At 41.9% G+C, this 48,031-nt stretch carries 48 protein-coding genes (1 of these 48 cut by a window edge); 32 read left to right on the top strand and 16 right to left on the bottom strand.

What is annotated here, in order from left to right; genetic code table 11:
• A partial coding sequence (locus HMPREF2685_RS08150; RefSeq protein WP_148130463.1) for a DUF389 domain-containing protein occupies positions 1–225 on the bottom strand: 225 nt, incomplete at its 3' end.
• 501 nt (positions 226–726) lie between these two features.
• On the opposite strand from HMPREF2685_RS08150, the gene yycF reads away from it, so the two are divergent.
• The 5 genes from yycF to HMPREF2685_RS08125 all read left to right on the top strand — a co-directional run bounded on the left by yycF (position 727) and on the right by HMPREF2685_RS08125 (position 4,704).
• Positions 727–1,428, top strand: coding sequence for a response regulator YycF (yycF, locus tag HMPREF2685_RS08145; protein WP_003008151.1), 702 nt, complete (start codon positions 727–729; stop codon positions 1,426–1,428).
• A complete protein-coding gene (gene vicK / locus HMPREF2685_RS08140; RefSeq protein ID WP_070466331.1) occupies positions 1,421–2,773 on the top strand; it encodes a cell wall metabolism sensor histidine kinase VicK in 1,353 nt (450 codons plus the stop codon). Before yycF ends, vicK begins: the two co-directional genes overlap by 8 nt.
• 7 nt (positions 2,774–2,780) lie before the next feature.
• On the top strand, positions 2,781–3,590 hold the full coding sequence (locus HMPREF2685_RS08135; RefSeq protein ID WP_070466329.1) for an MBL fold metallo-hydrolase: 810 nt from the start codon (positions 2,781–2,783) through the stop codon (positions 3,588–3,590).
• Positions 3,591–3,738: 148 nt separating this feature from the next.
• Positions 3,739–4,284, top strand: a complete 546-nt coding sequence (locus tag HMPREF2685_RS08130) for a putative periplasmic lipoprotein (protein WP_070466327.1) — start codon at positions 3,739–3,741, stop codon at positions 4,282–4,284.
• Positions 4,285–4,317: 33 nt separating this feature from the next.
• Positions 4,318–4,704, top strand: coding sequence for a YbaN family protein (locus tag HMPREF2685_RS08125; RefSeq protein ID WP_070466325.1), 387 nt, complete (start codon positions 4,318–4,320; stop codon positions 4,702–4,704).
• A 280-nt stretch (positions 4,705–4,984) separates the two neighbouring features.
• Here HMPREF2685_RS08125 and HMPREF2685_RS08120 read toward each other — a convergent pair whose 3' ends face one another.
• Both HMPREF2685_RS08120 and HMPREF2685_RS08115 read right to left on the bottom strand, forming a co-directional pair.
• Positions 4,985–5,635, bottom strand: coding sequence for a hypothetical protein (locus tag HMPREF2685_RS08120; protein ID WP_070466323.1), 651 nt, complete (start codon positions 5,633–5,635; stop codon positions 4,985–4,987).
• Between the two features lie 188 nt (positions 5,636–5,823).
• Entirely contained in the window at positions 5,824–6,042 is a 219-nt protein-coding gene (locus HMPREF2685_RS08115; protein ID WP_049497371.1) for a hypothetical protein, read from the bottom strand.
• Positions 6,043–6,200: 158 nt separating this feature from the next.
• Here HMPREF2685_RS08115 and HMPREF2685_RS10260 point away from each other — a divergent pair, with 158 nt between their 5' ends.
• Both HMPREF2685_RS10260 and HMPREF2685_RS10730 read left to right on the top strand, forming a co-directional pair.
• Positions 6,201–6,374 (top strand): helix-turn-helix domain-containing protein, encoded by a 174-nt coding sequence (locus HMPREF2685_RS10260; RefSeq protein ID WP_049497373.1) that lies wholly within the window; start codon positions 6,201–6,203, stop codon positions 6,372–6,374.
• A 14-nt stretch (positions 6,375–6,388) separates the two neighbouring features.
• Positions 6,389–6,532, top strand: coding sequence for a hypothetical protein (locus HMPREF2685_RS10730; protein ID WP_173018772.1), 144 nt, complete (start codon positions 6,389–6,391; stop codon positions 6,530–6,532).
• 31 nt (positions 6,533–6,563) lie between these two features.
• Here HMPREF2685_RS10730 and HMPREF2685_RS08110 read toward each other — a convergent pair whose 3' ends face one another.
• The gene (locus HMPREF2685_RS08110; protein ID WP_070466321.1) at positions 6,564–7,088 is read right to left on the bottom strand and encodes a hypothetical protein; all 525 of its coding nucleotides are present in this window, start codon (positions 7,086–7,088) and stop codon (positions 6,564–6,566) included.
• Between the two features lie 303 nt (positions 7,089–7,391).
• Between HMPREF2685_RS08110 and rnc the strand changes: the two genes are divergently transcribed.
• The 5 genes from rnc to ftsY are packed head-to-tail and all read left to right on the top strand — an operon-like array spanning position 7,392 to position 14,893.
• Positions 7,392–8,093, top strand: coding sequence for a ribonuclease III (rnc, locus tag HMPREF2685_RS08105; RefSeq protein ID WP_049515382.1), 702 nt, complete (start codon positions 7,392–7,394; stop codon positions 8,091–8,093).
• Positions 8,084–11,620 carry a chromosome segregation protein SMC gene (gene smc, locus HMPREF2685_RS08100; RefSeq protein WP_070466318.1) on the top strand — a complete coding sequence of 1,179 codons (3,537 nt, stop codon included), beginning with the start codon at positions 8,084–8,086 and terminating at the stop codon, positions 11,618–11,620. The genes rnc and smc overlap by 10 nt, the downstream gene beginning before the upstream one ends.
• Entirely contained in the window at positions 11,610–12,416 is an 807-nt protein-coding gene (locus HMPREF2685_RS08095) for a Cof-type HAD-IIB family hydrolase (RefSeq protein WP_070466316.1), read from the top strand. The genes smc and HMPREF2685_RS08095 overlap by 11 nt, the downstream gene beginning before the upstream one ends.
• Entirely contained in the window at positions 12,413–13,234 is an 822-nt protein-coding gene (locus HMPREF2685_RS08090; protein ID WP_045759693.1) for a Cof-type HAD-IIB family hydrolase, read from the top strand. Before HMPREF2685_RS08095 ends, HMPREF2685_RS08090 begins: the two co-directional genes overlap by 4 nt.
• Positions 13,235–14,893 (top strand): signal recognition particle-docking protein FtsY, encoded by a 1,659-nt coding sequence (gene ftsY / locus HMPREF2685_RS08085; RefSeq protein ID WP_070466314.1) that lies wholly within the window; start codon positions 13,235–13,237, stop codon positions 14,891–14,893.
• 91 nt (positions 14,894–14,984) lie between these two features.
• On the opposite strand, the gene zwf is transcribed toward ftsY, so the two are convergent.
• The 4 genes from zwf to HMPREF2685_RS10725 all read right to left on the bottom strand — a co-directional run bounded on the left by zwf (position 14,985) and on the right by HMPREF2685_RS10725 (position 18,521).
• Positions 14,985–16,451: a glucose-6-phosphate dehydrogenase gene (gene zwf, locus HMPREF2685_RS08080; protein WP_070466312.1), complete on the bottom strand. Its 1,467-nt coding sequence runs from the start codon at positions 16,449–16,451 to the stop codon at positions 14,985–14,987.
• Between the two features lie 203 nt (positions 16,452–16,654).
• The gene (locus HMPREF2685_RS08075; RefSeq protein WP_070466311.1) at positions 16,655–17,470 is read right to left on the bottom strand and encodes a TIGR03943 family putative permease subunit; all 816 of its coding nucleotides are present in this window, start codon (positions 17,468–17,470) and stop codon (positions 16,655–16,657) included.
• Positions 17,467–18,372: a permease gene (locus HMPREF2685_RS08070; RefSeq protein ID WP_014713646.1), complete on the bottom strand. Its 906-nt coding sequence runs from the start codon at positions 18,370–18,372 to the stop codon at positions 17,467–17,469. Before HMPREF2685_RS08070 ends, HMPREF2685_RS08075 begins: the two co-directional genes overlap by 4 nt.
• Positions 18,372–18,521 (bottom strand): SPJ_0845 family protein, encoded by a 150-nt coding sequence (locus HMPREF2685_RS10725; RefSeq protein ID WP_023918704.1) that lies wholly within the window; start codon positions 18,519–18,521, stop codon positions 18,372–18,374. Before HMPREF2685_RS10725 ends, HMPREF2685_RS08070 begins: the two co-directional genes overlap by 1 nt.
• Before the next feature lie 147 nt (positions 18,522–18,668).
• On the opposite strand from HMPREF2685_RS10725, the gene HMPREF2685_RS08065 reads away from it, so the two are divergent.
• The 7 genes from HMPREF2685_RS08065 to HMPREF2685_RS08030 all read left to right on the top strand — a co-directional run bounded on the left by HMPREF2685_RS08065 (position 18,669) and on the right by HMPREF2685_RS08030 (position 24,754).
• Positions 18,669–20,825, top strand: a complete 2,157-nt coding sequence (locus tag HMPREF2685_RS08065) for a Tex family protein (RefSeq protein ID WP_398578100.1) — start codon at positions 18,669–18,671, stop codon at positions 20,823–20,825.
• A complete protein-coding gene (locus tag HMPREF2685_RS10255; protein WP_070846010.1) occupies positions 20,812–21,267 on the top strand; it encodes a SprT family protein in 456 nt (151 codons plus the stop codon). Before HMPREF2685_RS08065 ends, HMPREF2685_RS10255 begins: the two co-directional genes overlap by 14 nt.
• 74 nt (positions 21,268–21,341) lie before the next feature.
• A complete protein-coding gene (locus HMPREF2685_RS08060; RefSeq protein WP_070466307.1) occupies positions 21,342–21,623 on the top strand; it encodes a PspC domain-containing protein in 282 nt (93 codons plus the stop codon).
• Between the two features lie 559 nt (positions 21,624–22,182).
• Positions 22,183–23,115, top strand: coding sequence for an HPr(Ser) kinase/phosphatase (gene hprK / locus HMPREF2685_RS08045; protein WP_049497393.1), 933 nt, complete (start codon positions 22,183–22,185; stop codon positions 23,113–23,115).
• Positions 23,112–23,894: a prolipoprotein diacylglyceryl transferase gene (gene lgt / locus HMPREF2685_RS08040; protein WP_070466304.1), complete on the top strand. Its 783-nt coding sequence runs from the start codon at positions 23,112–23,114 to the stop codon at positions 23,892–23,894. Before hprK ends, lgt begins: the two co-directional genes overlap by 4 nt.
• 3 nt (positions 23,895–23,897) lie before the next feature.
• Positions 23,898–24,281, top strand: a complete 384-nt coding sequence (locus HMPREF2685_RS08035; RefSeq protein ID WP_013903891.1) for a DUF948 domain-containing protein — start codon at positions 23,898–23,900, stop codon at positions 24,279–24,281.
• A 14-nt stretch (positions 24,282–24,295) separates the two neighbouring features.
• A complete protein-coding gene (locus HMPREF2685_RS08030; protein WP_023918695.1) occupies positions 24,296–24,754 on the top strand; it encodes a YtxH domain-containing protein in 459 nt (152 codons plus the stop codon).
• Between the two features lie 130 nt (positions 24,755–24,884).
• Here the strand turns inward: HMPREF2685_RS08030 and HMPREF2685_RS08025 are convergent, their stop codons facing one another.
• On the bottom strand, positions 24,885–25,178 hold the full coding sequence (locus HMPREF2685_RS08025; protein ID WP_003013511.1) for a DUF3270 family protein: 294 nt from the start codon (positions 25,176–25,178) through the stop codon (positions 24,885–24,887).
• A 129-nt stretch (positions 25,179–25,307) separates the two neighbouring features.
• On the opposite strand from HMPREF2685_RS08025, the gene HMPREF2685_RS08020 reads away from it, so the two are divergent.
• The gene (locus tag HMPREF2685_RS08020) at positions 25,308–26,237 is read left to right on the top strand and encodes a peptidase U32 family protein (RefSeq protein WP_045759685.1); all 930 of its coding nucleotides are present in this window, start codon (positions 25,308–25,310) and stop codon (positions 26,235–26,237) included.
• Positions 26,238–26,332: 95 nt separating this feature from the next.
• Positions 26,333–27,619, top strand: coding sequence for a peptidase U32 family protein (locus tag HMPREF2685_RS08015; protein WP_070466302.1), 1,287 nt, complete (start codon positions 26,333–26,335; stop codon positions 27,617–27,619).
• Positions 27,620–27,634: 15 nt separating this feature from the next.
• Here the strand turns inward: HMPREF2685_RS08015 and HMPREF2685_RS08010 are convergent, their stop codons facing one another.
• Positions 27,635–27,967: a hypothetical protein gene (locus HMPREF2685_RS08010; RefSeq protein WP_003008097.1), complete on the bottom strand. Its 333-nt coding sequence runs from the start codon at positions 27,965–27,967 to the stop codon at positions 27,635–27,637.
• 90 nt (positions 27,968–28,057) lie between these two features.
• On the opposite strand from HMPREF2685_RS08010, the gene HMPREF2685_RS08005 reads away from it, so the two are divergent.
• From HMPREF2685_RS08005 to HMPREF2685_RS07995, 3 genes are all read left to right on the top strand, one after another.
• A complete protein-coding gene (locus tag HMPREF2685_RS08005; RefSeq protein WP_003002541.1) occupies positions 28,058–28,270 on the top strand; it encodes a YdbC family protein in 213 nt (70 codons plus the stop codon).
• Between the two features lie 160 nt (positions 28,271–28,430).
• Positions 28,431–29,510: a 5-methyltetrahydropteroyltriglutamate--homocysteine S-methyltransferase gene (locus HMPREF2685_RS08000; protein WP_070466300.1), complete on the top strand. Its 1,080-nt coding sequence runs from the start codon at positions 28,431–28,433 to the stop codon at positions 29,508–29,510.
• A gap of 75 nt (positions 29,511–29,585) precedes the next feature.
• Positions 29,586–30,317: a cyclase family protein gene (locus tag HMPREF2685_RS07995; RefSeq protein WP_003008090.1), complete on the top strand. Its 732-nt coding sequence runs from the start codon at positions 29,586–29,588 to the stop codon at positions 30,315–30,317.
• Positions 30,318–30,510: 193 nt separating this feature from the next.
• Here the strand turns inward: HMPREF2685_RS07995 and gorA are convergent, their stop codons facing one another.
• A complete protein-coding gene (gene gorA, locus HMPREF2685_RS07990) occupies positions 30,511–31,860 on the bottom strand; it encodes a glutathione-disulfide reductase (RefSeq protein WP_070466298.1) in 1,350 nt (449 codons plus the stop codon).
• A gap of 179 nt (positions 31,861–32,039) precedes the next feature.
• On the opposite strand from gorA, the gene HMPREF2685_RS07985 reads away from it, so the two are divergent.
• From HMPREF2685_RS07985 to lysS, 4 genes are all read left to right on the top strand, one after another.
• A complete protein-coding gene (locus tag HMPREF2685_RS07985; RefSeq protein WP_070466297.1) occupies positions 32,040–33,197 on the top strand; it encodes an efflux RND transporter periplasmic adaptor subunit in 1,158 nt (385 codons plus the stop codon).
• Positions 33,181–33,876 (top strand): ABC transporter ATP-binding protein, encoded by a 696-nt coding sequence (locus HMPREF2685_RS07980; protein ID WP_070466295.1) that lies wholly within the window; start codon positions 33,181–33,183, stop codon positions 33,874–33,876. The genes HMPREF2685_RS07985 and HMPREF2685_RS07980 overlap by 17 nt, the downstream gene beginning before the upstream one ends.
• On the top strand, positions 33,876–35,219 hold the full coding sequence (locus HMPREF2685_RS07975; RefSeq protein WP_070466293.1) for an ABC transporter permease: 1,344 nt from the start codon (positions 33,876–33,878) through the stop codon (positions 35,217–35,219). Before HMPREF2685_RS07980 ends, HMPREF2685_RS07975 begins: the two co-directional genes overlap by 1 nt.
• Positions 35,220–35,477: 258 nt before the next feature.
• Positions 35,478–36,968, top strand: a complete 1,491-nt coding sequence (lysS, locus tag HMPREF2685_RS07970) for a lysine--tRNA ligase (RefSeq protein ID WP_003016025.1) — start codon at positions 35,478–35,480, stop codon at positions 36,966–36,968.
• 36 nt (positions 36,969–37,004) lie between these two features.
• Here the strand turns inward: lysS and HMPREF2685_RS07965 are convergent, their stop codons facing one another.
• The 3 genes from HMPREF2685_RS07965 to HMPREF2685_RS07955 all read right to left on the bottom strand — a co-directional run bounded on the left by HMPREF2685_RS07965 (position 37,005) and on the right by HMPREF2685_RS07955 (position 39,140).
• Entirely contained in the window at positions 37,005–37,628 is a 624-nt protein-coding gene (locus tag HMPREF2685_RS07965; protein ID WP_031574000.1) for a histidine phosphatase family protein, read from the bottom strand.
• A 22-nt stretch (positions 37,629–37,650) separates the two neighbouring features.
• On the bottom strand, positions 37,651–38,124 hold the full coding sequence (locus tag HMPREF2685_RS07960) for an aminoacyl-tRNA deacylase (RefSeq protein ID WP_024055351.1): 474 nt from the start codon (positions 38,122–38,124) through the stop codon (positions 37,651–37,653).
• Positions 38,125–38,264: 140 nt separating this feature from the next.
• Positions 38,265–39,140 (bottom strand): GH25 family lysozyme, encoded by an 876-nt coding sequence (locus HMPREF2685_RS07955; RefSeq protein ID WP_049472442.1) that lies wholly within the window; start codon positions 39,138–39,140, stop codon positions 38,265–38,267.
• 248 nt (positions 39,141–39,388) lie between these two features.
• Here HMPREF2685_RS07955 and ftsW point away from each other — a divergent pair, with 248 nt between their 5' ends.
• The 4 genes from ftsW to tpiA all read left to right on the top strand — a co-directional run bounded on the left by ftsW (position 39,389) and on the right by tpiA (position 45,893).
• Positions 39,389–40,630, top strand: coding sequence for a cell division peptidoglycan polymerase FtsW (gene ftsW, locus HMPREF2685_RS07950; protein ID WP_070466291.1), 1,242 nt, complete (start codon positions 39,389–39,391; stop codon positions 40,628–40,630).
• Positions 40,631–40,668: 38 nt separating this feature from the next.
• Positions 40,669–43,494 carry a phosphoenolpyruvate carboxylase gene (ppc, locus tag HMPREF2685_RS07945; RefSeq protein WP_070466713.1) on the top strand — a complete coding sequence of 942 codons (2,826 nt, stop codon included), beginning with the start codon at positions 40,669–40,671 and terminating at the stop codon, positions 43,492–43,494.
• Positions 43,495–43,773: 279 nt separating this feature from the next.
• Entirely contained in the window at positions 43,774–44,970 is a 1,197-nt protein-coding gene (gene tuf, locus HMPREF2685_RS07940; RefSeq protein ID WP_003008055.1) for an elongation factor Tu, read from the top strand.
• Positions 44,971–45,134: 164 nt separating this feature from the next.
• On the top strand, positions 45,135–45,893 hold the full coding sequence (tpiA, locus tag HMPREF2685_RS07935; protein ID WP_070466289.1) for a triose-phosphate isomerase: 759 nt from the start codon (positions 45,135–45,137) through the stop codon (positions 45,891–45,893).
• Between the two features lie 222 nt (positions 45,894–46,115).
• Here the strand turns inward: tpiA and HMPREF2685_RS07930 are convergent, their stop codons facing one another.
• The gene (locus tag HMPREF2685_RS07930) at positions 46,116–47,351 is read right to left on the bottom strand and encodes an aminoacyltransferase (protein ID WP_070466287.1); all 1,236 of its coding nucleotides are present in this window, start codon (positions 47,349–47,351) and stop codon (positions 46,116–46,118) included.
• Between the two features lie 6 nt (positions 47,352–47,357).
• Positions 47,358–48,031: the 3' portion of an aminoacyltransferase gene (locus HMPREF2685_RS07925; protein ID WP_031574026.1), read on the bottom strand. 538 nt of this gene lie beyond the right edge of the window; only the last 674 of its 1,212 coding nucleotides appear in the window; its start codon lies beyond the right edge, outside the window; its stop codon occupies positions 47,358–47,360.

The raw sequence follows: 48,031 nt of genomic DNA, 5'->3' as shown, positions 1-48,031 counted from the left end.
GATTAAACGCGTATCAAAAATAGCTAAACCAAACCCCAGTCCAATAATCGGTGTCATAAGAGGGGAAATCAGCATGGCTCCAATAATGACAGCTGTTGAATTCATATTTAGACCTATAGAGGCAATAAAAATCGAACACATCAAAATCACTGTATCTCTTAATCGAACATGAAGGTCATCATATAGTTTCTCGCGGAATTCACGTGTTGAATAGTTTCCGGACATTGGTTACTCCTTTTATTTCATATAATCTTGTTTCTGCATGGATGATGGTAGAGAGACTTCTGTCCAAACTGACATGTTTTTAATTCTTACCTGTGATTCTTTTGAACATTATCTTTTAAATATCCATCAGTCCATCCTGCATATTATATAAAAAATTTTACATTCTTTCTCTGAAGAAATCAATTCATTTAAAAGATAGAGAAAGGAAGAAATTTTTGTCTCCTTATCTGAAGAAGAAAAACGATATCTCCTCTGAAAGTAGATACCGTTTTAATGTTTAAACAGTATGAGTTTGTAGCAGCAATCCTAGCAGATATCGCCAACAAATCCCGTGTTTCAAAATAAGACAAAGCAAAAAGATTGAGATGTCATGATCTCAATCTTTTTGCTTTGTCTTATTGGAAAGTCCAGCAATTGAGACTCCACATTTCTTCATAAGTTTGATATAATAAGAAGATAGAGATTGATAAGGAAAAGTAGCATTAGAAACAGGTATGTAAGATGAAAAAAATATTAGTAGTTGATGATGAAAAACCAATTTCAGATATTATCAAATTTAACATGGCAAAAGAAGGCTATGAGGTATTGACAGCCTTTGATGGTCGGGAAGCTTTGGAAGTCTTTGCGGCTGAGAATCCGGATATTATTATTCTAGATTTGATGTTGCCAGAGATTGATGGTCTGGAAGTGGCGCGTACCATTCGCAAGACCAGCAATGTGCCCATCATTGTCCTTTCTGCCAAAGATACAGAATTTGATAAGGTTATCGGACTTGAAATTGGTGCGGATGACTATGTGACCAAACCCTTCTCTAATCGGGAATTGCAAGCGCGTGTGAAGGCCTTGTTGCGTCGTTCGGAGTTTGCGGCTGATCCTCAGCTTGAAAATGAGGCCGATACGGAAATTGTCATTGGTGATCTTCACATTCTTCCAGATGCCTTCTTGGTTCAAAAAGGCAACAAAGAATTGGACTTGACCCATCGTGAGTTTGAATTGCTCTATCACCTTGCGACCCATGTCGGTCAAGTGATGACCCGTGAACACCTTCTTGAGACGGTGTGGGGCTATGATTACTTTGGTGATGTTCGGACAGTGGACGTGACAGTTCGTCGTTTGCGTGAAAAAATCGAGGACACACCGGGACGTCCAGAATATATCTTGACCCGCCGTGGTGTCGGATATTATATGAGAAACAATGATTGATCAACTAAAACAATTTGTAATGTCGTCGAACTTTGTCTTTGTTCTGATTACGGTTGGGTTTATCATTGTGGTTGCCTTGCTTCTCCTAGAAAACCGTAGGGACAATATCAAGCTCCGACAACTAAACGCCAAAATTAAAGATCTGATTGCTGGGGATTACTCCGAAGTGGTCGACATGCAAGGAAGCCCAGAGCTGACCGATATGACCAACAGTATCAATGATCTATCTGAGGTCATTCGTCTGACGCATGAAAACCTAGAGCAGGAAACCAAGCGGCTGACTAGTATTCTAGCCTATATGACAGATGGAGTGCTTGCGACCAACAGACGGGGTCAGATCATCATGGTCAATGAAATGGCAGCCAAGCAATTGAATGTCAATCCGGACGAGGTTCTCAATACCAGTATTCTTGATTTGCTTTCGCTTGGCGACGACTATGATTTGCGAAGCTTGATTACTGAAGTACCAGAGTTAACCATCGATTCCCAGGATGAAAATGGGGAGTACTTAAGCCTTCGTGTGCGCTTTGCCTTGATTCGTCGCGAATCAGGTTTTATCTCTGGTCTGGTAGCTGTCTTGCACGATACGACAGAGCAGGACAAGGAAGAACGGGAACGTCGCCTCTTTGTCTCCAATGTGAGTCATGAACTGCGAACACCTTTGACCAGTGTGAAATCCTATCTGGAAGCCCTAGATGATGGCGCTTTGTCAGAGCCGGTGGCACCAGATTTTGTCAAGGTTTCACTCAATGAAACCAACCGCATGATGCGCATGGTCACAGATCTTTTGAGCTTGTCACGAATCGATAATGAAACCAGTCAGTTGGACATCGAGTTGACCAACTTTACGGCCTTTATTACCTTTATTTTAAACCGGTTTGATAAGATCAAGAGTCAATCGCAAGAAGATACCAAGAAGTATGAACTGATCCGTGAATATCCAATCACCCCGATTTGGGTTGAAATTGATACGGATAAAATGACCCAGGTAATCGACAATATCTTGAACAATGCCATCAAATACTCACCCGATGGTGGGAAAATCAGGGTAGGGATGAAAACAACAGATGCCCAGTTGATTATCTCTATCTCAGATGAGGGCTTGGGAATTCCCAAGAAAGACTTGCCACGCATTTTTGATCGTTTTTACCGAGTGGATAAGGCGCGTAGCCGGGCCCAAGGCGGGACGGGTCTGGGCTTAGCCATTGCTAAGGAAATCATTAAGCAACACAAAGGCTTTATTTGGGCCAAGAGTGAATATGGTAAGGGATCTACCTTTACCATTGTCTTGCCGTACGACAAAGATGCAATTAAAGACGACTGGGATACAGAAGAGGAAGAATAAGGAGTCAATGACAGAAGAGGGATTTAAGTACAGTATTTTAGCTTCAGGTTCTAGTGGAAATTCTTTTTACCTTGAGACACCAAAGAAAAAACTGCTCATTGATGCAGGGCTCTCAGGGAAAAAGATTATGGGACTATTGGCTGAAATTGATCGCAAACCAGAAGATTTAGATGCCATTCTGATTACGCACGAACACTCAGACCATATCCATGGTGTGGGTGTTTTAGCGCGGAAATATGGGATGGATCTATATGCTAATGAAGCCACTTGGAAGGCTATGGAAGGGACCAAGTATCTAGGAAAGGTCGATGATGCTCAAAAGCATATCTTTGAAATGGGCAAAACCAAGACTTTCGGAGATATTGATATTGAGAGCTTTGGCGTCAGTCACGATGCTGCAGCCCCTCAATTTTATCGCTTGATGAAGGATGGGAAGAGCTTTGTCATGCTGACGGATACGGGCTATGTGAGTGATCGCCTAGCAGGAATCGTCGCGGATGCGGATGCCTATCTAATTGAGTCCAACCATGATGTAGAAATTCTTCGAGCAGGTTCGTATGCTTGGCGCTTGAAGCAACGGATCTTGTCTGACCTGGGCCACCTTTCTAATGAAGATGGGGCAGATGCCATGATCCGGACCTTGGGAAATCGCACCAAGAAGATTTATCTGGGGCATTTGTCAAAAGAGAACAATATCAAAGAATTGGCCCATATGACGATGGAGAATCAACTGGCTCGAGCAGATCTAGCTGTTGGCCATGATTTTGAGGTGCTAGATACCTCGCCAGATACCGCGACCCCTTTGACGAAGATATAAGGTAGAGAACCACCCGTGGGTGGTTTTTTATATGCCTATTTGAGGAAATCTATACCTAGTAATGAATTTGCTCTTTACCCAAAATTCGTGTATGATAGGAAAGAATGAATTCTGAGTGAGAGTCACGAGAGTAGAGGAGAAATAATAAATGAAAAAAATGATGTTATTACTGGCTAGTTTGGTTGCTTTAACAGCTTGTAGTCAGTCTAAGCAAGATACGAAAGAGTCGACTTCCAATCAAACGACGAAGGAAACAAAAGTATCAGAGTCTTCTAAAGAAGAAAAAGGTTTGAAATTTGTAGTAGCACCTCAGTATGAAGGTAAAACATCTGAGCTAATTGAGTTAGGAAAAAAATTGGTCAAGGAACATCCTGAACTCGGAAGTGAAGGTAATATGGCGCTCTACTTCACGGGAGCTATTTCTGAAGGAAGAGCAGCGCTCATGTTGGTCAATAAGACAGATGTGGATATCAAGAAAGATTTGAATTTTTCAATTACGTGGTCTTATGATAGCAAGACTATTTTTGAGAATCAAAAGGTTAGCTATTTCATCAAAGATAGTGGTGAATTACCCTCTCATACAGCAACTATGATATTATTACCATTGAACGAGGAGCAAATGAAGATTGTCGATGGAATGTCAGACCCTTCTAAGATGATACTTCGAATGTCAGATGTGAATGCTGTAGAGTGATTACGAAAAAAGAAACATACAAAGGAGAAGTAAATGCGCCTTGTTTATCTTACGATTGGTTTTGTGTCTTTGGGATTAGGAATTATTGGGATTCCTTTGCCGATTTTACCGACGACTCCCTTTTTACTGCTATCGATGGCCTGCTTTGCTAAAAGTTCCAAACGCTTTGAAACTTGGCTCTACCAAACCAAGCTTTATCAAACCTATGTAGCGGATTACCGAGAGACCAAATCGATTGCCAAAGAACGGAAGAAATGGATCCTTCTTCAGATCTACATTCTGATGGGCATTTCCATCTATCTGGCCCCGATTATTTGGGTGAAGCTCGCTTTAGGAACTTTGACGATTTTTATCACCTTTTATCTCTTAAAAGTGATCCCCAATAAGCCTGAAAAACCAACAGAAGAACATCCTGAGTAAAAATAGAGAATTCAGGACCTAGAACTAGGAAAAGAAGTGCGTTCGTGCTTCTTTTTTGGTATCTGAAACTTACAGTGAAGGAAAAAGCCAAATGCATGAAATTAATGGCCAACGTTGCTCACGAAATTGAACTGCGAGAGCTTGAATCAAAAATTGAAAAAGAGGTGTAGAAAAAATGGCAAATGAAGTAGAAAAAACAGCCATCAATGAAGTGTTGAGGACTGTTACACTAATTAATAAAAGGTTTGAAGAAATCATTGAATTACAACGTCAACAAGATCTAGCTATTTTTATCTTCGTGGTGTTCTTGATGCAAAAGATCAAGACCCTTAATGCTCGATAAAATAAGACCATTTTCTTTATAATCAGAATCTCGAAAACGTAAAGTATTAGATGTGATCAGATTGTAATCTGAACGTTCTAGCAATGATAAAATTTTATCTAACTTTTGATTTAACTTTTTATCAATAGATTCGAGAGTTGTAGCTTTGTCAAGACGGCTAATAGGCATTTTAAAGTTTTCAAAACTTTGCATTTTAGATTTGAGGTCAACTTTTGATTCTTCGATTCTTGACACATCTGTATCATAAAAAGTAGTACGGGTCGTGATGACATCAAAAGGAAGTTTTCCACCAGATTCTATGATCGGTACAAGCGGAAGCTCTAGCGCTTGTCTAAAACCTAGTTCGTAAAATGCATTTGGATTGTGTTCTGTCATATCCGCAACAACCATATGAGCAGTTTTTAGGTAGTTTATAATCGTTTCATTGATATTGTCTACTGCATTGACATGGTCAACGCGAATCGGTTTATAACCTAAATCTTCGCAAACTGGAGCAATAAGGTATTTATATACTTTGTCAGCCCGTTCTCTTGTGGGAGTACCAGATTCCCCAATTGCGCTTATAATGAAACAAACTTTATCAGACATAAATACTAACCCCAATCGTTTTTAGTTTATTATACCAAATAACGATAGGGAATTAAATAATAAGAAGGTGAAAGAATGAAACCTAAACGATATCCGTATAGCGGAAAAAGAAAAAAGCCTATCGAGGTGTCGATAGACTTACTAACAAGAATTAGCGCTCTTGAAGTAAAAGCAGCCAATTTGGCAAGTCACGAAATATTCAGAATTCCATCTTCACATTCTTCAACTGTATAACCTGCACTTATGCACTCGGAAATAATTTCATCTTTAGGAATTGCATAAAGCGATGGATCTATGTGACAAACCTTATATAATGGATCGCTTAGAATTGTTTGAATGGTGCGATCTAAATCATCCCAGTTATAGTTAGGATAATTCTTTTGAGGTCTAGGTCGTAATTTTGACATAGTGTTTCTCCTTTCCATTGAAATCTTGACTAAAACTGTGAGAGGCCTTAGCCAAGATACATTATAATGTAAAAGCTTTTGTTTTTCAATATATAGTGATAAAAAGGATTAAATATGTTGCGCATACACAACATATAGTGTTTAAAATGTAGGAAAAGATTGAACAACAATTAAAATCAAGGGGCTGGTCGGTGTATCGACTAGCTAAAAAGTCAGGTATTTCTCAATCGAATTTTTCTAACTTAAAGGCTGGAAAATTGAAAGAGATGTCTTGGACGAATATGTGCAAATTAGCTGATGCACTAGAGGTCAGCTTGGACGAATTTAGATAGGAGGTGAAAATTACATGGCTAATGCAAATGTTGATATTGTATATGAAATTTATGCAAATAATATTAATGATGCTATCGACGCAAAAAATAAAATCATCGCCAACACGCTTGACGATGAAAAAGTACATATCAATATTAAAACAAGTGGAGATGTTTGAACTGTAGTTCATTATGACAATGGAACTAAAATTAGCGAAACGCACGTAACAGCGCCATTGTAGATTGTCTTATAGTACTTGGAATCTCATCTGTTTTGTTAGATTCATTTAAAGTGTATGACATAGTCAAACCTATATTTGTATCCAGTGTAAAAGTATCTTGGTATACTTTCCTATTGTTATCTCTGTATGAAATCGTGATTTTCGATGATCCTTTAAAATCATCTTCAATATTAGAAGTGAATTTTTGACCAGGAGCAATCATGTTTCCAATAAGAGATTTAAAATTATGCTGATTATAGATACCTAGATCTCCATTGACGGTTATGTCGGTAATATAGGCAGGCGTCTTACCAAAATTTTTAATAACATAAACTCTTTGTCGGTCCTTTATTTCAAATAAATCGACAAAGACATTTACATATGGCCTAGCCATATCTTCCTCGGCTCGCTTTGTACGATGAAGGGATACAATGTTAAAAAAGAACCCTACTAGAGCAATAACTACAGTTGTATACAATGTCCAAGTTTGGACTTCAAGTTCAGTAAAAGGCATATAAAGCCCTCCTTTCTGTGACTATTATATCAGAAAGGGGTAAAAAAATAAGGAGGTGAAGAAATAAAGCCTACCATAAGAAAAGTGCGTTAAGTTGGTAAGATATAGAAATGCGAAAGTTGAAGAAACTTAAAATTCATGAAGCAAACTTACAAAACGTGATATTCAACTTATTGGATCGATATTTAAATACACCTAAAATATAGCAAAAGCAATCAACTGTATCTAATGGATATCTAATGGTAATCGTATTAAAATTTTGGTATACTTAAAGGTATGAATTTATTAGAAAGTAGGCTTCCTATGGAGAAATTACAAGCCCTGTTATCGGAACGGTTTCAGATCGTTTTTTCAGATAGCAGTTTATTAGATACAGCTTTTACACACACGTCTTATGCCAATGAGCACCGCCTCTTAAAAATTTCACATAACGAACGTTTGGAATTTTTAGGAGACGCTGTTCTTCAATTAGTTATTTCCGAATATTTGTATAAGGAACACCCAAACAGACCTGAGGGAGATTTGTCTAAATTCCGTTCCATGATTGTCCGTGAAGAAAGTTTGGCTGGTTTTTCTCGGGATTGCCAGTTTGACCGTTATATCAAACTAGGCAAAGGCGAAGAAAAATCAGGCGGTCGGGACCGCGATACGATTCTTGGCGATTTGTTTGAAGCCTTTTTAGGTGCTTTGTTGCTGGATCAAGGAGTGGAAGCGGTCAAGCGCTTTGTCTATCAGGTCATGATTCCTAAGGTTGAAACGGGTCAATTTTCCCAAGTTATTGACTACAAGACCCGTTTGCAAGAACTGTTGCAGGTTCACGGGGATGTGGAAATTCAGTACCAAGTGGTAAATGAGTCTGGTCCCGCTCATGCAAAGGAGTTTGAAGTGGAAGTGTTCGTGAACGGCAAAACCCTAGGACACGGTCATGGTCGCTCCAAGAAATTAGCGGAACAGGAAGCAGCCCGCAATGCAGTTGAAACGAGGAATGATGGCTCATGTATCTAAAAGAGATTGAAATCCAAGGCTTCAAATCCTTTGCGGATAAGACCAAGGTCGTATTTGACAAAGGAGTCACTGCTGTTGTAGGGCCAAATGGATCTGGAAAATCAAATATCACGGAGAGCTTGCGCTGGGCCTTAGGGGAATCCAGTGTCAAGAGTCTACGTGGGGGAAAGATGCCCGATGTCATTTTTGCAGGGACAGAATCGCGTAAACCGCTGAATTATGCTTGTGTCACGGTTGTCTTAGATAACCAGGATGGTTTTATCCAACAAGCGGGGAAAGAAATTCGGGTCGAACGCCATATTTATCGCTCGGGAGACAGCGAGTACAAGATCGATGGTAAGAAAGTACGTCTCAGAGATGTGCATGATTTGTTCATGGATACGGGATTGGGACGTGATTCTTTCTCTATTATCTCCCAAGGACGGGTAGAGGAGATCTTTAACTCCAAACCGGAAGAACGCCGGGCAATCTTTGAAGAAGCTGCTGGTGTCTTGAAATTTAAGACGCGGCGTAAGGAAACCGAGACCAAACTCAACCAAACCCAGGAGAATTTGGACCGTCTGGAGGACATCCTCTATGAATTAGAAGGACAGATCCAACCTCTTGAAAAGCAAGCGACTGTCGCTCGCCGTTTCTTGGAATTAGACCAAGAACGGCAGATTCTCTTGCTGGATGTTTTAGTTGCTCAAGTCGATTTGACAAAAGAGCTTTACGAAAAGGCTGATCAAGAAGAAAAGGCCATTCAAGAACAGTTGGCTTCTTATTACCAACGTCGTCAGGTCTTAGAAGAAGAGAATGTACGCATCAAGAAAGCCCGCCATCAGTTGGATGAGAGCTTAGCTGAGGACCAGGCCAGCTTGCTTGAGGTCACTCGTTTGATCAGTGATTTAGAAAAGCAAATCGAAGTAGCTAAGTTGCAATCGAGTCAAGCAGCCCATAGTCGCAGGGAAAATCTTGAGCGGCTGGATGCTGTTTTGGCCCGTCTGGAAGAAGCGAAACAAGAGCTGGCTCAAAAACAAGAGACGTTAGCTGTGCTTCAACAAAGGCTGACAGAGAACCGTCAGCAACAAGAAGAGTTGGAAAAAGAATTAGCCAACTACGAAGAAGATCCGGAACAAGTCATTGAGCATCTACGCGAGCAGTATGTCGCACTCTTGCAGACGGAGGCTGAAAAATCGAATGAGCGGACAGCGATTGAGAGCCGGATCCAAGCACTCCTGCAAGAATCTAGCCATCGTCAAGAGGATTTGGCCAAGGCACAAACAAACTTTGAAACTGCCAAGGAAAAAGAAGTCCGACAATTGGAAGAGTTGGATCAGGCACAAGCGACGGTCAAAGGTTTACTAGCAGAATACCAAGAGCAATTGGTAAAAGTGGAGCAGGCCAAAGCTGCCTACCAAGAGGCTCAAGCTGCCATGTTTGACTTGATGGATGAGAGCAAGAATAAGCGGGCGCGGATCAATAGCTTGGAAGCCATTCAGAAGAACCATAGTAACTTCTATGCTGGCGTCAAGAGCGTTTTGCAAGAAGCAGAACGGTTAGGAGGCATCTGTGGGGCTGTTAGTGAGAATTTGAGCTTCTCAAAAGACTACCAGACGGCGCTTGAAATTGCTCTGGGAGCAAGCAGCCAACAGATCATTGTCGAGGATGAAAAGGCTGCAACGCGAGCGATCGATTTCTTGAAACGCAATCGCTTGGGACGAGCAACTTTCCTTCCGCTAACGACGATCAAAGCCCGTCAACTATCTCCTCGGAATTTGGAATTGATTCAAGCTAGTGCAGGATTTCTAGGAATCGCGAGTGACTTAGTGACCTATGAGCATCGTTTTGAACAGATTTTCCAAAACCTGCTTGGCGTAACGGCCATCTTTGATACGACGGAGCATGCGCGTGAGGCGGCCCGTAAAGTCAACTATCAAGTTCGGATGGTGACCTTGGATGGGACTGAATTGCGGACCGGAGGATCATATGCCGGTGGTGCCAATCGTTCCCAAAATACGGTCTTTGTCAAACCAGAATTGGATAGTTTGAAGCAGGAAATGCAAGCTCTGGATGCTCGTTTGAGAGAAGCAGAGCAGGAGGTCGAGACCAAGGACAATCTGCTCAAGCAGGCGCAAGAATACCTGGCCTCTATTCAAAGCCAAGGTGAGCAAGCGCGTCTAGAGCAACAGCGGGCCCAATTGGCCTACCAACAAAGCCAAGAGCAACTGAAAGAAATTCAGGAACTCTTAGAAGCTTTGAAGTCAGAATTGGCAACAGATGCGACCCAGTCTCTCCAAGAAGAGCTGGAATCCCTTACTGAGCAATTAGCAAAAATTGAGCTTCAAAAAGAAAATCTGAATCGCGACATTGAAACCATGAAGTCGGACAAAGATGTCCTGCAACAAAAAGTACAAAACTTGCAAGAGCAATTGGCAGAATTGCGACTTCAACAGACGGAATGGTTGAGCCAACAAAGCTATGAGCAAACAGATGCTCGTCGCTTGGAAGAAACGATCTCCCAGTTGGAAGTAGAAGAGCATCAGTTGCAATTGCTGATTGAACAAGGCGATGCCCAAGTTCAAACAGTAGATGTGGAGCAGCTAGCCAATCAATTGGCACAGGCCCAAGCCAAGAAAACGGACTTGGAACAAGGGGTCATTCGGAAACGCTTTGAGCTAGATGATTTGGAAGGCCAGGCCGAAGATGTGGCAGAACAGATGGAACAAGCTCGCAAGAAAAACGAAGAGTGGATTCGTCAACAAGCCAAGGCTGAAGCGACACGTGAAAAGCATGCGGATCGTTTGAACAAGCTCTTAACGCAAATTACCGATGAATTCATGCAAAGCTTTGACCAAGCCAAAGAACAGGCCAAACCTGTTGAAAATCTTGTAGCAGCTGAAAACCAGCTCAAGAGCATCGAAAAAGATATTAAGGCACTTGGTCCAGTCAATGTGGATGCGATCGAGCAGTACGATGAGGTGAAGGGGCGCTTTGATTTCCTTTCCAGCCAGCGTGAGGATGTCTTGGCTGCGAAAAACATGCTTCTGTCCACCATCAACGACATGAATGACGAAGTTAAGGAACGCTTTAAATCAACTTTTGAAGCCATTCGTGAATCCTTTAAAGTCACTTTCCGTCAAATGTTTGGTGGGGGTTCTGCTGATTTGATTCTGACAGAGCCGGATCTTCTGACAGCTGGTGTTGAAATTTCTGTGCAGCCACCTGGTAAAAAGATCCAATCCTTAAACCTCATGAGTGGTGGAGAAAAGGCCTTGTCTGCCTTAGCTCTCCTGTTCTCGATTATTCGTGTCAAGACTATTCCATTTGTCATTCTGGATGAGGTAGAGGCTGCCCTAGATGAGGCCAATGTCAAGCGCTTTGGGGATTATTTGAACCGCTTTGATAAGGAAAGCCAATTTATTGTCGTGACGCACCGGAAGGGAACCATGTCGGCAGCTGATTCTATCTATGGGGTGACCATGCAAGAATCTGGGGTTTCTAAAATCGTCTCAGTAAAATTGAAAGACTTAGAAAATGAAGAATAATGATATTAAATTGATCGCTACGGATATGGATGGAACCTTTCTAAATGACCAACATCAGTACGATCAAGACCTTTTACGCAAGGTATTAGCAAGCTGCAAAGAAAAAGGCATCTATTTTGCTGCTGCAAGTGGCCGTGCCCTCCTTTCTCTCAAATCTCTCTTTAAAGGATTTGAGGACCAGATGATTTTCATTGCTGAAAATGGTAGTGTGGTAGAATTTCATGGAGACGATCTCTACGAAGCGACCATGTCCAAAGACTTTTATTTGGGTGTTTTTGAGGCTTTGAAATCCTCACCTTATGCAGACCCGAATAAGCTTCTTTTGACTGGGAAAAAAGGGAGCTATGTCATAGAAACAGTAGATCCCGACTATCTGGCCTTGAGTCAGCACTACAATGAAAACATTCAAAAAGTGAAAAGCCTAGCAGATATTCAGGATGAAATTTTCAAATTGACCACCAACTTTGATGCAGCTCTTGTACTTGAAGGTGAACAATGGGTCACTGAGAATATCCCAGGTGTCAAAGCGATGACGACAGGTTTTGAATCGATTGATATTGTACTCGATTATGTCGATAAGGGAGTGGCCATTACCGCCTTAGCGGATAAACTAGGGATCTCGATGGATCAGGTGATGGCTTTCGGGGATAACTTAAATGACCTCCATATGATGCAAGTCGTGGGCCATCCTGTAGCGCCAGAAAATGCACGTCCTGAAATCTTAGCGATTGCTGAAACAGTCATCGGTCACCATGTAACTGGTTCTGTCCTACGCTACATGGAGGAAATTGTATGAGTCAGATTTCCTTGATTGCGCTGGATTTAGATGGGACCCTTCTCAATTCAGAAAAAAAGATCTCCCCTCGCAATAGAGCAGCCCTCGCTGCTGTACAGGCCCAAGGTGTCAAGGTGGTTCTAACCACTGGTCGTCCCTTGAAAGCCATGGATTTTCTTTTGGAAGAATTGGGAACAGCAGGCCTCAAAGAAGAGTATACGATTACCTTCAACGGTGGTCTAGTGCAGCGAAATAATGGAGAAATCCTCTCAAAAGTTGTCTTGGCACCAGAAGATGTCGCAACCATTCATGATGAAACAGCCCGTCTAGGCCTTCCGCTGGATGCTATCAGTGAGGGAACGGTTTATGAGATTCATGCAGATCGAAAGTCTCTCTATTCCCTTTACAATCCCTACCTGAACTTTATTGAGACAGATTTTAAAGACCTGCCATCCACGATTTCCTACAACAAGTGTGTGACAGCAGTCGATCAAGACTTTTTAGATGCAGCGATCAAGCAGATCAAGCCGGATTTATTTCAAGACTATGAAATTTTTAAATCTCGGGAAATGTTGCTGGAATGGTGCCCTAAAAATGTTCACAAGGCAACGGGCTTAGTAGCTCTAGCTTCTATTTTGGGTCTTGAGGCAGATCAAGTCATGGCCTGTGGAGATGAAGCCAATGACCTGTCTATGATCCAATGGGCTGGACTGGGGGTTGCCATGGGCAATGCGATTCCAGCAGTGAAGGAAGTTGCAGCGCTTGTGGCCCCTGTTACCAATGACCAAGATGCTGTCGCATGGGCGATTGAAAATTATGTGCTAAAGGAGAGTGAATAAATGGGATTATTTGATCGTTTATTTGGAAAAAAAGAAGAAACTGAAAAAGTGCTTCCGTCTTCGGAAGAAGTGACGGAAAGTACTGAGGTTGAAGAAACTGTCAAAGAGGAGCCTACGGCTACCCAAAATGACAAGGAAGAGCAAAAAATCGCTGATATGGAGGCTTACTACCAAGAGCTCAAAGCGCGAATTGCAGCCACTCATCAACCTGTTTCAACCGTTGCTCAAGAAGAGCCGGCAGAGGAACCTCTTGTTGAAGAAATAGGAACTTCAGAGACTCCTGAAGTTCAAGAACCGGTAGAGGAGTCTCCAGTTGCCTTTGAACCTGCTCAAACAGAAGCAATTCCTCAAGAAGTTTCACCACTAGCTGATGACACGGAGACTGAGCCTCTTGAAGAAGTGAAAATTGAAGCGGAAGTTACTGAAGATGGTGAGGAAGCAGATGGGGCTAACGGTTCAGAAATGGAAGAAGAGTCACCAATTGCCTCTCCATCATCTGACGCTGAGCTAGTGGAAGGGAGCACGACAGAAGAGGAGTCTCCAGAACTAGTAGAAGCTCAGGATGAGGTTTCAGAACCTGAAGTATCAGAAGCGATTGCTCAAGTGAAGGAAACTTCAGAAGTGGCAGAAGCCGAGTCCAGACTTCCTCAAGGAGAAGCTGCTTCAGCCGTTGAGGAAAGAACTGTTGAAGAGGCAGAGGAGCCAATTCCAGAAGAGGTTGAGCCAGAGCAAGAAACCATTCAGGAAAAATACGATCGTAGCTTGAAAAAGACGCGGACTGGATTTGGAGCGCGCCTCAATGCCTTCTTTGCCAATTTCCGTTCAGTTGATGAAGAATTCTTTGAAGAATTGGAAGAACTCTTGATCATGAGTGACGTTGGGGTTCAAGTGGCCTCTAATTTAACCGAAGAGTTGCGCTATGAAGCCCGTTTGGAAAATGCCAAAAAACCAGATGCTCTCAAGCGCGTGATCATCGAAAAATTAGTGGACTTGTATGAAAAGGATGGCCAATTTAATGAAGCCATTCGTTTTCAAGATGGTCTTACGGTCATGCTCTTTGTTGGGGTCAATGGAGTTGGTAAAACCACATCTATTGGGAAATTAGCCCACCGCTACAAACAAGAAGGCAAGAAAGTCATGCTGGTTGCAGCAGATACTTTCCGTGCAGGAGCAGTAGCTCAACTGGCAGAATGGGGACGCCGCGTAGATGTTCCAGTTGTGACAGGTCCTGAAAAATCAGATCCTGCTAGCGTCGTCTTTGATGGAATGGAACGCGCGATCGCTGAAAACATCGATGTTCTGATGATTGATACAGCTGGTCGTCTGCAAAACAAGGACAACCTCATGGCCGAGCTGGAAAAAATCGGTCGCATTATCAAGCGTGTGGTACCTGATGCTCCGCATGAAACCTTGCTGGCCCTCGATGCATCAACCGGTCAAAATGCCTTGGTGCAAGCCAAAGAGTTTTCAAAAATTACGCCTGTAACAGGAATTGTATTGACCAAGATCGATGGAACGGCTCGAGGTGGGGGCGTCCTTGCGATCCGTGAAGAGTTGGACATTCCAGTGAAGTTGATTGGTTTCGGAGAAAAGATTGATGACATCGGACCATTCCACTCAGAAAACTTCATGAGAGGCCTCTTGGAAGGCTTGATTTAAGAGTCGAATAGAAAAAGACAAATTGTTGGAAGAACAATTTGTCTTTTTGTTTCCTTGCGCTATCAAAAAAACCACCCGAAGGTGGCTTTCCTTAATTCTTAGGTTCAGGTTTCCAAACCCATTCTGCTCCGTATTCTGCAAGGAGATCATCGGATGCAGTTGGTCCCATGGATCCAGACTTGTATTCATAGAGCGGTGCACCATTTTCGGCCCATAGTTTTTCAATCCGGTCAATCAATTGCCATGAAGCACGAACTTCGTGCCAGTGGCTGTAATTGGTTGAGTCATTGTTCAAAACGTCAAAAATTAATTTTTCATAAGGCTCTGGGGAAGCTCCAGTTGCAGTCGCATCTGTTTCGTAATCAAAGGAAATCGGTGCGATGCTGAATGTTTCTCCGACCTCTTTCCCGTTGATGCTCAATGAGAAACCTTCATTTGGTTGGATATAAATGGTCAAGACATTTGGTTGCAAACTATGTCCAAAGATGGAGTCGGTTTGCTTGAAGACCACATTGACCATGGTTCCTTTTTGAGTCAAGCGTTTTCCAGTACGGAAGAAGAAAGGAACTCCACGGAAGCGATCGCTATCAACAAAGAATGCACCAGAAGCATAGGTCTCTGTAGTAGACTCAGGGTCGACATTGGGCTCGCTGCGATAAGAGATATCTTTTTTCCCTTCGATCGTACCTGAATGGTATTGACCACGGATAAAGAATTTCTTTAACTCATCATCTGTTGGATTGTGCAATTGCTCAAAAACTTTAACTTTTTCTGCCCGAATCGCATCCTTAGTAAAGGTAGCTGGTTTATCCATGGCAAGCAATGACAAAAGCTGAAGGGTATGGTTTTGCACCATGTCCCGAAGGGCCCCAGAGTGATCATAGTAGCCACCGCGTTCTTCAACACCCAAGCGTTCAGCAAAAGTAATTTGGATATTGTCAATAAAATCTCGGTTCCAAAGATTATCAAAAATAAGATTTCCAAAACGAATGGCAAAGATATTTTGGATCATTTCTTTTCCAAGGTAATGGTCGATCCGGAAGATTTGTTCCTCATCAAAGGTTTCTTCCAATTCCTTGTTGAGCTGACTAGCCGTTTCTAGGTCTGTACCAAAAGGTTTTTCAACGATCAGGCGCTCAAAACCTTGTCCATCTACAATCCCTTCTGATTTTAGGTGTTTAGCAATGGTTCCAAAAAATTGAGGAGCCATAGACAAGAAGAAGACCTTGTTGTGTTCCGTTTGGTATTTTTCATCCAAGCTGTTTTGTAATTCGCGCAGGGCGATGTAATGTTCGGTATCATTGACATCGTGGCTTTGGTAGTAGAAATGACTAGCGAATTCTTGAGCTTGTTGAGGGCTATCGGCCAGATCTGTAATGGATTCTACCACGACTGATTCAAAGTATTCCTTGCTCCATGGTCTGCGGGCTGTTCCGATAACCGCAAAGTTTTCAGATAGATTTCCTGATTTATAGAGTCTAAAAAGGGATGGGTAGAGTTTGCGCTTGGCTAAATCTCCACTGGCCCCGAAAATGGTTACAATAACTTTTGAAGACATTTAAGTACCTATTTCCTATTTTATTAACCATATTTTACCATAAAATCTACAAGATTTCTTTGATGGAATCGTTGTTCCGAATATTTTCCGCTGGATGAGAGGATTTGAGAGGAAAGCATAGAAAAAGCTAGAATCAATGTAGATTCTAACTTCAATTGCTATAAGCTGTTTGGATCGACCACCGAAGAAACTTGGTAACTCCATCAGAATACGCGGTAGACATATGGATTGGCCGGTTTCGTAATGGTCTGGCAATCGCTAATGTGGAGGACAGGCAAGCTTTGCTTGAGTTGCTTGTGGTATTCAATGGACAAGGTTCCTTTCGCATGGATCCAGGTATTGTTTTCGAAATGCTGGGGAGCACCGGTTGTTAAGAGACCGTAGACGCCGGAATCTGCGATACAGTGAATGATCCCAAAGCGAAAGATAAATTGGCTGTCCTTGTTATTGGGATCATTGTAAACAAAGCCGGTCAGCTCGATCGTCTTTCCTGCAAATTGGTCAGGATAATCATAAAGTACTTCCATGACTTCCATGTAATTCTCAGTGGTCACCTGGATCACTTTTTTATCAACATATTTCTTTGCCGCCTGCTTCATTTCTGACTCATAGGCTGACTTGGTAAAATAGCTACTAGTATCTGGTTTGAGATACTGGGTTGTTGTCCCTTCGTCCTGCTGGATTTCCTTGGAAGATCCAGCCGCAACCGGGAAGTGGTAGCCTTTGGCAGAAACTGTTTGGGAATCCAGTGTCACTGTAGGGAAAAATAGCCCGACAAACAAAGGAATACAGAGCAAGAAAATACTCGCCACTTTTGCCCAGAAGCCAGAAAGATGACTGTGGATCTTCATCTGCTTGACCCAGATGATCAGCTGCACAAGAGCTAAAACAAAGGACAAGAACATGGAAATATAAGCCAAGTAAGAATAGTGTAAGTTGATGTATTGATTGAGCTTACCAGATAATTGCAGGTACATGGTGAGCTCAAAATAGCCAGCTAATATCAAGAAACGGATCATAGCACTACCCCCACAAACCAAGCATAAAGGAGCACAACTCCACTCACAATTCCGATAAATTGCCAGATAAAACGGGTCTTGAGATAATTTTTCATCATGAGGAGATTTTTAACATCAAGCATAGGCCCAATCACCAGAAAGGCAAGAACCGGCGCTACTCCAAAACTCGTCAGAAGAGAGGATCCAACAAAGGCGTCCGCCTCGCTACAAAGTGAGAGGAGGAAGGACAAGACCATGAGAAGGAGAATAGCAATAACCGGTGTTGCACTGATCGAGGTGAGGATCCGTGTTGGGACATAGACTTGGACGAGGCTGGCAAAGAGGCAACCAAATACCAGGTAGCGTCCCGTATCAAAGAATTCATCAATCGCTTGCACCAAGACTTGGAAGAGCTTTTGGCCTTTGCTCAAGTCCCTAAAATCATGTTCATGTACAGCCTTACGATGTTCTTTTTGGATCGAATCTGTCTGAATAAAACCAAGAAAGATCCCTAGCACCGTTGCGACCAAAAGGGAACCAAGGGCGCGGTAGAGGGCCATCTTGACAGAATTCCCAAAAGCTGAGTAGGTCGCAAAGAGAACGATGGGATTGATGACCGGTGCTGTCACCAAAAAGGGAACAGCAGTATAACTTGGGACTTTCTTTTCTAGAAAGCGATTGATAATGGGAACAATCCCACATTCACAGGAAGGAAAGATAAAGCCGATAAAGGTCCCAAAGAAGATCCGCCCAAATTTATTCTTGGGAAGAAAGCGGTAGACCCTCTCGGGGGTGATATAGACCTCAATAATCCCTGAAATGATACTTCCGATTAGGACAAACGGTAGGGCTTCGATAATAATCGAGAGAAAAATAGCCCCAGCCTGCAAGACGCTAGAGGGAAGGTGTTGAAAGAATGTCATTACTTAACCTTCTTTGCTTCTTTAGTTGTAGCAGTTTCTGCCTTCTTTTTTTCTTCAGGAAATTCTACTTTCTTTTCTACATCCGGAAAACTCGCAAAATTTTCAAACATTTTATCAAGATCATCTGTTTTTGAGAATTTAATAGCCATTGTTGGGCCTCCTTTTTATTTTCTTTCATTATAACAAAAAGGAAAGAGCAAGGGGGAAATGGAGCATAAAAGGAAAGAACCATAGGGTCAAAATTATTCTCTGAAAAATCCCTGAAACAGAGACCAGAACAGGCGCTCTCACCCTTGATGGCAGCAAAATATGCTATAATAGAAGCTATGGATAAATATGAAAAAATAGCCCAAGAATTGGGTGTTAGCTTAAAACAAATCGATACCGTATTGAGTCTGACCGCAGAAGGCTCAACTATTCCTTTCATTGCCCGCTATCGAAAAGATATGACGGGAAATTTAGATGAAGTAGCGATCAAGGCCATTATTGACCGGGACAAATCCTTAACGACTCTAGCCGAACGAAAGGAAACTGTCCTTGCTAAGATTGAGGAACAGGGCAAATTGACAGAGGCGCTCAAGCGGGCTATTGAGGCTGCTGAAAAATTAGCGGATGTCGAAGAGCTTTATCTCCCATATAAGGAAAAACGGCGGACCAAGGCGACGATTGCCCGAGAAGCAGGACTTTTTCCTTTGGCACGTCTCATTTTGCAAAATAGTCCAGACTTGGAAGCAGAGGCTCAGAAATTTACCTGTGAGGTCTTCCCAACTGAAACCGCAGCTTTAGCTGGTGCAGTGGATATTTTGGTAGAAGCTATTTCAGAGGATGCCCAATTACGGGCCCTCACCTATCAAGAAATTCATGGGCATTCCCTCATGACGTCAACCTTGAAGGATGAAAGCTTAGATCCTAAGAGAACATTTGAAATCTACTATGATTTTTCTGAGAAGATCAAGAATATGCAAGGCTACCGGACTCTAGCTCTCAATCGTGGGGAAAAATTGGGCGTTCTCAAAGTCGGATTCGAGCACCATTTGGATCGGATCATTCGTATTTTTGAGGCTCGTTTTAAAACCAAAAATGCCTATGTGGATGAGGTTATTCAACAAGCGGTTAAGAAAAAAATCGTACCTGCGATTGAACGTCGGATTCGGACAGAGTTGACGGAGGTGGCAGAAGACGGGGCCATTCAATTGTTCTCTGAAAATCTACGGAATCTATTGCTCATTCCTCCATTAAAAGGGCGCGTGGTCCTTGGATTTGACCCAGCCTTTCGGACCGGTGCTAAACTAGCTGTTGTCGATGAGACAGGAAAGATGCTCGCTACCCAGGTCATCTATCCAGTTGCTCCTGCAAAACCAGCTCAGATCGAGCAGGCTAAAAAGGATCTATCCTCCTTGATCAAGGAGTTTGGCGTAGAGATTATTGCAATTGGAAATGGAACAGCTAGCCGTGAAAGTGAGGCCTTTGTCGCAGAGGTGCTTCATGACCATCCAGGAGTTCGCTATGTTATTGTCAATGAAAGCGGAGCCTCTGTCTATTCAGCTAGTGAGTTGGCCCGTCATGAGTTCCCAGAGCTAACCGTTGAAAAACGCTCGGCCATCTCCATTGCCCGTCGCTTGCAAGATCCGCTAGCAGAATTGGTGAAAATCGATGCCAAATCCATCGGTGTCGGTCAATACCAACACGATGTCAATCAGAAAAAACTGACAGAAAGCTTGGATTTCGTGGTAGATACTGTCGTCAACCAAGTTGGGGTCAATATCAATACGGCTAGTCCCTCTCTCTTAGCCCATGTAGCAGGACTCAATAAAACCATCTCTGAAAATATTGTGAAATACCGGGAAGAAGAAGGAATGATTCTTTCACGAGCACAGATTAAAAAAGTCCCTCGTCTCGGCGCCAAGGCTTTCGAGCAAGCGGCTGGATTCTTACGCATTCCTGAAAGTAAAAATATCTTGGATAATACCGGCGTTCACCCTGAAAGTTACAAGGAAGTTGAAAAACTTTTTCAACTTCTTGAAATTACCGACCTCGATGCATCAGCTAAGGAAAAATTAAAAGCTGTGAACATAAAGGAGATGTCTACTCAGCTGGATCTGGGACCAGAAACCCTGAAAGATATCATTGCGGATCTTCTAAAACCAGGTCGCGATTTGCGGGATTCCTTTGATGCACCCGTGCTCCGTCAGGATGTCTTGGATATTAAAGACCTGCATATTGGCCAAAAATTAGAAGGGGTTGTGCGCAATGTGGTTGACTTTGGAGCCTTTGTCGATATTGGCATTCACGAAGATGGCTTGATTCATATCTCCCATATGAGTAAGCAGTTTATTAAGCATCCAAGCCAGGTCGTCTCAGTAGGTGATTTGGTAACCGTTTGGGTGAAGAAGATTGATGTGGAACGCGAAAAAGTCAATCTCAGTTTGGTAGCTCCGAATGAATCTGACTGAGTATGTACGCCAAGTATCCCTAGAAGATTTTGGGAGAGAATTCCGTCATCGAGCAGAGTGGAATTCACGTCTTCAAACCACTGGAGGTCGTTTCTTTCCCAAGGATCGACACCTTGATTTCAATCCGAAAATATACCAAGTTTTCGGGGTAGAGGTCTTTCGCAAAATCGTACGCCACGAGCTCTGCCATTACCATCTTTACGATCAAGGTAAAGGCTATCGCCACAAAGATCTAGACTTTAAACAACTCCTCCAGCAAGTGGACGGTCTTCGTTTCACACCTCCTCTACCAGATAGAACTGGGCGAGTCAAGCGGATCTATCTCTATCAATGTCCCCATTGTGGCCAAGAGTATAGACGAAAGCGAAAAATCGATCTGAAGAAATATGCCTGCGGTCGCTGTCGCAGTCGCCTGCAATTTCTTGAAATGAGACAAGTGTAAGAATCAGTCTTTAGGCGGATCTCTTTCCAGTTCGACTCTGCTAAAATAGGTCTAACTAGAAAGAGGAAAATCAAATGACATCATCATTTTACAAATTAAAACGACATCGCCTGGTTTCAGGTGTGCTAGCTGGCTTAGCTGATAAATTTGGTCTGAGTGTAACTCTCCTACGCTTCTTGTTTATTCTTTTTACGGTTTCTCATGCCTTTATCGGTGTGATTATCTATTTACTGTTAGATACGACCTTGCCTTATAAGGACGAGGAGGAGCAGAAAATGTTTGACTATGGCCCTCGACCTCGTCGAAGAAAAGAGGCCGAACCCATCCATGATCAGAATGATAGTCCATTTTTCTAAAAGGAGATTTGAGTGAAGCAGAAGTTCTATTCCCTTGCTTTTATTCTATATCTCTTCTTCAGTTTTATAGGACAGTTTTTCATTTTAAATCGTTTTTTTGGTGAAGGAGTTGGAACAGTTTTGATCGGAATGCTCCTTTTTCCACTGGGCATTTGGAATAGTCTCTTCTACCTCTTGTTTCTGCCAACAGAAATGGCTAGAAAGCCACAAATTTATCGGTTTTCGATTTTATTTCTGCCGGTTTTGTATCTGGTTTTCTCCTTGTTGGGGGGAGGACCTGCCGTCTTTATGCTCGGATTGATCGCATTCCCTTCAAATGCGGTGGTCTATGCGGTCTCTACCGGAATCAAATCCATGATTACAGATTACTTGCATGGTGAAGGCTAGATCATTCTTCATATGTTCCCATCATTTCCTAGAGGTTGGAGACCTTTGTCTTCGCCTCTTTTTGCTTGCCTTAAAAAGGAGTTGAAAATGGATCTTTCAAATGACACTTCAGGCTCTCGTCTGAAGAGAAAATCTGCTATAATAGAGAGAGAATTTGAAAAGGGAGAATGATATGGCAGTTACTGTTCGCGATATACAGGAAAAGCTTCGTCTATCGGTTGTTTATGGGGATGATAAACTCCTAAGCAAGGAAATTACGACTGCGGACATTTCACGTCCAGGTCTTGAAATGACGGGCTATTTCGACTATTACACACCTGAGCGGATTCAGCTTGTAGGAATGAAAGAATGGTCCTACTTGGTGAAGATGAGCTCTCACAACCGTCATCAGGTCCTGCGCAAGATGTTCCAGCCAGAGACACCTGTCATCATTGTTGCGCGGAATTTAGAAATTCCAGAAGAAATGTTGCGAGCTGCTGAAGAGAAGCAACTAGCCATTTTGAAGAGCAATGTTGCAACCAGTCGTTTATCTGGAGAGCTTTCTAGCTATTTGGATAGTCGGCTAGCAGAACGTACGAGTGTACACGGTGTTCTGATGGATATTTATGGGATGGGTGTCTTGATCCAAGGAGATAGCGGAATCGGAAAAAGCGAGACAGGTCTGGAACTTGTCAAGCGGGGTCACCGCCTCGTAGCAGATGACCGAGTCGATATCTATGCGAGAGACGAGATGACCCTTTGGGGAGAGCCAGCTGAAATCCTACGCCACTTACTAGAGATCCGTGGTGTCGGGATTATCGATGTCATGAGTCTCTACGGTGCCAGTGCTGTGAAGGATTCTTCACAAGTCCAAATCGCCGTTTACTTGGAAAATTATGCTAAGGATCAGGTTTATGATCGTCTTGGTAATAATGCAGAAGAGTTGGAAATCGGTGGCGTGACCATTCCTCGTATACGCATCCCTGTGAAGACTGGTCGGAACATTTCGGTCGTGATCGAAGCCGCAGCGATGAATGTTCGTGCCAAAGAAATGGGCTATGATGCCACTAAAACCTTTGAAGAACGTTTGTCCCAGTTGATTAGTCAAAATGAGGTGAAGGAATGAATCCAGTAGCCCTTCAATTAGGTCCGATCAGTATTCGTTGGTATGCAATTTGTATTGTCTCTGGCTTGATACTAGCCGTTTATCTTTCCATGAAAGAAGCGCCCCGTAAAAAAATTGATCCAGATGATATCATTGATTTCATTTTGATTGCCTTTCCGCTTGCGATTGTGGGTGCCAGACTCTATTACGTTATTTTCGAATGGGGTTACTATAGCCAGCACCTGGGTGAGATTTTTGCGATCTGGAACGGAGGAATCGCGATTTATGGTGGCCTCTTGACAGGTGCCCTTGTCCTCTATCTATTCTCTCGTAGACGCTTGATTGAGCCAATTGATTTCTTAGATATTGCAGCCCCAAGCGTTATGATTGCACAGAGTATTGGTCGCTGGGGAAACTTCTTTAACCAGGAAGCTTATGGAGCTGCTGTTAAAAGTCTCAACTACCTGCCCTCTTTTATTCGAGATCAAATGTATATAGATGGTAGTTACCGTCAGCCAACCTTCTTATATGAATCCAGTTGGAATCTGTTAGGTTTTCTCTTGATCTTGATTCTTCGTAGGAAGCCACAATTTTTGCGACAAGGTGAGATCACAGCCTTTTACCTTATCTGGTATGGTTTTGGTCGGATGATCATCGAAGGAATGCGGACAGATAGCCTGATGTTTGCGGGCTTACGTGTTTCCCAGTGGTTGTCGATGATCCTGATTCTAGTTGGACTCGCCATCATCATCTACCAACGTCGCAAAAAAGCCCCTTATTATGTAGAAACAAAGGAGTAACATATGTTTATTGAAATTGCATACGGCCTCTTAGGCCTTGCCTTAGTAGCGCTTGTCATTTATATGATTTTTTTCCTCTCAAAGATTGGAAAAGTTGTAGATGAGACGCAAAAAACCATCCAAGTTTTGACATCAGATGTCAATGTCACCTTGCATCAGACCAATGATCTATTGGCAAAAGTCAATGTTTTAACGGATGATTTGAATCAAAAAGTTGCAACGATTGACCCACTCTTTACAGCCGTGGCGGATCTTTCAGAGTCTGTTTCAGATTTGAATGATCAAGCCCGTCAATTGAGTGTCAAAGCTGTATCAGCTGGTGGAAAAACAGTGAAAGCCTCTATCGGATTAAAAGCGATTAAGATGGCTTCAAAATTATTTAAATAGAATCGAGGAAGAATATGGGACGTTTATCTAGTTTATTAATTGGTGTGATTTCAGGTGCTTCAGCAGCCTACTATTTATCAACTGAGCAAGGAAAGAAAGTCACTAAAAAAGTGGTGCGCTTCGTAAAAGATTATCAAGAAGATCCTCAAGAAGTACATGAATCGGTGAAACAAACTGCTAAGGATGTTTCAAAACAAGCAGCAGAAGTGATCCAACAAACCAAAGAAAAAGTTGGTTCTGGAGAAATTACGACAGGAACTGTTTTGGAATCTGTCAAAGAAAAAACGCAAGATGTGGTTGAAAAATCTCAAGAAGTCTATCACTCATTTAAGGATAAACTTCAAAAAGAAAATCTAAGTGGCAATGACTTGGTTCAATCCATTCGCAAACAAACAGAATCAGAAGACATCGTTTTAGAGTTGGATGAAAAAGATTCTGAAGAAGCAGCTGAAGAAGAAACAAAAGAAGTATAAAAAATGAGGCTCAGTGAGCCTCATTTTTTTATGGAAGGTAAGACAGTAATTGGTAGCTAAGTTTTGTCATCCAATTGTTATTCCAATTAAAAAAATTCGAGTAAATAAAAAAATCAGGCGAACCTGATTTTTATTTTTTTCGTTTATTGTAGTAAATTCGGAACCCTTGAATACTAGCAAAACTAGAACCAATCGCTAAAGCAAACGCAAAGAAGGTATTCATTTTTGTTGCTAAAAAGATAAAACTAAATACAACCGTCAACACACAGAAAATAGCGATATTTAAAAAATATAGCAATTCACTTAATTGAGGTGCGGGTTCAACTTCAGGAGCATAGTCCTGAATAGGGGTTTCTTGGGTTTGTTTGGTTAATTCGATATAATCGAATTCTTCTTCATAGTGTCTTAAATTTCTTACGGGCATTTTCTCTCTCCTAACAGTACTCTATTATTCTATCATGAATTCAGGAATATAAATGTTACAAAAATGTTACAAATTTTACAAAATGAATAAATTTTTCTAGAATATCGGAATTTTTGTTATAATGGTTCTATGAAAAATATTATTATTACAGCAACAGCAGAGAGTGTTGAGCAAGCGCAAGCCCTGATTGATGCAGGGGTTGACCGAATCTATGTCGGTGAAAAAGATTACGGATTACGATTGCCTCAAACTTTAAGCTATGACGAAATAAATCGAATTGCCCAACTAGTCCATGCTGCTGGCAAAGAATTGACAGTAGCTGTAAATGCACTCATGCACCAATCGATGATGGATTCAATCAAGCCTTTCCTAGATTTTCTAAAGGAAATTCAGGCTGATTATATTACTGTCGGAGATGCGGGCGTTTTTTATGTCTTGAAACGAGATGGCTATCCATTCAAAACGATTTACGATGCTTCTACCATGGTCACTTCTAGCCGCCAGATCAATTTCTGGGGAAAACAAGCCGGTGCTTCTGAGGCTGTTTTGGCTCGTGAGATTCCATCTGCCGAATTATTCGTAATGGCTGAGAATCTTCAGATTCCAGCAGAAGTCTTGGTCTATGGTGCAAGCATTATCCACCATTCGAAACGACCGCTTCTTCAGAATTATTACAACTTCATCAAGACAGAAGAATCTGTGACCAAAGATCGCGATCTGTTCTTGGCCGAGCCAGGAGATCCCAATTCTCATTATTCGGTCTACGAAGACAAACATGGAACCCATATCTTCTCAAATAATGACTTGAATATGATGACCAAATTGTCTGAGTTGGTAGAACATGGCTTTGATCATTGGAAACTTGATGGTGTCTACTGTCCGGGTGAAAACTTTGTCAAGATTACAGAGTACTTTGTCAAGGCGCGTGATTTGATTCAAAAAGGAACATTTACACAGGATCAAGCCTATCTGTTTGATGAAGAAATCCGCAAATTGCATCCAGCTAATCGTGGTTTGGATACTGGTTTCTATGATTATGAACCAGATCGTGTAAAATAATAAAAAAACTAGGGCTTCTTCGTTTGTGAGTTTTCCTTTTTCAGGGAACGAAGAGGCTATTCATCATATCGACAATCTTGTAAATTGGAGAAAACATGACAAATACAAAAAAACGTCCAGAGGTTTTGGTACCTGCTGGAACATTAGAAAAATTAAAAGTTGCCGTTAATTATGGGGCAGATGCAGTGTTCGTTGGTGGACAAGCCTATGGTTTGCGTAGCCGTGCCGGAAACTTCACCATGGATGAGCTTCGTGAAGGTATTGAGTATGCTCATGCCCGTGGAGTGGATGTGCACGTTGCTTCAAACATGGTAACCCATGAGGGAAATGAACAAGGGGCTGGCGAGTGGTTCCGTGAATTACGAGATATGGGACTTGACGCCGTGATCGTCTCAGACCCAGCCTTGATTGAAATCTGTGCAACCTATGCACCTGGCCTCAATATTCACTTGTCTACGCAAGCTTCTGCAACCAATGTGGAGACTTTCCATTTTTGGAAAGAATATGGCTTGACCCGTGTCGTCTTGGCCCGCGAGGTATCCATGGAAGAGTTGGCAGAGATTCGTAAGCGTACCGATCTTGAGATCGAAGCCTTCGTTCATGGAGCCATGTGTATTTCTTATTCCGGACGTTGTACCCTTTCTAACCACATGTCTGACCGAGATGCCAACCGTGGTGGTTGTTCTCAATCTTGTCGTTGGAAATATGACCTCTACGACATGCCATTTGGCCAAGAACGCAAGAGTATCAAAGGACAAGTCCCAGAAGAATACTCTATGTCAGCCGTGGACATGTGTATGATCGAAAATATTCCAGATATGATTGATAATGGGGTTGATAGTTTGAAGATTGAAGGCCGGATGAAATCTGTCCATTACGTATCAACTGTTGCCAACTGTTACAAGGCAGCTTGTGATGCCTATATGGAAAGTCCAGAAGCCTTTTATGCTATCAAGGATGATTTGATCAATGAATTGTGGAAGGTTGCTCAACGTGAATTAGCAACTGGATTCTACTACCAAACACCGACTGAAAATGAACAATTGTTTGGGGCACGTCGTAAGATTCCTCAATACAAATTTGTAGGAGAAGTAGTGGACTTTGATCCATCTACCATGACCGCGACGATTCGCCAACGGAATGTCATCAATGAAGGCGACCAAGTGGAATTCTACGGACCAGGCTTCCGTCATTTTGAATGCCAGATCCAAGACTTGAATGATAAGGATGGAGTGAAGATTGATCGCGCGCCAAATCCGATGGAACTTCTCACGATCACCGTCCCACAAGAAGTCAAGCCAGGAGATATGATTCGTTCTTGCCAGGAAGGCTTAATCAATCTCTACTCAAAAGATGGGGCAAGTAAAACTGTTCGAGTATAACAAAAAAAGAGAGGGTTAAACCTCTCCTTTTTGTTGGGCGATGCGAATATTATTGGGGACCAAACTAATTTTCTGGATCTCAGAAATCCGAATAATCGTGGACATACTCTTCTTGAAATTTTTCACGATCAGTTGTCGGCGTTCTTGGTCATACTTGACAATATCGCCTGTAAAACTCTTATTTGAAAAAATAACATGTACCCCTTGTTTTTTTCGCAATGCTTGTTGAATGATGTCAATAATTCTCTCATCTTCTAATGGGGCAGGGGTACTGACTTTTCCATTGAAAAATTCATTTGCTCGGTCTTTAACGATCTCGAGAAATTTTTTCATAGCTAAATTCTCCATAACTTGATACAATATATTATAGATAATTTCAACGATTTTGTAAATGATTTACGAATATTAGAGATGAGAAGGCAAGAAAGGAGTCGTGAAATGGCAGAATTTTCATTCCAAATTGAAGAACATTTACTGGTCTTGTCAGAAAATGACAAGGGTTGGACCAAAGAATTGAACCGTGTGAGTTTTAATGGTGCTCCTGCTAAGTATGATATCCGGACCTGGAGTCCCGACCATACAAAAATGGGGAAAGGCATTACACTCACAAACGAAGAGTTCCAAGTCATGCTCGATGCATTTAAAAATTAAGAAAAGGGGTCCTTCAAGGACTTCTTTTTTGTTATAGCCTAAGGCTATATAGATGTCAAAGATATTAGATTATCCCAAACCCTTGTTTGTCAGGTGTTGGACTGCTATAATGGTTGCATTGATGAATTAATGTAAAACTTATAGGAAAGAGGGAATCATATTGACACATACACATGCACCTTATCGCGTAGACCATGTTGGTTCATTTCTTCGTCCAGCTAATTTGGTTCAGGCTCGTGAAGATTTCGTAGCTGGAAAAATCAGTCAGGCTGACTTAACAAAAGTAGAGGATCAGGCGATTCGTGACCTCGTTGAAAAAGAAATTGCCGCTGGTCTGAAGTCAGTAACTGATGGAGAATTCCGCCGAGCTTATTGGCATTTGGATTTCTTCTGGGGCTTTGGGGGCATTGATCATGTCCAAGCTGCTCAAGGTTATCAATTCCATGATGAAACAACCAAGGCGGACTCAGCACTTGTCGTTGGAAAAATCACAGGAGCCAATCATCCATTTGTAGAGCATTACAAGTTCTTGCGGGATCTTGTGGCAGATGTAGATGGTGTAGAGGCTAAATATACCATTCCAGCACCTGCGCAATTCTATTTTGAATTGATCCGTGATGCAGAACATGTAGAACAATTGAATACCATCTATCCTGATTTTGCGGCTGTTCGTGAAGACATCAAGCAAGCCTATCTTCAAGTGATTCAAGATTTGTATGATGCAGGTCTTCGGACTCTTCAAGTAGATGACTGTACGTGGGGTGTCTTGGTAGATGATAATTTCTTGACGGCTTGGGGATCAGCTCAAGGCAAGTCAAAAGATGAGGTTCGCCGAGAACTCGCTGATCTCTTCTTGACCTTTAACAACGATGTCTACCAACATGTTCCAGCTGGTTTAACCGTCAATACGCACGTTTGTCGTGGGAACTTCCATTCCACTTGGGCTTCATCAGGTGGTTATGCTCCGATTGCTAAAGAACTCCTCGGAGAAGAAGCCGTCAATGCTTACTTCCTAGAGTTTGATACTGATCGGGCTGGTGGTTTTGAACCACTTGCAGAAGTAACCCCTGGTAAAGGAGTGGTGTTAGGCCTCTTGACATCTAAGAGTGGTCAATTGGAGAACAAGGACGAAGTGATTGCTCGTATTAAAGAAGCGAGTCAGTATGTACCGTTGGAAAATCTTTACCTGTCGACTCAGTGTGGCTTTGCTTCGACAGAAGAAGGAAACATTTTGACATAAGAAGACCAATGGAAAAAAATCGGTTTGATTAAGGAAATTGTCGCTGAAGTTTGGGGCGAATAAGGAGGAAGAAACATGTCAGATTTACTAAGTATTTATAAAGAATTGCAAGCTAAAAAATGGGTGGACTTGAGTCACCAAATCAATGCGGAAAGTCCACACTTCCCAGCCCTTCCTGCTTTGCAACAAGAAGACCTTTTCACATTAAAAGATGGTTTCCATGTTCAAAAATTTACAGTGGTTGGTCAATACGGAACGCATATTGATGCACCGATTCACTTTGTAGAAGGTGGTCGTTGGTTGGATGAGATTGACCTCAAAGATCTCCTCTTGCCACTTTATGTTATCGACAAGTCTAAAGAAGTTGCTGCCAATCCAAACTTTATCTTGAGTAAACAAGATATCTTAGACTTTGAGGCAGAGCATGGACAAATTGCTGAGGGTGCTTTTGTTGCCTTCCGTAGTGATTGGTCAAAACGTTGGCCAGATCAAGATGCTATGCGCAATCTTGATGAAAATGGTGTTCAACAAAGTCCAGGATGGAGCCGTGAAGCCTTGGAATTCTTGATTCATGAACGCCATGTTAAGGCTGTGGGTCATGAAACCTTTGATACCGATGCAGGTATTCCAGCAGCAGAGCATGGCTTGGTCAATGAATACTACCTCTTGGAACAAAATATCTACCAAGTTGAAGTCTTGAACCAATTGGACCAAGTTCCAGCTGTAGGTTCTTTGATTTCGATTGCTTTCCCTCACTGGGACAAGGCAACTGGTTCACCTGTCCGTGCCATTGCCATCTTACCATAAACAAAGAAAAAGAGGCTGGGACAAAAGTCCTAGCCTCTCAATTATTTTTGGATTGTCGAGCAAGACGCAGTGGTTGAGTGGGCTCTACTACGCTGATTTCATCAGCTTTTACAGCCCTACTCAACTGTGCGGAGGTGGGACGACGAAATCGAATTCTAACGAATTACCGATTTCTGTCCCACTCTCTTATTTTTTATCTCATTGTCACAAATTCTTCGGATCCGGTTGGGTGAATGGCGACAGTTGCATCGAAATCGGCTTTTGTCGCTCCCATCTTGATAGCAACTGCAAATCCTTGGATCATTTCATCGACTCCGTAGCCAAGACCATGAAGGCCAACGACCTTTTCTTCGGGACCGGCAGTGATGAGTTTAAATTTTGCTTGCTGGCGGTGTTGGGTTACAGCAGTGTACATGGAAGCAAATTGAGAAGTATAGACTTTGATATTCTCTTTACCATAAGTTTGCTGGGCTTCTTCCTCCGTTAGGCCAACGGTTCCGATAGCCGGGTGAGAAAAGACAACAGTCGGGATGTTTGTATAATCTATTTTGGCATTGACTTTTCCATTGAATAGTCGTTCAGAAAGAGTGCGTCCAGCTTTTATAGCGACAGGAGTTAATTCTTTTTCTCCTGTGACATCCCCAAGAGCATAGATTCCTGGAATAACTGTATTCTGGTATTCATCCACTGCAATGAATCCTTTTTCATTTAAGGTGACGCCTGCAGCTTCTAGATTGAGATCCTGGACATTTGGTTTTCGTCCTGTTGCCCAGATAACATGATCTGCCACGTGGCTGGTCATATCTTCAAAATAAATCTTCACACGACCATCTTCTAATTTTTCAAGCTTCATGGGAACCTTGTGTTTGTGAAGCGGAAGGTTTTGTTTTTCCATTTCTTCCATTAAGCCATCGACAATGTAGGAATCAAACTTTCTTAATGGACGATCACCGCGAACGAAGAGATCGGTTTGAACACCAAGGGCATGGAGCACACCGGCTAGTTCCACTGCGATGTAGCCAGCTCCAATAATGGCAACAGATGTAGGAAGTTCTTCCCAAGCAAAGACATCATCAGAAGTTTCGCCAAATTCAGCTCCAGGAACAGAAGGAATAAAGGGATGGGCACCGGTCGCAATTACGATATGCTTGGCCTTAATGGTTTCTCCATTTACCTCAACCGTATGAGCATCCACAAAACGGGCACGTCCTTCAATTCGTTCAACCCCATTGCGTTTGAAACTGCCATCATAGGAATTACGGGAACGGTCAATATAGGCTTCACGATTTTTTCTTAAGGTTGCAAAATCAAATTTTGTCTGTTCAGAAGTAAATCCATAGTCTGGTCCATAATCGCGAATTGCTTCTGCAATTTGTGCACCATACCACATAATCTTTTTAGGCACACATCCTCTGTTGACACAGGTGCCACCCAATTGTTTTTCTTCAATGACAGCAGCGCGCGCTCCGTACTCTCCAGCCCGGTTCATCGTAGCGATTCCTCCACTACCTCCACCGATTGAAATAATATCAAATTCTTTCATGTTTTCCTCCTAAATGGGACTTCAGTTTGATTGTAATATTAACTGTTACAAAAGTCAAGGGTTTAGCATGTTACCAAGCATTTAAATTTCATGTTGCCGTGTCAATTTTAGATAGAAAAGTAAGGAAATATGGTATACTATGGTATAGAATAAAACGCTTTCTTTGATGGAGAAAAACGATGAAGAAATTGAAAAAATGGCAACTATTTGCAGCTGCAGGTGCAGCTATTGCGGTGATTGGAACAGGAAGTGTGATGGTGTTTTCGCACCCAAGTACTCCTGATCAAGCAATCACGAAAGAAACTCCAATGGTGCAAACGGTCAAGGATGGATCGATCGCTTCTTCGGTCTTGTTAACTGGGAAAGTCACTGCCAACCAGGAACAGTATGTCTATTTTGATGGAACCAAAGGGGATTTGCAGTCGATTTTGGTCAATGTAGGAGATCAAGTAACAGCCGGTCAGCCGATTGTTCAGTATAGCAGTACAGAGGCCCAAACCGCTTATGATGCAGCCGTTCGTGCTGTCAATAAGGCAGATCGTCAGTTAAATGATTTACTGACAAATGGTGTGACCATTGATACGACAGGAGATGAAGAAGCAGATGCCAAATCAGCTTCGCAGACCCAACGAACAGTCGATTCTCAAGCTAGCGATTTACGAGATGCTAAGTCAGATGCGGTCGATAATATGAACAAGGCTAAGGCTCTTCTGGATGCGACAACAGTTAGGAGTAATACAGATGGTACCGTGGTCGAAGTCAATAAAGATGTTTCAAAATCGACTACAGGGACCAACCAAACTTTGGTTCACATTGTGAGCAACGGAAATTTACAAGTCAAAGGGGAATTGTCTGAATACAATTTGGCCAATATCTCTGAAGGTCAGGAAGTGGTCCTCACTTCCAAGGTATATCCGGATAAAACCTGGACAGGAAAGATTTCTTATGTAGCCAACTATCCGACCGACGCGGGTCAAACAGGTGCCAATGCAGCAGGTGGAACACAAGGAAGCGGTGGAGCCAAGTACCCATTTACAGTGGATATTACCAGTGAGATTGGAGAACTCAAACAAGGCTTTTCTGTCAATATTGAAGTCAAAAGTTCTACTCAACATCCCCTTGTTCCCGTGACAAGTGTCATGGCTGATGGGGATACGAGTTATGTATGGACGGTCGAAAATGGCAAGGCTAAGAAAGTAAAAGTGACGCTTGGTAACGCCGATGCTGAAAACCAGGAAATCTTGTCAGGCTTGAAGAAAGATGCTCAAGTTATTGTGAATCCTAATGAGAAACTGGAAGATGGAAAAGAGATCGGAAAATATGACAAAATTGATTGAACTAAAAGGAATCAATAAAACCTATAAAAATGGGGATCAGGAACTTCGTGTCTTAAAAGACATCGATTTAGAAGTCGAAGAGGGAGAATTTGTGGCCATTATGGGTCCATCTGGCTCAGGAAAATCGACCTTGATGAACGTCATTGGCTTGTTGGATCGCCCGACCAGTGGAGAGTATTTTCTAGAAGGTCAGGAGGTTGGAAATCTCAGTGAGAAAAAATTAGCACGTGTTCGTAATGAACAGATCGGTTTTGTCTTTCAACAATTCTTTCTTCTCTCTAAACTCAATGCCTTTCAAAATGTAGAACTGCCTCTCATTTATGCGGGGGTTCATCCTGCTAAACGGAAGGAATTAGCTGAGCAGTACCTTGAAAAGGTAGAGCTCCATTCTCGCATGCACCATTTGCCTTCAGAGCTCTCAGGGGGTCAAAAACAGCGGGTTGCGATTGCTCGAGCCCTTGTCAATCAGCCAGCTATCGTCTTAGCAGATGAGCCGACTGGAGCCCTAGATACCAAGACGGGGGAGCAAATAATGGACTTGTTAACCAAGCTAAACCAAGAAGGAAAAACCATTATCATGGTTACGCACGAGCCAGAAATTGCAGCCTTTGCGCATCGTCGCATTGTCATTCGTGATGGAGTGATCTCCTCAGATAGCAGGCTGGAAAGGGGGACCTAATGCAAAATTGGAAATTTGCAATCAGCTCGATTATGAGCCATAAATTACGGTCTTTCTTGACCATGGTGGGGATCATTATAGGAGTTGCCTCTGTTGTTGTCATCATGGCACTGGGAGATGGTATGAAGGCTGGTGTCACCAAGACCTTCACCAAAGACCAAGAGTATGTACAAATCTCTTATTCTCCGAACAAGAGTGGCTATGTGACAGGAATCAATATTGGCCCTTCTGATGATACTGGAGAAGGAGAAGGCGGAGGCGAAAGTGGCCCTGCAGCTGAAGACCGAGGGATGGCTGCTCCATCGGATATCGATGGGGAAAACGCTGAAGATGTTGATGGTCAAGTCCAAGAAGCACCACCAGTTGTGCAAGAATCTTGGGTTAAGGAATTAACCAAGATTCAAGGCATCGATGGTTACTATGTTAGCAATACCTCCAATGCAACCATTGCTTTTCAAAAGAAAAAAGCAGACGGTGTGAACATCCAAGGGGTAAATGAAACCTATTTTTCTGTCAAAAAGGTTGAGCTCTTATCTGGGCGAAAATTAACTCCTTCAGACTATAGTAATTTCTCCCGGGTGGTGCTCCTTGATGAAGGATTGGCTCAACAATTATTTGGAACGGAGAATCCACTGAATCAGGTGGTCTCTGTTGGAGACAACAATTATCGCGTCGTTGGTATTTTCAAGGATCCAAATGCAGGGACTGCCCTCTATGGAGCTTCTTCAGGTGGGAGTGCCTTGATGGCCAATACCCAGCTGGCTTCTGAATTCGGAACGGATGAAATTCAAAATATTGTCGTCCATGTACCGGATGTGAAACAGATCAAAACCGTTGGGATTGAGGCTGCTCAAAAGTTAACAGAACTTTCAGGTGTTCGCCAAGGAGAATTTCAAATCTTTAATTTGGATAGCATCCTAGAGGAAACCAATAAAGTAGTAGGAATTATGACGTCAGTCATCGGAGCGATTGCAGGAATCTCCCTTCTCGTTGGTGGGATTGGAGTCATGAATATCATGTTGGTTTCTGTCACAGAGCGGACGAGAGAAATTGGTCTTCGCAAAGCATTGGGAGCAACCCGAGGTAAGATTCTGGTTCAATTTTTGATTGAGTCGATGGTCTTGACCATCATTGGTGGGCTGATTGGACTTGGCCTTGCTTATGGTGTAAATAGCTTGATTACTACACTCGCAGCAGCCTCCCTAGAAGGACCACCGATTATTTCCTTAAATGTCGCTATCGGCAGTATTATTTTCTCTGCTTTTGTAGGCATCATCTTTGGAATTTTACCAGCGAATAAGGCTTCTAAGTTAAATCCGATCGAAGCACTGCGTTATGAATAAAAAATAGGAGCGGGTCAGGATGAATGGTTCAGGATTCACCACGCTCCTTTTTTGTACTTTTGTCGAACCCTTTTCAATCATATTGTCTTATACAGGTCAAGCTATTTAGGTAGTCAACGACGGTCTTCAGATGTTTTAGAGTATTCATTCAAGAAGCTGCATTTTTTCTTCCTTCTTATTTTTGTTTAATTGGTAAATATTAGTGAATTTCTGACCTAAATATGATAGAATAGGAGAGAATAACTTAGGAGGTTCCAAATGACTACTGAACATATGGAAGAATTAAATGACCAGCAGATTGTCCGTCGTGAGAAAATGGCGGCCCTTCGTGAACAAGGAATCGATCCATTTGGGAAGCGATTCGAACGCACTGCAAATTCAGGTCAATTAAAAGAAAAATATTCAGAATTAGATAAAGAACAACTCCACGACTTGAACGAAACAGCTATTATTGCCGGTCGTCTTGTAACAAAACGTGGAAAAGGAAAGGTTGGCTTTGCCCATCTTCAAGACCGTGAAGGTCAAATTCAGATCTACGTTCGTAAGGATGCAGTTGGAGAAGAAAACTACGAGATCTTCAAAAAAGCAGACCTTGGTGATTTCCTTGGTGTTGAAGGGGAAATCATGCGCACAGATATGGGTGAACTTTCGATTAAAGCAACTCATATCACTCACTTGTCAAAAGCCCTTCGTCCTTTGCCTGAAAAATTCCACGGACTTTCAGATGTTGAAACCATCTATCGCAAACGTTATTTGGATTTGATTTCAAACCGTGAAAGCTTCGAACGCTTTGTAACCCGTTCAAAAATCATCTCTGAAATCCGTCGTTATTTAGATGGTCAAGGATTCCTTGAAGTGGAAACACCAGTGCTTCACAATGAAGCTGGTGGTGCGGCTGCCAAACCATTTATCACTCACCACAATGCACAAAACATTGATATGGTGCTTCGTATCGCGACTGAGCTCCACTTGAAACGTTTGATTGTTGGTGGGATGGAACGCGTTTATGAAATCGGACGGATCTTCCGTAACGAAGGAATGGATGCTACTCACAACCCTGAATTCACTTCTATCGAAGTCTACCAAGCTTACGCTGACTTCCACGATATCATGGACTTAACAGAAGGCATTATCCAACATGCTGCGAAAGCGGTCCATGGTGATGGTCCAATTGACTACCAAGGAACAGAAATCAAAATCAACGAACCATTCAAACGGGTTCACATGGTTGATGCGATCAAAGAAATCACAGGTGTTGACTTCTGGCAAGACATGACCTTTGAAGAAGCTGTAGCACTTGCAAACGAAAAACATGTACCAGTTGAAAAACACTACACAGAAGTGGGACAAATTATCAATGCCTTCTTCGAAGAATTCGTTGAAGAAACCTTGACACAACCAACTTTTGTTTACGGTCACCCAGTAGCAGTGTCACCTTTGGCTAAGAAAAATCCAGAAGATCCACGCTTCACTGACCGTTTCGAACTCTTCATCATGACCAAAGAGTATGCGAATGCCTTCACCGAATTGAATGATCCGATCGATCAATTGCAACGTTTTGAAGCACAAGCGCGTGCCAAAGAATTGGGAGATGACGAAGCTACAGGCATTGACTATGACTATGTTGAAGCCCTTGAATATGGTATGCCACCAACAGGTGGACTTGGAATTGGTATTGACCGTCTCGTTATGTTGTTGACAAATGTAACAACAATTCGTGACGTCCTTCTCTTCCCAACTATGAAATAAGCTAAAAGAAAACACTGATCGCAAGATCAGTGTTTTTTAGTCTTCCATATAAGAGGTGTCGTTCCAAGTGTCTAAGTGATAGTGCTCAAAATCATCTGTTGTCAGAATCGTCACGCTGGCATTATCTAGTCCGCCATTTTTGCGAAGTTCTCCTGTGTCATAACCAAGCAAGGTTCGAATAGAAGCTGTCAAATTAGCCCCATGTCCAACGATGAGAACGGTATCGAGCTCTTTTCCTTTCAGGCTTTTTACAAAATCACAGGTACGTTTGGTCGTTTCATAGACAGATTCTGCATCAAAGATTTCATTTTGAAAGCGGGCTAGGTTATGGCGAAAGGCATCCATTTGTTGGGGATAGATAGCTGAAATAGTAGAAATTTTAGCTCCTTCCAATTTTCCCAAATTCCATTCACGAAGAGCAGGCGTTGCTTGCAATTCTAGAGGTGTTTCCAATTGATCGAGGAGGATCTGTGCGGTATGGACTGTTCGTGGTAGATCACTTGCAAAGGCTGCATCAAAAGGAACAGTAGCCAGGTGCTTTCCTAATTTTTCAAGCTGATGAATAGAGGCTGGTAACAGCGGAGAATCGCCATTTGATCCCTGAAAACGTCCTTCTTCATTCCATTCTGTCCGTCCGTGTCGAATAAAATATAGTTTCACAATCTTGTCTCCTTCTCTGTCATTATTCTAAAATATCTGCAAAAGTCGCTTGTACGAAGTCTGCTAGAAGTTGTGGTTTGATTTGAATACTATGGCCGATTTCCCCAGCAGATACGATCATGGTTTCTAACTGAAGGGCTGATTCATCGATAAAGATTGGGAAAGAATGCTTTTGACGAATGCCCACCGGATTATTGGCCCCATGAATATAACCAGTTGTTTTTTCGAGATCCTTTTGAGGAATCATAGCCACTTTCTTATTGCCCGATAATTTGGCCAATTTTTTCTCTGAAAGATGCTCCGTGATAGGAATGATCCCAATCACAGGCCCTGTTTTATCTCCTTTGAGAGCTAGGGTTTTGAAAATAGTAGAGCGATCAATCCCTTCTGGTAAGATCCCTTCTAAAGCGTTGATTTGTAAGCCTACGTGCTCAATTTTTGCTTTAGTCAAGATCTGCTCGACTAAGGTTTTTTTCACTTTATTTTTTTTTGCCATGGCTTTCTCCTTTTCTCTTTTTCTCTACAAAATCAGATTTCATTAGACCATTATAACATATAATAGCGACGATATTGTCTTCTCCTTAAAAATAGAAAACAGCAGAAAAAGTGAAAACCACTTGATCTGCTGTTTTAAGGCTATGAGGAAGAGCCATCTTTTTGTACCTTGAAAAGTTTCCGATAAATCGCTTCTTGGTCTTGCGTCGGAGCAATTTGGTTGAGATCCAAGTAGTGTGAGAATCCATTTAATTGCCCTTGAGAGGTATATTGATGCAAGTCGTATTCCGTGTTGGTATCTGGCGCGGCATTATAGTAGCCATCATCAAATCCATAAGTAGGAATCCAAAGAGCCGTAAATTTATCAGTGGAGATACTATGTTCTTCCATGAAGTAGGTTCCGATATAGAGTCCAATATTTTTTGCACCCAAAGCTTGTAGTTTTGCTCGGAAAGCTTCAACGCCTGCATTCATATCCTTCATGGTTTTTTCCTCAACGTCTAACCAATAGTAGGTCGGTTTGTAAGGAGAAGCAGCCTTGTAAAATTCCTCTGCTTCTTTTTCCATTTCTTTTTTATCCTTAGCAGCGACATAAGCATAGACTGCGACAGGGATATTTCGTTTTTGGAATTCTTGGATATGGGTTTTAAAAGATTTATCCAGACCATTTAAGTAGGTTGCTGCATTTTCCTTTTTAGCTTGAGCCCCACTATGGACACGAACGATCACACCTCCCACATTTTGGGAGAGGACATCGTAATCAATTTCACTAGGCAATTGCCAGCCTGAGATATCAATGATCGGGCGGCCAACCAGTTCTGGATTGATGTCTTCTTCTTTTTTAGAAGAAGAGCTTGCAGTAGTTGTTTTTCGAGGTGTATTGGAGTTCGGAATGGTTTTAGTTGTTTCTTGTCGCTCTCTGGCTTGAAGATCGGCAATCGTTCGTGAAAGAACGAGAAAAGAAATGATACCGATAAAAAAGACTAAGAGAACAACGGGTTTTATCCTTTTTCTCATACAGAAACATTTTACCGTAAAAAAAACGAAAAGGCAAAACTTAATGCTTAAAAGATGCTGATTTCAGCTATTATTTTCAAAAAAAAGGAATCTTTTCATCGAAAAAGGATAAAAATATATGAAAATAAGAAGAATGATCAGAATATTTCTTGAAAATAGGGAAGAAGCCGAATCTTTTCTGGCCTTTCCTTGGTTTTGCTTCTTAAAAATGATATAATGAAGGTTGAACATTAGGAATATGGTGAATTATGAAAATTGAAAAAAGACATCTTTTAAATTATTCCATCCTCATTCCCTATTTGATTTTATCCATCATTGGCTTGATTGTTGTCTATTCGACAACAAGTGCCTTGGCAATTCAAAGTGGAGTGAGTTCGATTCGGATGGTCCGGACACAGGGGCTCTTTTTTATCCTAAGTCTCCTAACCATCGCCTTGATTTATAAATTTAGCTTAAAGTTTCTTCGAAATAAAAAAGTGCTGGCTTTTGTCATTTTTATTGAAGTGATTTTGTTGATTCTGTCTAGGTTTATCACAGATACCGTCAATGGAGCTCACGGTTGGTTGACGATTCCTGGAGGCTTTAGTATCCAGCCGGCAGAATACCTCAAGGTGATCTTAGTCTGGTATCTAGCCTTGATCTTTTCTAAACGACAAGACGAGATACGCGATTATGATTATCAAGCCTTGACCCATAATGAATGGATTCCAAGGAATTTAAACGATTGGCGTTGGCTGACCTTGATTCTGATTGGAATCGTTGTGATTATGCCGGACTTGGGAAATGCGACGATCTTGGCCTTAACGGTCTTGATCATGATTACGGCTAGTGGAGTGGGCTACCGTTGGTTTACCTCTTTACTTGGTTTAGTTGTTGGAGTATCGTCCATTGTCCTTGGTTCAATATGGATCATCGGTGTGGACCGTGTCGCTAAAATTCCAGTCTTTGGTTATGTAGCCAAACGTTTTAGTGCCTTCTTTAATCCCTTCAATGACTTGTCTGGCGCAGGTCACCAATTAGCTAATTCCTACTATGCCATGAGCAACGGTGGTTGGTTTGGCTTGGGACTTGGAAATTCCATTGAAAAACAAGGTTACTTACCAGAAGCGCACACAGATTTTGTGTTTGCGATTGTGATTGAAGAATTAGGTTTTGTTGGAGCTAGCTTGATCCTTGCTCTCCTATTCTTCTTAATCCTTCGGATCATTTTAGTCGGTATTCGAGCAAAGAATCCTTTTAATTCAATGATGGCCATTGGGATCGGTGGGATGATCTTAGTGCAAACCTTCATTAACATCGGAGGAATTTCTGGTTTGATTCCGTCTACAGGAGTGACCTTCCCCTTCTTATCCCAAGGGGGAAATAGTTTATGGGTCTTATCCGTAGCGATTGCTTTCGTTTTGAATATCGACGCTAGTGAAAAACGGGCCAAGATGGAACAAGAAGGCATGGTTTTTGAAGAAAAAGGTAAAATCAAACCTTATTATTAAAAGGGAATTGTTGAATGGCTATTCAAAAAGGAGAAAAAATGGTCTTACAAAAATTAGAGAACTTCACAAATAAAGATATTATCAAAGAAGAAGCCGAAATCTTAACCAATTTATTAGATGATATTACGAAAAATTTGGTTCGTCCGGAAACCTTTGATAAAATTAGGCAGTTGAAGGATCTATCAAAAACACAGAACTATCGTGAGTTAAATCAAATAGTGGAACAATTGACAAATGAAGAAATGACAGTGATTTCACGTTATTTTGCCATTTTACCACTCTTGATTAACATCTCAGAAGATGTCGATTTGGCCTATGAAATCAATCATTTGAATAACGTGGATGGTGATTACCTCGGAAAACTTTCTTCAACCATTAAAGAAGTTGCGAAGAATGAAGATGCCCAAGAAATTCTTGAAAATCTCAACATTGTACCGGTTTTAACAGCCCATCCAACTCAAGTGCAAAGAAAGACTATGCTGGATCTGACCAATCATATCCATGCTCTTCTTCGTCAACACCGGGATGTTAAAGCGGGATTGATTAATGAAAACAAGTGGTATAATAACCTTCGTTGTAATATTGAAATCATGATGCAAACGGATATGATTCGTGACAAAAAATTGAAGGTGACAAATGAGATCACCAATGTCATGGAATATTACAATAGCTCCTTTTTACAAGCTGTTCCAAACCTTATGCTGGAATACAAACGCTTGGCAAAAGAGCATGGATTAGAACTCGAACAACCACGTCCGATTACAATGGGAATGTGGATTGGGGGAGACCGGGACGGAAATCCTTTTGTAACTGCTGAGACCTTGAAACGTTCAGCAACCATTCAAAGTGAAGTCATTTTGAACTATTACATCGAAAAGATCTCTAAATTATACCGTCATTTCTCACTTTCAACGAGTCTTTCTAAAACAAGTGAAGCAGTAGCTGAAATGGCAGCCCTATCAAGTGATACATCTGTCTTTCGTGAAAAAGAACCATACCGTCGTGCTTTCCACTATATCCAGTCAAAATTGATCCAAACCTTGGTCAACTTAAAAGAATGGACGATGGTTGGGGAAACTAGAGAAGATCGTTATGCTGTCGAGAGGTTATTAGGAGCAAACGCTCATCAACAAGGGCCAGTTTCTGATTATATCGGCAATCGTATCTCTGGAGCTTTAAAGAAAATTTCTGAGAAAGATGCTCCAGCTTATGCCTCTGCTCAAGAATTCAAAGAAGACCTTGAAAAGATCAAAGATTCCTTGTTAGAAAACAAATCAGAGTATTTAATTTCTGGTGAGTTAGCAGAACTTCTAGAAGCCATCGATGTTTTCGGATTCTATCTGGCCTCTATTGATATGCGCCAGGATTCTAGTGTGCATGAAGCCTGTGTAGCAGAATTATTGAAATCAGCAGGGATTAATGACCATTATTCTGATTTATCAGAGGATGAAAAGTGTCAGGTTCTCTTGAAAGAACTCTTAGAAGACCCACGGATTTTATCAGCCACCCATGCTGAAAAATCTGAACTGCTTGAAAAAGAATTGGCAATTTTCCAAACGGCCCGTGAATTGAAGGATCGTTTAGGAGAAGAAGTCATTCGTCAAAACATCATTTCTCATGCAACAAGTGTGTCAGATATGTTGGAATTGGCTGTGATGTTGAAAGAAGTGGGCTTAGTTGATACTGAAAAAGCTCGCGTGCAAATCGTACCTTTGTTTGAAACAATCGAAGATTTGGATCATTCAGAAGAAACTATGAGAAGCTACTTGTCTCTTCCAATTGCCAAACGTTGGATTGCTTCTAAGAACAACTATCAAGAAATTATGTTAGGTTACTCGGATTCTAACAAGGATGGTGGCTACTTGTCTTCTTGTTGGACCCTCTTTAAAGCCCAACAACAATTGACCGCTATCGGAGATGAGTTTGGAGTGAAGATTACCTTCTTCCATGGACGTGGTGGTACCGTTGGACGTGGTGGAGGTCCAACCTATGAAGCCATCACGTCTCAACCGTTGAAATCTATTAATGACCGTATCCGCTTAACGGAGCAAGGGGAAGTGATCGGCAATAAATACGGGAACAAAGATGCCGCCTACTACAACCTTGAGATGCTTGTTTCTGCAACTATTAACCGCATGATTTCAGAACAAAAGAGTCCATTTTCTATGTTTGATCGTTTCGGGGAAGTCATGGATAAAGTCGTGAATCGCAGTTACGATATCTATCGTGATTTGGTCTTTGGAAATGAGCACTTCTATGATTACTTCTTTGAATCAAGTCCGATCAAAGCTATTTCTAGCTTTAATATTGGTTCACGTCCTGCTGCTCGTAAGACCATTACAGAAATCGGTGGTTTGCGTGCTATCCCATGGGTCTTCTCATGGTCACAAAGTCGGGTGATGTTCCCTGGTTGGTACGGAGTAGGTTCTAGCTTTAAGGAATTTATCGATGAGGATCCTGAGAATATCGAAACCCTTCGATACATGTATAAAAACTGGCCTTTCTTCCAATCTCTCTTGTCAAATGTGGACATGGTCTTATCCAAAGCCAACATGGATATTGCCTTTGAGTACGCTCAATTGTGTGAAGAAGAAGAAGTTCGCAATATCTATCAGATTATCTTACATGAATGGCAATTGACCAAGGACATCATCTTGATGATTGAGGAACAAGACGAGTTGCTCGCGGAGAACCCTTATCTGAAAGAAAGTTTGGACTATCGGATGCCGTACTTTAACGTCTTGAACTATATTCAGTTAGAACTGATTCGACGTCAACGGACCGGCCAATTACCAGCCGATCAAGACAAGCTAATCCATATTACGATCAATGGAGTGGCTACAGGATTACGTAATTCAGGTTAAAAAAATCGGAACGACTGTTCCGATTTTTTTATTCCCTGAACCCAAAGGAGCAAAAGGTACAGAAAGGCTTAAATAGCAGATTTTAAATGAGAATTTTCAAAGCTAGATCAGGATCTTTCAGCAAGCTGATAAAATAAAAGAAAAGAAGAGGAATAATTAAGAAAATATAGGTAAAAGGCTTGCAATTTTATCTAAAATTCGATAGAATAGTAAGGAAAGTTAGACTGTATTGCCTACTGTCTATCTATAAAATATATTTTATTGGAGGCTTTTACTCAAATGGCAAAAGAAAAATACGATCGTAGTAAACCGCACGTTAACATCGGTACAATCGGACACGTTGACCACGGTAAAACTACCCTAACTGCAGCAATCACAACTGTTTTGGCACGTCGCTTGCCTTCATCAGTTAACCAACCTAAAGACTATGCGTCTATCGATGCTGCTCCAGAAGAACGCGAACGCGGTATCACCATCAACACTGCACACGTTGAGTACGAAACTGCTAAACGTCACTACGCTCACATCGACGCTCCAGGACACGCGGACTACGTTAAAAACATGATCACTGGTGCCGCTCAAATGGACGGAGCTATCCTTGTAGTAGCTTCAACTGACGGGCCAATGCCACAAACACGTGAACACATCCTTCTTTCACGTCAGGTTGGTGTTAAACACTTGATCGTCTTCATGAACAAAGTTGACTTGGTTGACGATGAAGAATTGCTTGAATTGGTTGAAATGGAAATCCGTGACCTTCTTTCAGAATACGATTTCCCAGGTGATGACCTTCCAGTTATCCAAGGTTCAGCTCTTAAAGCTCTTGAAGGTGACTCTAAATATGAAGACATCATCATGGAATTGATGGATACTGTTGATGAGTACATCCCAGAACCAGAACGCGATACTGACAAACCATTGCTTCTTCCAGTCGAAGACGTATTCTCAATCACTGGACGTGGTACAGTTGCTTCAGGACGTATCGACCGTGGTGTTGTTCGTGTCAACGACGAAATCGAAATCGTTGGTATCAAAGACGAAATCCAAAAAGCAGTTGTTACTGGTGTTGAAATGTTCCGTAAACAACTTGACGAAGGTCTTGCAGGGGATAACGTTGGTGTGCTTCTTCGTGGTATCCAACGTGATGAAATCGAACGTGGACAAGTTATCGCTAAACCAGGTTCAATCAACCCACACACTAAATTCAAAGGTGAAGTTTACATCCTTACTAAAGAAGAAGGTGGACGTCATACTCCATTCTTCAACAACTACCGTCCACAGTTCTACTTCCGTACAACTGACGTAACTGGATCTATCGAACTTCCAGCTGGAACTGAAATGGTAATGCCTGGTGATAACGTGACTATCGACGTTGAGTTGATCCACCCAATCGCCGTTGAACAAGGTACTACATTCTCAATCCGTGAAGGTGGACGTACTGTTGGTTCAGGTATGGTTACTGAAATCGAAGCTTAATTCGATCTAGTTCCCAGATTAACAATTATATAGACAGACAGAAAACCCCGTGAAGACGGGGTTTTTATTTTGGTAAAAAGTAAAATGAGCTTGTGCAACCTTTCATTATGACGAAAATTATGGTAAAATAGATAGTATAAAATTAGAAAAAAGAGGTATGTGAAATGTCACGTAAACCATTTATCGCTGGTAACTGGAAAATGAACAAAAATCCAGAAGAAGCAAAAGCATTCGTTGAAGCTGTAGCATCAAAACTTCCTTCAGCTGACCTTGTTGAAGCTGGTATTGCAGCTCCTGCAGTTGACTTGACAACTGTTCTTGCTGCTGCTAAAGGTTCAAACCTTAAAGTTGCTGCCCAAAACACTTACTTTGAAAATGCTGGTGCCTTCACTGGTGAAACTAGCCCACAAGTTTTGAAAGAAATCGGTACTGACTACGTTGTTATCGGTCACTCAGAACGTCGTGACTACTTCCATGAAACTGATGAAGATATCAACAAAAAAGCAAAAGCAATCTTTGCGAACGGTATGCTTCCAATCATCTGTTGTGGTGAAAGCCTTGAAACTTACGAAGCTGGTAAAGCAGCAGAATTCGTAGGAGCTCAAGTTTCAGCTGCTCTTGCAGGATTGAATGCAGAACAAGTCGCTTCAACAGTTATCGCATACGAACCAATCTGGGCGATCGGTACTGGTAAATCAGCTTCACAAGACGACGCACAAAAAATGTGTAAAGTTGTTCGTGACGTTGTAGCTGCTGACTTTGGTCAAGAAGTGGCTGACAAAGTACGTGTTCAATACGGTGGTTCAGTGAAACCTGAAAACGTTGCTGAATACATGGCTTGTCCAGACGTTGACGGAGCTCTTGTGGGTGGTGCATCACTTGATCCAGAAAGCTTCTTGGCATTGCTTGACTTCGTTAAATAATGACATCTAAAAGGCGAGAGGTTTCTCGCCTTTTTTATAGTAGAAAAAGGCTGGGCAAAAACTGTCCAGCCTTTGATGTTTGATAGGAATAAGTGCAAGACGCAGTGGTTGATTGGCATCTTTGTTCGCCTTTTAAGCTCCAAAGATGACCTAATCAACTGTGCGGGGGTGGGAAGACGAACTCTTTTTAACTTGTCGGAGTTCTTTCCCACTCCCTTTGAGTTAGGAACGTCCTAATAGTTTCTTAATGAGAGAAATCAGTTTGTATTTCAGAGGACTTGGGTAATAACGGAAGGTCCCCATCTTACGGACGATGTAACCATTGAAGTTTTGTTTGAAACGAAGAACACCGTCTGACCCGTCAAAGATTCCTTGAATACCTAGGAAGTTATATCTTGGGATGCCACGTTTGATGGTTTCAAGCATCATATATTCCTGGAGAACAGCAGGAGCATAGAACTTATTAAATTCTGTATAAGAGCCACTGAATAAATAGGTGGATTCTTGTGGCATATAGACGAAGAGGCTACCTGCAAGAATGACGTCTTGATCTCCATATTTTTCAATATATTCTTTTGCTTCCTGTTTTCTCACCTCAAAGGTATCAAACTGGCTAGAGAATTCACGAAGTTGATTTTGTTTTTTCTCTGAATTGGGGTTGACTTCAAGATCCTTCTGTAATTTCTCAATCTTCTGTGCTAGTTTTCCTTGGTCTTTTTCAAGATTCGTGTAGTAATGGTGGAAGTTCAGTGTTGCGATCATGAAATCTGCATTGTCGCCAAAACTGTCATAGAAAGTTTGGTAATAATCCAAGGTCTTATCCTGATAGTCGCGACGGTCACTGGTAGAGGAAGTAATATCCTTAAAGAGTTGCAGTTCATCTCGGTTTAATCGTTTCAGTTCAATACCGAAAGATTTGGCTTTCTTGACAAGTGGCTTTCCTTTTTTACTGAAGCTCTTGAGAAGATTTTTTTCGGTGATACCCTCCATATCTTTCACATAATGCCAATCACCTTCTCCACCTGGATAACCTGTTGTTAAACCATCATGCTGATAGCCCAATTTTTTTAGGGTATCCATAAAATGGGTTTGCTCTTCACTGGTTGGATTGCCGTCACTGTCAAAGGTTTGATAGGTATCATAGGGCTTGATAACGAGTTCAATAGCCCCATTTTCTTTCGCATAGTCTTTTAAGGCTGCATAGAAGGGTTCTAGCATAGATTCCTCTTGGTAAAGGGGGCCAGAATTGATTTCCATATGGAGACCACCTGTCATAGGAAGACTGTACAAGATTGCTGCCACTTGGACTTGATCTTCTTGCTTCCAAGCGATAAATTGGACGGTATTTCCTCGCTTTTTAAGCAGATCTGCCATTTCAGCAGACTGGATAAAAGAGCGATGGGAGACAGTATTTGCAAATGAGGTAAATTCTTCTTTTGAAATTGTCGTAAGAGTCATGTAACTTTATTTACTCCTTAATTTTTTCCGGATCTTGTAGACTTTGTTTACAAGTGGATAGAGTGGACTGGTTGGGAGGTTGAATTCCCCAACAAATTCTTCAATGACAGGATTAAATTTAGATTTAAAATGATAGAGACCACCATCGAGTGAATTTTCAATGCCCCCCATATTTTGCCAAGAAGCACCACGGTCGAAAGCGTGTTGGGCAGTTTCATACCAGGTGAGGATAGCAGGTTGGTAACGGCGGAATTCTTCATCCATCCCTGCATAAACATTTTCAGACGTCCCACCGAATTCAAGGGTTAAGGTCCCAGATAAAGGAACGATCTGTCTACCTGCTTGGAGATGCTGTTCAAGAAATTGCAGTTCTTCCTCTATCCGCTCTTTTTCTTTTTGGTTATTCTCAACCTTGCCAGGCTTTGTTTTTTCTGTGAATTTTTCAGCCTCTGCCTTGTTTTTTTCAAGATCTTTTGTAAGGGAGGTTTTCCGTTTCTCGAGATCTAGCGTAGACAAGGTAATGTAGGATTGTCCTTGGTAGGTTGTGAGCAGTTTTTCGTAGTAGTCTTTTCCACGTAAATGAATGCTTTTACGAGCCTCAGTCTTTTTCATGAGAGAAGCAAAGTCCTCTAACAATTCGGTTCCGCCAAATTGGACTTGGATTCCTTTGTTTCGAGCAG

The organism is Streptococcus sp. HMSC074F05 (genome assembly GCF_001808725.1).
Taxonomy (GTDB): domain Bacteria; phylum Bacillota; class Bacilli; order Lactobacillales; family Streptococcaceae; genus Streptococcus; species Streptococcus parasanguinis_I.
The sequence above is the reverse complement of the archived record's forward strand: the minus strand, read 5'-3'. Positions and strand labels throughout refer to the sequence as shown.

Excerpts from the sequence above, each read along its gene's own strand:
- HMPREF2685_RS07995 (WP_003008090.1), top strand. The coding sequence starts at position 29,586 with ATGTCAGATTTACTAAGTATTTATAAAGAATTGCAAGCTAAAAAATGG.
- HMPREF2685_RS08090 (WP_045759693.1), top strand. The coding sequence starts at position 12,413 with ATGAGTCAGATTTCCTTGATTGCGCTGGATTTAGATGGGACCCTTCTC.
- tpiA (WP_070466289.1), top strand. The coding sequence starts at position 45,135 with ATGTCACGTAAACCATTTATCGCTGGTAACTGGAAAATGAACAAAAAT.
- HMPREF2685_RS10725 (WP_023918704.1), bottom strand. The coding sequence starts at position 18,521 with ATGGCTATTAAATTCTCAAAAACAGATGATCTTGATAAAATGTTTGAA.
- HMPREF2685_RS08035 (WP_013903891.1), top strand. The coding sequence starts at position 23,898 with ATGTTTATTGAAATTGCATACGGCCTCTTAGGCCTTGCCTTAGTAGCG.
- ftsW (WP_070466291.1), top strand. The coding sequence starts at position 39,389 with ATGAAAATTGAAAAAAGACATCTTTTAAATTATTCCATCCTCATTCCC.
- HMPREF2685_RS08060 (WP_070466307.1), top strand. The coding sequence starts at position 21,342 with ATGACATCATCATTTTACAAATTAAAACGACATCGCCTGGTTTCAGGT.
- ftsY (WP_070466314.1), top strand. The coding sequence starts at position 13,235 with ATGGGATTATTTGATCGTTTATTTGGAAAAAAAGAAGAAACTGAAAAA.
- HMPREF2685_RS08120 (WP_070466323.1), bottom strand. The coding sequence starts at position 5,635 with ATGTCTGATAAAGTTTGTTTCATTATAAGCGCAATTGGGGAATCTGGT.
- ppc (WP_070466713.1), top strand. The coding sequence starts at position 40,669 with ATGGTCTTACAAAAATTAGAGAACTTCACAAATAAAGATATTATCAAA.
- HMPREF2685_RS08095 (WP_070466316.1), top strand. The coding sequence starts at position 11,610 with ATGAAGAATAATGATATTAAATTGATCGCTACGGATATGGATGGAACC.
- HMPREF2685_RS10730 (WP_173018772.1), top strand. The coding sequence starts at position 6,389 with ATGGCTAATGCAAATGTTGATATTGTATATGAAATTTATGCAAATAAT.
- HMPREF2685_RS08110 (WP_070466321.1), bottom strand. The coding sequence starts at position 7,088 with ATGCCTTTTACTGAACTTGAAGTCCAAACTTGGACATTGTATACAACT.
- HMPREF2685_RS08010 (WP_003008097.1), bottom strand. The coding sequence starts at position 27,967 with ATGGAGAATTTAGCTATGAAAAAATTTCTCGAGATCGTTAAAGACCGA.
- vicK (WP_070466331.1), top strand. The coding sequence starts at position 1,421 with ATGATTGATCAACTAAAACAATTTGTAATGTCGTCGAACTTTGTCTTT.
- HMPREF2685_RS08065 (WP_398578100.1), top strand. The coding sequence starts at position 18,669 with ATGGCAGCAAAATATGCTATAATAGAAGCTATGGATAAATATGAAAAA.
- HMPREF2685_RS07985 (WP_070466297.1), top strand. The coding sequence starts at position 32,040 with ATGAAGAAATTGAAAAAATGGCAACTATTTGCAGCTGCAGGTGCAGCT.
- lgt (WP_070466304.1), top strand. The coding sequence starts at position 23,112 with ATGAATCCAGTAGCCCTTCAATTAGGTCCGATCAGTATTCGTTGGTAT.
- gorA (WP_070466298.1), bottom strand. The coding sequence starts at position 31,860 with ATGAAAGAATTTGATATTATTTCAATCGGTGGAGGTAGTGGAGGAATC.
- HMPREF2685_RS08005 (WP_003002541.1), top strand. The coding sequence starts at position 28,058 with ATGGCAGAATTTTCATTCCAAATTGAAGAACATTTACTGGTCTTGTCA.
- HMPREF2685_RS08075 (WP_070466311.1), bottom strand. The coding sequence starts at position 17,470 with ATGATCCGTTTCTTGATATTAGCTGGCTATTTTGAGCTCACCATGTAC.
- HMPREF2685_RS07955 (WP_049472442.1), bottom strand. The coding sequence starts at position 39,140 with ATGAGAAAAAGGATAAAACCCGTTGTTCTCTTAGTCTTTTTTATCGGT.
- HMPREF2685_RS08015 (WP_070466302.1), top strand. The coding sequence starts at position 26,333 with ATGACAAATACAAAAAAACGTCCAGAGGTTTTGGTACCTGCTGGAACA.
- HMPREF2685_RS10255 (WP_070846010.1), top strand. The coding sequence starts at position 20,812 with ATGAATCTGACTGAGTATGTACGCCAAGTATCCCTAGAAGATTTTGGG.
- HMPREF2685_RS08030 (WP_023918695.1), top strand. The coding sequence starts at position 24,296 with ATGGGACGTTTATCTAGTTTATTAATTGGTGTGATTTCAGGTGCTTCA.
- HMPREF2685_RS08025 (WP_003013511.1), bottom strand. The coding sequence starts at position 25,178 with ATGCCCGTAAGAAATTTAAGACACTATGAAGAAGAATTCGATTATATC.
- yycF (WP_003008151.1), top strand. The coding sequence starts at position 727 with ATGAAAAAAATATTAGTAGTTGATGATGAAAAACCAATTTCAGATATT.
- smc (WP_070466318.1), top strand. The coding sequence starts at position 8,084 with ATGTATCTAAAAGAGATTGAAATCCAAGGCTTCAAATCCTTTGCGGAT.
- lysS (WP_003016025.1), top strand. The coding sequence starts at position 35,478 with ATGACTACTGAACATATGGAAGAATTAAATGACCAGCAGATTGTCCGT.
- HMPREF2685_RS08115 (WP_049497371.1), bottom strand. The coding sequence starts at position 6,042 with ATGTCAAAATTACGACCTAGACCTCAAAAGAATTATCCTAACTATAAC.
- HMPREF2685_RS08020 (WP_045759685.1), top strand. The coding sequence starts at position 25,308 with ATGAAAAATATTATTATTACAGCAACAGCAGAGAGTGTTGAGCAAGCG.
- zwf (WP_070466312.1), bottom strand. The coding sequence starts at position 16,451 with ATGTCTTCAAAAGTTATTGTAACCATTTTCGGGGCCAGTGGAGATTTA.
- HMPREF2685_RS07980 (WP_070466295.1), top strand. The coding sequence starts at position 33,181 with ATGACAAAATTGATTGAACTAAAAGGAATCAATAAAACCTATAAAAAT.
- HMPREF2685_RS08125 (WP_070466325.1), top strand. The coding sequence starts at position 4,318 with ATGCGCCTTGTTTATCTTACGATTGGTTTTGTGTCTTTGGGATTAGGA.
- HMPREF2685_RS07960 (WP_024055351.1), bottom strand. The coding sequence starts at position 38,124 with ATGGCAAAAAAAAATAAAGTGAAAAAAACCTTAGTCGAGCAGATCTTG.
- HMPREF2685_RS08135 (WP_070466329.1), top strand. The coding sequence starts at position 2,781 with ATGACAGAAGAGGGATTTAAGTACAGTATTTTAGCTTCAGGTTCTAGT.
- HMPREF2685_RS08070 (WP_014713646.1), bottom strand. The coding sequence starts at position 18,372 with ATGACATTCTTTCAACACCTTCCCTCTAGCGTCTTGCAGGCTGGGGCT.
- rnc (WP_049515382.1), top strand. The coding sequence starts at position 7,392 with ATGGAGAAATTACAAGCCCTGTTATCGGAACGGTTTCAGATCGTTTTT.
- HMPREF2685_RS07975 (WP_070466293.1), top strand. The coding sequence starts at position 33,876 with ATGCAAAATTGGAAATTTGCAATCAGCTCGATTATGAGCCATAAATTA.
- HMPREF2685_RS07930 (WP_070466287.1), bottom strand. The coding sequence starts at position 47,351 with ATGACTCTTACGACAATTTCAAAAGAAGAATTTACCTCATTTGCAAAT.
- hprK (WP_049497393.1), top strand. The coding sequence starts at position 22,183 with ATGGCAGTTACTGTTCGCGATATACAGGAAAAGCTTCGTCTATCGGTT.
- tuf (WP_003008055.1), top strand. The coding sequence starts at position 43,774 with ATGGCAAAAGAAAAATACGATCGTAGTAAACCGCACGTTAACATCGGT.
- HMPREF2685_RS08130 (WP_070466327.1), top strand. The coding sequence starts at position 3,739 with ATGAAAAAAATGATGTTATTACTGGCTAGTTTGGTTGCTTTAACAGCT.